This is a genomic window from Paenibacillus sp. UNC451MF (assembly GCF_000686845.1).
Classification (GTDB): domain Bacteria; phylum Bacillota; class Bacilli; order Paenibacillales; family NBRC-103111; genus Paenibacillus_S.
Map to the genome: position 1 here is coordinate 1 of NZ_JMLS01000032.1, position 57,671 is coordinate 57,671.

Here is a 57,671-nt window from a genome sequence, read left to right on the forward strand (position 1 = left end):
TTTAAAGACGGAAGCACTCTATCCATATCATATCCGATCCATTGAGGAAGCACAAAGCAGAATTGAAAATTATATCTATTTTTATAACCATCACAGACCACAAAGAAAATTAAACAAGCTGACTCCGGTAGAGTACCGGTGCCAGCTTGCAAAATAGGGTTTTTCTTAACTGTCCACTAAATTGGGTCTTGACCAATCATGAGGGGGTTTTTAAATTTACTCGAAGATTGAATCCTTCCAATCTGTTCTTCTCATCATGTATGAAAGCTGACAGTTTCCCGTATGCTAAGAAAGACCAATGAAGGGAGGGGCTTTTATTATGATTTTAAGCACAACACCGTCGATTCAAGGCAAAGAAATTGTACAGTATATTTCTATCGTGACGGGCGAAGCCATCATGGGCGCTAACATCGTTCGCGATTTATTCGCTTCCATTACCGATATTGTAGGGGGGCGTTCCGGAGCGTATGAGAGCAAGCTGAAGGACGCACGCGACATTGCTTTCAATGAGATGGAGTCCCAAGCGGCGCGCTTAGGGGCTAACGGCATCGTCGGCATCGATATCGACTATGAGGTGATCCGTGAAGGAATGCTGATGGTGGCTGTGAGTGGCACTGCGGTTCGAGTGGAATAATAAAACGGTAAAAAAAACAGGCAGCCTACCGATTTTTTAAGGTAAGCTGCCTTTACATTGCTATACGAATGAGAACGGCAATAGGATAACATCTTCTGCCCATTATAGCTCGAGAATACTTTGTACCAACAAAATAGGCAGAGCAGCTATGGCGATAAAGCTATAAAAGAAGCCTTGTAAGAAAGAATAAAATAGTCTCATGTCAATCCCTCCAATGAAGTAAGTATGCTAACATTATATGCCTGAGGCCGTGGAGAAAACTTAAAGGAACCTTAGGATTACATAAAGTTTTCAGAAAATTGTCACAAATGAGAGATTGCACATAAAAAGCCGCCCCTAGAGCGGCGAGTCTGTCGAGAAACCTGTTTGTTCGAGAAATTTGCTATATCGGTAGGTGGGATATGCCTCGGAGCGAATGCGTCCGCCTTTGAAATCCGCGAAAAATCCGCTAATTATTATAATCAAATCCACGGGTTTCAACAGCGGCTGGAGGAGTGTACCCCACCGGAGTATAGTGGCAATATTTCAAGCTTCTTAGGTTTCTCGACAGACTCAGGCCGCTCTTAGAGCGGCACAGACCATCAACAGGAATAAAAACCGGAGAATGGAGCTGACGAGTTATCGTTTCGAGGCATGGGCTGGGGTGACATCGTAGCGTTTGAAGACTGCTGCATGGTATACGCTGAATTTGTATTAGGTAATTGCTGCATAGAATAAGTAGGTGTGGCATAAGGAACGGACGGTGTAGAATAAGGAGAGATGGCTTCGTTTGGTGACATCTCTTTTTCTAAGTACATTTTATGGCAGTACATGTTGTCCATACGAGGAATATTGACAACAGAGCCCGGAGCCAGTTCATTTGTTGTGGGAAGATGGCTGTTCACCGCCTCAAGTATGGGTTTCGGTACGTTGTAGGCTCTGGCCAAGGATTGCATGGAGTCACCGACCTGACAATGGTGCTGGGCATAAAGGTTAGGATTACGCCCTTCTCCTTCTTCCCCTCTGAAGAACGGAAAGAAGAAAGGAGAAATGAAGAAAAACGGGAAAAAGCGACGGCGCGGGAAAAAGAAAGGATTGAAAAAAGGCGGGGGGAAAAAACCACCATGCGGGAATCCGAAAGCTCGTTGATCCATAACGGTACCTCCGTGCAGTAATATAGTCTTTTGACCCTGTATTGTATGGAATCTAGGCGCACTTGGTCACTGCCTGATGTGGACTACTAATGTATGATTGTTAGGAAACTTTAAGGAAAACTAAAGATATTCACGTGGTTATCTAAAATTTGTTTAAATACTATTTGTCATAATGACCTTATATAGAAGCATTTGGTAAAGGGGGATCGCTATGGCAAAAGTAATGGTGGTGGACGATGCCGCATTTATGCGGATGGTGCTGAAGACGATGCTGACGGAAGAGGGGCACGAGGTTGTCGCCGAAGCAGCAAATGGACTTGAAGCGGTGCAGGCTTATGCAACGGTGAAACCGGATTTGGTGACGATGGACATTACAATGCCTGAGTTGGACGGTGTTGGAGCTGTGAAAGAAATCCATAAGATCGATCCAGGAGCCAAAATTATTATGTGCTCTGCGATGGGGCAGAAGGCAATGGTAGTAGAGGCCATAACGTCCGGGGCCAAAGATTTTGTCGTGAAGCCGTTCCAAAAGGAACGTGTTATTGAATCGGTTAATAAAGTTTTAGGTATAAACACACCATAAGGTGAACCTCCATACCGCAATGCGGTGAATGGGGGTTTTTTAGTATAAAAAAAGCATCCATTGGCTTTATTAAAGCCTTGGATGCTTGCGTTCTACGCTGGTTTCCTTGCTTCTATGAACTGATTCCCTGGAAGGAAGCTTCTCCGGAAGGACCGTAGGTTTGACCGGAGGAGACAAGAGGCTCTCCGCCTTTATAATAAAGATGAGGGTTTAAAATAACGAAAAAAAGATGGACCTGATCATAGCCGCAATCCTGCAGCAATCGGTTCAGCTTAGCTGCTACGGCATCGTGAACCTCTTGTTTGCGTGGAAACATGAGGATCTCTACGCTTAGCGGAACCTGCGTGATGGCTTCGCTCAGCAATGACTCAATCTTCACCTTTTCCTTGGCAATGCTGACAATTTGGGCGAAATCTTCCACAACCTGTGGAGCTATAGATCTAAGAAAATCGCTGGGAAAACCTTTGAAACGTAAATAAGGCATGGTGTATGTCTCCCTTATATTACAATATATAAAAGCAGCATGCAGATGCAGCCGCAAGTTCTGGCGAGCTTCAGTTCGAACAATCGATTAATACATTGTGAAGTTTTTCACTATTGATTATATGTACATTTTTACATATAATAGGCACGAGAAAATAATACTACGGTTCCATTCATCTGTCAACTGAGGGACCGACTCACATGGAGGGGCCATGAACACTCTTTCTTACGGACTGCTAGCTCTGTTATCGCAGGGGCCATGCACAGGCTATGAGCTCATGCTGCAGATTCAACCCGTTTGGCAAGCTAAGCATAGTCAAATATACCCGCTGCTGGCAAAAATGGAGCAGAACGGCCTTATTCATTTTGTCGCCGTGCCCCAAAAGGAAAAGCCGGATAAAAAAGTTTATTCGATTACGGAGCTTGGCATTGCGGAGCTTCAGCGGTGGATACCGGAATCAACCTCGGAGCCAGTGAAGCGGGATGAGCTGCTGCTTAAGCTATATGGCATTTGGCTTGCAGAACCAGATAAGACGAAGTCTTTATTTGAGGAACGTCTGCAGATTTTCAGCAAGAAAAAGGAGAAAATGAAAGGATTCCTTGAAGAGCTGAGTCAAAGAAACTTAAAGGATGGAGGCAATCAGAGCTTTCGATCAGCATCCTTCGGAAAATATATCTTACTAAAACGTGCCATGGATAACGCTCAAATGGAGATCGAATGGTGTAAGTGGGTGATCCAAATGCTGGATGAAGAAGGCAGCTCTTTCAGCAGTGAGCACATGGAGGAGTAGCTTAGGCTGATGCTAATTGTGGTGAAAATGAAAAAAGATCGACCTTATCGTCTAGCGATTAGGGTCGATCTTTTTTATATAAGGTTCATATAAGATTATTTGTCTTTTTTAGCGTGGGTACCGTCACAGTTGCCGTTAGAGTTTTGAGTGTTGCCGCAAGCACATTTAGCCATGGTGGGAACCTCCTTTTGTTTTATGAACTTGTATGATCCAAGTATAGTCTATATACTTACATTTGTAAAGTTGGTTATTAAAAATAAGTAAATGAAAATGATTATCCTTCTCAAATGATGGGGATAGAAGGAGCCGCAGGCTCATTTCTCCGTTGCAGGTGATCATTTATCCAGAATCCAAGGGACTGAGCGTGCCTTTGCTGGTTTTTTATGCTATGGTTAATAAAGAAAATTTGTGCAAGCCAATGGCTAAATCCATGTGATTTGAAGTGAGGGTAGAAGGATGAACGATCGTACGATGATTGTCTGTTTGGGCGAGCTTTTGATTGATTTTGTGCCTGAGGAGAGCGGCCAGCCTCTAGAGCAGGTGCCGGCTTTTCAGAGGGCAGCGGGTGGTGCTCCTGCTAATGTAGCTGCGGCAGTAGCGAAATTGGGCGGATATTCCCGTTTTATCGGGAAAGTTGGTAATGATGCTTTCGGCCGTTATTTGCGAAGCACGCTTATTGAAGCGGGGGTAGAGGCAGCGCTAGTAGAGACGGATGCAGCACGAACAGGCCTGGCTTTTGTATCCCTCCGTAAAGACGGAGAGAGGGACTTTTTGTTCTTTCGCGAGCCAGCTGCAGATATGCTGCTGGAACCATCGGAGCTAAATGACGAGTGGCTGGAGGATGCCGCTATCTATCATTTTGGCTCGATATCCTTAATCAGTGAGTCGAGTCGTGCAGCAACGCTGGAAGCAGCCCGTAAGGTCAAAGAGTCCGGTGGAATCATTTCATACGATCCGAATCTGCGACCAGCGTTATGGCCCGATGAGGAAACGATGCGGCAGGAGGTGCTCCGTCACATTGCTTTAGCTGATGTTGTCAAAGTCAGCGAAGAAGAAGCGGCGTTTCTCCTAGATATGGAGCCTGCTGAAGCGGTACACCAGCTGTTGATGATGGGCACGAAGGCGGTTGTAGTAACACGGGGCGAGGAAGGGTGCTTCGTCGTTACACGCAATGCCATGACATTGGTGCCCGGCTTTAGGGTGAAGGCTGTGGATACGACGGGAGCAGGAGATAGCTTCGTTGGTGCCATGCTCTATAAACTGGTGGAATGTGGATTGACGGCTGACGGTTTGGAGAACTTCTTCTCCGACGAAGGGGCTGTATCGGATATATTTAAATTCGCCAACAAGGTCGGGGCGGTTACGACGACACGCAGGGGAGCTATACCTGCTCTTCCGACTCTGGCGGAAATTGAAGCTTTGCAGTAAGAACAAAGGAGGCCAGCTAATAAGCGATGGCCTCTTTATTTATTTCATGAGCTTCAAGGCTTGATGAGCTTTTTGCCAACTGCGCCGAAAAGAGAGGGAAGCTGATCAACAGACGAATTCAGCCTTTCCGGTTCATCTATCCGGATTAAAGAAAAGCCTGCTTCCATAAAATCATTAATATAAGTCGCAATTGGCCTATGAAAAGCACCCAGCGTGGAACGGATTGTTCCTGTCCCCGCAGATTTCCAAAATTGAGGTGCATATTGTAATACCTTACGTGATCCATCGCCTAACGGATGGCTGAAAGGTGATTGAAAGCAGGGATGCATTATGACCCAGATCATGATGCCATTCGGCTTTAATATGCGGTGGCATGCATGGAAGACGCTGCGATGATCGGGGACATCCATTAACATGACGCTTGAAACCACATAATCATATGCTGCATCTGGAATGTGCTTCAATTCCATAGCATCATCCTGAACCCATGTCACAGGGGTTGTCTTCTCCTGCGCGTACTTCAGCAAAGCTCCGCTAAGATCAACCCCGGTTACATCGGCCCCTAACAGAGCTAATCTGGAACTAAGCTCCCCCTGTCCGCATCCGACATCGCATATTTTCCGTTCGTGAAGATCGGACAGCGCTTCTAACTGCCCGATAATGTAACGATAGGCATTTTCAGGGCCTCCATTTTGCACCATTTCATGGTATTGCTCCGCAAATGAGTCATATTGGGACATGCTTAGGCTCCCCTTCAATAAGTTGTTATAAGTCCTTCATTTTCAACTATTATACCTCTTGGAATGTTTGGTAATAATATCCAAAATAGCTAGATTCGTTCTCGCTATTAGATGGTTTTAATTATAATAAAAAGACCGCTCCTATCTATCCTTTCAATGAAAGGCAGGGGCGATCTTCTTCTAATTTTTGCAGAGACTATAGTGTTTTTTTCATACGGACATGAGGAATACCTGCATCGAGGAAAGTTTCCGTCGATATAGTGACATAGCCGAGTTTGCGGTAAAATACCTCTGCTTGACACTGTGCATCAAGAAGGGTATAAGCATATCCCGCACGGCGGGCTTCGTCCTCCAATGCGAGAACGACAGTCTTACCTGCGCCCGTACCGCGAGACGCTTTGAGAACAGCAATTCGCTGCAGTTTCATGGTGTCGTCCGTATAAGGGCGCATCCTACCGGTAGCTAATGGCTGATCGTCTTGCTGCACCAACACGTGGTAGCAGGAATCCGGGGATTCATCGAACTCATCGATTTCTAAGCTTTCATCGACTTCCTGCTCTTGGACGAAAACTTCTTTTCTTATGTCAAGACACTGGTTAAGCTGTTCTCGGGTCGTTACGTGGATGATTTGTTTCATTGCCAGCTCTCCTTCTTCATAGAACTTCTTAGGGGATTAATAACATCTAATTATCATGACATGAACCAGGCATCTCGTCAAATTCAGTCTGACATTTCAACGTGCAGACGGGGTGTTATATCAATGCTTTCTTTGCAACGTGGAAAGCAGTCCGATACAATAAAGAGAGTTCATGAACGAAAACATCCAGCGGTTGGATGAATAGGAGGGGAGCGGATACGATGGAGATAGGTTTTGGGTTTATTATTATTGTCTTGGTTATCGTCTTGATTTTATTTAATGTATCCAAGAAATCCTCTAATCAGCGAAACCGTCACCGACGCAACGATGACCATTCGAACTTATCGAGCAGCTTTATTTTTTCAGATAGCAATGAAGGTCATAGAAATCATCATCATCATAACCATAGTCATCATGGTCATCATAATCACCATCACGGAGATAGCCACGGCGGCTCTTCACACGATAGCGGTGGATCGAGCGACGGCGGCAGTGGCGGTGATGGTGGAGGAGGCGGCGATTAAAACCACTCATGCAGCCAGCAGCAATGGTTATTAGATTGGCTGTTTTGTCGTTGAATTAGTCAGCCGTGCAGCGCCTGAATAAATTACATTGGAGGGATCTTGCTATGGAAGCATTGCGTTATCCGATTGGGCGATTTGAATGGAGCGGGGACATTACTCCAGAGCAGCGTCAATTATGGATTGAGGATATAGAACAGCTGCCTGTCCAGCTGCGCAACGCAGTGAGAGGCCTTACGGAGGACCAGCTTAACGAGCCGTATCGTCCCGGAGGCTGGACGGTTCGCCAAGTAGTGCATCATGTGGCAGATAGCCACATGAACAGTGTGATTCGCTTTAAGCTTGCGCTTACGGAACAGCAGCCAACGATCAAGCCTTATGATGAAGGGGCTTGGGCGGAGCTTACGGATAGTCGCGAAGCGTCTATTGAGCTGTCTCTAGCTTTGCTCGATCAGTTGCATGAACGGTGGGGACGCCTGCTTCGTTCCCTCAATTCAGAGCAATGGGAACGGACCTTCGTCCATCCGGATTCGGGGATAGTTCGCTTAGATGTGAACCTGGGGACCTATGCATGGCATGGCCGCCATCATACAGCTCATATTACTCAGCTTAGACTCAGAAATGAATGGTAAGTCTTCCATTCACTAAGGGTCATATCCTGCTGGCGGACAGCTGCTTTAAATCATAACAGCCTGACATCAGATTGGTTAAAGTCTGATGTCAGGCTGTTTGTCGTTATAAGTTCGTTTGTAGTCTAATTAAAAAATATCTCCGTCCCATGGCAAGCCTTTGTCGAACCGGGACTTATCGTGCCAGCGCTGCAGCATCAAGGCACTGAATTGATACATTTCCCAAATCTCACAATGTGGTTCCCTGGAGCCTGCCGCCTCTAACAGGGCATTGACTGCGCGCCGGGCCGCTTCGTTTGCCCCCTCCATCGTAGCAAGGTCTGTGTTCGTTCTTATATAATCGGAAGCCAGGAACAGGTTAGGGATAGCAGTATAAGCTTGGGGGCGCTTTTCCCAAGTGTATACCTTGTTGATCAGCAGCGGTTCCAGGTTGGCTGCTACTCCGTCGGGATTCGGAAGTTGAATGTCTTCGTCAAGAAACCAGGAGTGGATATTGCTGTCTTCGAGCACGATACGATCGCCGACGTTCAAGCTGGCTTTGAGCTGATGCCACACTTCCTGCATAATTTCTTCTCGTGTGCAGTGACGCGCGCTTTTGCCGAGTATGGCACCGGGAGATTCCCAGTCAGAAATATCGACCGATAGGACTCCGCCTACCTCGCCGTCTCCGTATTGAGTCAAGTCCACCTTTGGCCAGAACTGCTTTTGGGAAACGGAGGTCAAGGCCCATTGCGAATCCATATAAATCATATGGCCGTGAAGGATGGGCACGTCCTTTTTTAAGTAAAACTGGATTCCGTTCATCCAATCGACATCGTTAGCCAATTCTTTAATTGTCGACAAGGTTGGGTCGACTTGTAGCATATCCTCGGTTATGAACTGAGCCATTACTTCGACAGGAAATGCCGCAACGTAATAGTCGCCTTTAACATCAAACATATTTCCGAACTCGGTTATTGTCGCACTGGTGATGGCGCCGTCTTTACAATCAATCCGCTCTACCTTTGCATTCAAATGATAATCGACGCCGGATTGGCGCAAATAGTCGAGCCAAGGGTTAAGCCAAACTTCATTGGTCGGTCCGTTCAGTAGTCGATCAGCGCTTCCTCCAGGCATGACCATATCGAGCATGATCTGCGCACCTACTGCACCTACGGTTGCAGTGTTCGCTTCCCTTGCTTTGGCTGCTACGAGAATTCTTGTCATACCTGTAAATACGCGCTGAAAATTGGCCGATTGCTGATCCGCCTGGATGAAGCTCCACCACGGGATATTTTGGTACTCTTCCGCTCTGCGCTCGTCGCAGCTTGTCATAACCTGCCATATTCTTTTCAGGTAGTGGTCCACCTCTTGCTCCGTAAGTCCCAGATGATTGTCGAATAAAGATTTGAACAAGGATTTGATATCCGACAAGGAGGTTGGAAACTCGGTTACAAATTCGACAGGAGTATCGTCTGTTCGAGCTAAGCCGAGACGCGTTCCTTCGACTAAATTATCGGCTACGCCGCGCTTGTTATTGCCGTAAGGGATCCGTTCCATCGTATCGATGATGTGCTTATAAAATCTCGGAAAGAAACGGAACCCATGTTCACCAGGCAAGTCCTTGCGCCCGTTCGTTCCACTGTCCGGTACTGGCATGGAACGCGCCTTGCCTCCTGCGATTCCCTTCATCTCGTATACCGCAACTTCAAACCCACGCTCGACCAGCTCGTGAGCCGCGCTCATTCCGGCTACGCCTCCCCCTAGGACGACGACCTTTTTCTTCATCCTTCGTTTCCACTCCTGTCATAATTTTCTAAACAATATAATCTATTTATACCATGGCTTTGGTCCTACGAAAACCGTTATTTTTCGACAAAATGGTATCGATGGCCTACAGAGTGATAGTTGGCAGCAGGAAAAGTGAAAAAGCTCGCATTTTGTCACATTTTTTATTCCGGTATAGAAAAATCAGCAGCCTTAGGATGAAAGCCATAAAGGAGATGAATTGAGCCAAATCGTGTAAAGACAGGGGGGGAAGGTTCGGGTATGATGGCTGTATATCATTCGTAAAGCAAATGGAGGGGAATTATTGATGAAAAAGTTTCAAATTGCCGTTATCGGCTGCGGCAGCATGTCCAAGGCCTGGATTGAGTACGCGCTGGAAAGAGAAGATTCGGAAATCGTAGCCATGGTCGATATTCGCAAGGAAACGGCTGCCGCCATGGCCGAGCGATACGGTGTAGGCTGCGGCATTTACGACGATGTGAGACAAGCTATTGTCCAGTCCGGTGCGAATCTAGTGTTCGATATCACGATACCGGAGAGTCACGCGGCAGTAACGACGACTGCGTTAGAGTTGAACTGCGACGTGCTCGGTGAGAAGCCGATGACGACTTCCATGTCAGAGGCGCGCCGATTGGTTGCGCTGGCAGAGCAGCAGGGACGTACCTACGCTGTGATGCAGAACCGACGCTATCTTCCGCAAATTCGCGCTTTCCGCGACCTGGTCGATAACGCGGGTATCGGAACGGTTGGATTCGTTAACGCGGACTTTTTTCTGGGACCACACTTCGGAGGCTTCCGCGATGCGATGGAGAGCCCGCTATTGCTAGACATGGCGATCCATACGTTCGATCAGGCCCGTTTGATCACGGGTAAGGATCCTGTCTCCGTTTACTGCCATGAGTTTAATCCCGCGGGTTCGTGGTATGCAGGCAATGCGGCTGCTATTTGCATCTTTGAATATGCAGACGGAGGCGTATTCTGCTATCGCGGCTCCTGGTGCGCAGAAGGAAGCCCAACCTCCTGGGAGGCCGATTGGCGAGTTAACGGAAGCTCGGGTACGGCTATATGGGACGGAGCGACACCTCCATTTGCCGAGGTAGTACTTCCACAGGAGGAGCAGGTGGATAAGCAGCGCTTCCGTCGTGTGGAGGCGAAGCTTGATTGGAACGGCAGAAGCGGCCATAAGGGCTGCCTCGACGAAATGTTTGCGGCGCTCACTGAAGGGCGCAAGCCGGAAACGTCCTGCACGGACAATATCAAGAGCATGGCCATGGTGTACGGCGCTCTGCAAAGCGCGAAGGAAGGACGAAAGGTCACCCTATCGGAGGTTACGCTGTAACAAAGGCAATGCATAACGAAACAACGGCTCGGTTTCACAGACAACCTGTGACCGAGCCGTTGTTATTTACATCATAGTTTAACCAAACAAGATCTAACCAGTCAGAGACTGCGCCACTTTATGACGGATTTCATCGGGGCTCATCGGCTTGCCGTAATAATACCCTTGCATGACATGACAGCCGCGGGATTGAAGAAATTGAATTTGCTCTTCGGTTTCGACGCCTTCGGCAACAACCTCCAAATTCAAATTTTTGGCGATGGCTATGATGTTACTAATAATCGCCTGCTTGGAAGTGATCTGGCTTTTGCTGATAAAGGTCTGGTCGATTTTCAAAGTGTCCACAGGCATTTCATCCAAGCTGCCGAGGGAGGAATAGCCCGTTCCGAAATCATCCAGCGATATGCGCACGCCGAGTTGGCGAAGGTGCTGCAGCTGTTCTCTCGTATCTTCTGCGTCATTCATAGCAATCGATTCGGTAATTTCCAGCTCCAAATATTTTCCGTCCAATCCTGTAATCATTAAAGCTTCCTCCACCATTTCGTACAAAGCATGACTTTCGAAGATACGGACGGACATATTGACCGACACGCATACTGAAATCAGCTGCTGCTCCTGCCAAAAGCGGTTCTGCTTACATACTTCCTTCAGCAGCCAATGGGTAATCGGAATGATCAAGCCGGTATCCTCTGCAATCGGAATGAATTCCTTTGGCGATATGACACCCAGATGAGGATGATTCCATCGCAACAGAGCTTCCATACCGACAATCTGATTATTCGTCGCATCGCACTTAGGTTGATAGACGGCATAAAACTCCTGATGCGCCAGCGCCTTACGTAAATCCTTTTCCAGCTCTAGCTTACGGATCATATGCCGGTCCATCTCTTCATCAAATACCCGGAAACGGTTTTTTCCTGCTGCTTTTGCATTATACATGGCGGTGTCTGCGGATTTCAAAAGCGAGGTCCGGTCGGTGCCATGCAGCGGAGCAAGACTAATGCCGATGCTGGCAGTCACGTACAGCTCATTTTCCTCTAGAAAATAAGGCTGCTTAATATCGTACAGCAGGCGCTCTGCCAATGCCTGAATGGATTCAAGACTGCTGTCTTTGGAGGCAATAAGGAATTCATCGCCGCCTAATCGGAATACGGTCTGATTGTCTCCGACGCACTGCTGCAATCGCTTGGAAACTTCATGGATAAGCAGGTCGCCGATATCATGTCCTAGCGTATCGTTGATCGTTTTGAATCGGTCCAGATCAATGAAAAAAATGGCACCCTCCGTTCCCGGAAGGAACTGCTCTTCGAAGAAACGGGTAAGATCGTGGCGGTTTGCAAGCCCGGTTAACGGATCGCTGTACGCCATGCGTTCCAATACATGACGGTCAAAAAATATCGCTCCCCAGGAAACCGCCAATATAAGCAGTGTTGCGAGAGAAACGCCAATAACGAGAAAGAAGGAAGGACCTGTTCCCGTACCGATCATAGGGCTGGCTTCGGCCGGCGAATAAGTAATGCGGACAGCTGCCATGCCGGTATAATGCATACCGCATATCGCCAATGCCATAATCACCGCGGAGAGCAGCTTCCAATGGCTGAAGTCGGGCGAACGGCGGAACTGCCTGAATAAGTACAAGGCGGCGAAAGAAGCAGCTAGCGCAATAATGATTGAAGCTGCGCAGATATAGGGGTCGTACGTTAAAGCGAAGGAAGCTCGCATGGCGGCCATTCCTGAGAAATGCATAACGATGATGCCGCCACCCATAATGATTCCACCAATACCAAGTCTCCATTTGTTGGTCTGGTTATCCATCGTCACCCGAAAGGCTATGAAGGAGGCCAGGATGCCGGCAAGCGCGGATAATATGGTCGTCACTACATCATAGTGAACGGGAAGATCCAGATGAAAAGCGAGCATGCCGACAAAATGCATAGACCAAATGCCGCAGCCCATGACACAAGATCCGGTTAATAGCCAGATGTACCTGCTTCTACCTCGTGCACGCGAGATTTTACCGGCCAAATTAAGTGCGGAATAAGAGGCTAACACAGCAATTACAAATGAGAGAAGGACAATCCAACCGTTATACTGAACGTGAAGATGATCCATGGTCAAGACCTACTTTATCTATTATCGTCAAATGATAGATTCAGTATAGTGTATCCTCCCAGCATATAAAAGAGAAAGTTTGAAAACGGGCGAACAACTTTACCCGTTATGGAAGCTTGTGCTCGAAGGTCTTCACCCTCTCCGAAAGCAAAATCGTTGGGGGAAATGGTTTGAAACCCGTAGAGGCTATTGTATAATATAAAAAAACAGCGGAAGCGGTATGCTTGGCCGCCGCAGAAAGAGAAGTGACTGACGATGAGCGCCAAAGACGTGGAAACAGCAGTAACGGGAGTAAATCCGGATGCTGTAATTGAAGGAGATACCTGCTGCACAGTAGATGGGTCACGGAAAAGCCACCATTCGGATAAGGTCAAAGATAATCTGGTGTCCCGGCTAAACCGGATTGAGGGTCAAATTCGAGGCGTGAAGGGCATGATCGAGAAGGACACGTACTGCGACGATGTCCTGAACCAGATCGCCGCCATTCAGTCTGCACTGAACAGCGTGGGGAAAGTGCTGCTGGAAGGACACATGAGGTCCTGTGTCGTCGAACGGCTGGAACAGGGCGATAAAGAAGTTATTGACGAGCTGCTCAAAACAGTGAGCAAGCTGATGAAGTAATGGATTGGCAAGAGCATACAAGACAGCCTTCTCATGTTGTCCTAGGCTGCTAAGACTGAATTGTCTGCAAATAACCTCATACAAAAACAAGAAGCCCGTACTGTTTGCAGCAGTTGCGGGTTTCTTGTTTTTGTCTATTCCGGTGTATGCTATGCATGGTGAGCCGGACTTTCACTCCATTTGCCTTGTGACCGGGGCAAATATTTGCGGCTCATCCATCGTGGGAGCAGAATGGCGCCGCGCGTGAACTCATCGACGATCATGGCGATGTATATACCGGCCAGCGCCCAATGCAGATGAACGCCAAGGAAGTAGGAGCAGCCGACGGAGATAATCCAAAGCGATAGCATGCCGACAACCGTCATGTACCTGATGTCTCCGACTGCCGTCAAGGAGCTGTTGTTTACCATATTGACCAATTTCAGCGGCTGAAGCAGCAGATTGAGCACAAGGAGCGACGACCCTAGGGCTACAATATCCGGATCGGACGTAAATAAATAAAGCACGTTAGAGCCAAAGCAGTACAGCAGCACCACGTTGACGGCAACGACTGCAAGCCCGACCCACATCGCAACAAACGAGCTGCGGTAGGCTTCCTCTTGCTTGCCCGCCCCGTACAGGTGGGCGATTTGAATTTGAACAGCCATAGCGACGGAATTGCCCAGAATGAAGCAAAACGATTCCATCGTGTTCATGTACGTTCGCGCTGCAAGCTCCTTTGCCCCCAGCGTGGCGACAAATGAAAACAAAACGAGCTGGGACAGCACCCATGACGACATGTTGACTCCCATTGGCCAACCAATCTTAATAATTTCACGAAACAGCGGACGATCGAATAGTCGAATGTCTCGCCATTCGACCTTACGATCAAAGGCATGAACGAACAGGAAGATGAGCATGGCCGTCGCCAATAGGCGGCTTACCAGCGTTGACAAGGCTACACCGGTCAAGCCCCATTGGGGGAAACCGAGGGTACCGTAAATAAAAGAATAGTTCAGCACAACATGGAGCACGTTCATGCCTAGGGCAATATACATGGGACTTCTTGTATTTCCGGTACTGCGAATGGCCGTACTGAGCGAGGCCATGGCAGCCGTGAAGACCATGCCTCCACCGACGATTGATATGTAAGTCGTCGCCAAGCCGTGCAGATGAACCGGCAGCTGAAGCAGTACGGCTATGGACGAAGCGCCAAAGTACAGCACGAAACTAAGTCCGATTCCGATCCATATGGAGGTTTTGACCGCCATAATAGCGATAGTACGGGCGTCCTCAGACCGCTTGGCACCCAGCTTCTGCGCGATCAGCACTCCAGCGCCGCTAGCAACCGTCATGAACAGTATCGTTACCGCAGAGAACAATTGATTAGAAATGCCCACCACAGCTACCGCATCGTCGGATATACGGCTGACCATTAACGTATCTGCTGTTCCTAGTAAGAATTGAAGGAACATTTCAATAAAAATAGGCCATGCGAGTGCCCATAGGGTGAATCTTTGTTTTGAACGCATAGATGACTTCCTCCCGGGCTCTTATACAACGGCCGTAGATGTATGAGGGCGATGAATTAGTTAAGATTATAAAAGATAAGCGCTGCAAAGTGTGTTAGTATATGAACTAAAACTTTCACTTTTCCAACCTGCTTAACTCTTAAAGAAGAAGGGATCGCTTTGGCCGTACTACAATTTATTTCTCCACCTCTCCCGCATTATATTGCATGTGGCTATACGATATTTCCGCCGGGCGGCAAGCACTCCAGTAGGCGCAATATTGGTGTTTTCGATCTTTTGGTTGTCACGCGGGGATGCTTGTATATTGGCGAAGAGGAGCGCCATTACGAGGTTTCTAGCGGTCATGCTCTCATTCTGAGGCCTGATCGGCACCATTATCCAACACAGGGCTGTACGGAAAGAACGGAGTATTATTGGCTGCATTTCGATACGACCGGTCCGTGGGGAGAGATGGAGGGAGTCGACAGAGTACAGCAGGACGAGGCTTCGTCAGGAAAGACGTATTTTACGATGGAAACCTTCAGCGTGCTGCTTCCCCAATTCGCCAAGCTGCTGCTGCCGACGGCTTTGTATGAGCTGTTACGCCAGTTGAATGCCTTGGAGAGTGAGTCCCATCATAGCTGGGCCCGCTGGAAGCTTCAGCTTAACTTTCAAGAATTACTGGAGCAGCTCAGCTCTTCTCTGGATCGGAAAAGCGCTTCTCCCGGGGCACTGGTAGCCGAACAAGCGGCAACCTATTTACGCATGCATTACAGGGAGGAGATTACCGCTCAACAGTTGGGGGAGTCATTAAGCTTCCATCCAGTTTACATCGCCCGCTGCATGCAGAAGGAATACAACTGCTCTCCATTCGAATATTTGCTGCGCTATCGGATTGAGCAGGCCAAGCTGCTGCTGCTGCAGACGGATTTATCGATCGCCTTGATTGCCGAAAAGGTCGGCTTTCATCAAGCAGCCTATTTTGCCTCGTGCTTCGCAAAGGTAGAAGGGATCTCGCCCAGAACCTACCGCAAACGATTTTATCTTAGCTAAAAAAGGACGGACAAAGCCCGGAGCATTATGAGATGCTCCGGGCTTTTGGTACAAGGGCGAGTAGGCTGTCGTCGCATGATATGCGGCAAGAATAATGAAGCGCTATCCCTTCAGTCGCTTGCCTTCCTCCAGCAAGCTGATAGCTTTCTGAATGCGGCTAATGCGGGTTTCCGGCTTTTTGGCGGATTCGAGCCAATCGGTATATTCCTTTTGAGCGGAGTAGGAGAGCTGAGCGAAATAATGCCCGGCTCGATCATGTTCTTCAAGCGCGGATTGAAGGTCCTGAGGAACGCTGACAGTGCGTGGTTCTGTGTCCTTATCCATTGTCACTTCCACTGTATCACCGGCCTGAACGCTGGCTGCTTCGCGGATTGCTTGATTTACCACCATATAGTAGGTTCCGCTGCCGTGAACCATCAACGTACTCCGATAAGAAACTCCATTAACGGTACCTTTAACTTTAATATGCGCTTTGGAGCCGAAAAGGCTTGCCGCATCAAAGGGGACGTTCAAGTACGTCCATGTACCGGTTCCTTCGGGGCGGATCAGCTTAGCAGAGAATGCAGGCATAACACCTCGCTCCTTTCTGCTCCTATTGTATCATGCGGGAGCGACGAGAAAGAAATCGTGCTTCGATAGCCCATGCCACGATAAGCAGCAGCATCAGCGCGGCACAGAGGCTGTACAGTCCGCTAAGTCCGAGCGGACCGATCAGGGCGAAGCCAGCTAACGGGCCAAGCGCGGCGCCGACATCGACGACCGTCGTGTAGGTAGTCATGTAGGCGACACGCGAATCGCCCGTTGCTGCGTCCGCCGCCAGCGCGTCGCTTAGCGTGATGATGGCGGTATTGGCCAGCTGGGCGGTCAACAATACCGCAAGCCATGTTGCGAAGGGAAGCGGCAGCGGCAGCAAGGACAACGCTACAGCTGCCAAGCCGAGGCTGCCGAGGAAGATCGGCAGCCGGCCGCGAGGGCCGTCGGACCATGTTCCGATCCATGGAGAGAGGAACGGGGACCAGGCCCAGCGGACGGCCTGCACGATGCCGGCAACCGACGCAGCACCGAGCGCGGCGCCAAACAGCAGCAGCGTCCCCGAGGCTGGCATATGAGCCTCGATCAGCGGGCTCATCGTGCCGGCATAGACGCCGTAGAAGACGACAGCCGTCACGATGCCGGAGGCGAGCACAAGCCTGGAGCGGCCACTTGCCGCCAAAGCTGCAATGCGTCGGCGCGCCGACGATTTAGTTCCGGCGGCCGAACTGCCGGGACTCGCAGCATTGGCTTTGGCGGCGGAAGCCGGCACATACCGCCATGCGAGCGGGATACCGACCAACATGGCGGCGGCGAGCAGAAGCGACACGGTGCTTGCTCCGATCGCATCGGCCAGCACGCCGCCGGCTAGCATGCCGATGAGGCTGCCGATGCCAATGATGCCGTTGTAGCTGCCGAGCAGACGGCCGCGGTTGCTATCATCGGAAGCCTCAAGCACTGTAAGATAGCCGCCGATGCGCAGAAGCGACCAAGCAGCCCCCCACAGCGCACGCGCGAGGAGTAAAGCAGCGAAGCCGGATAAAGCTCCATAGGCTGCAGTCGTGAGGAAAGCAAGCGACACGGCGATAAGCACGCCGCTGCGCTTGCTGATCCGTCCGTAGAGCCAACCGACCAGCGGGTTCAGCGGCAGTCGAATGAAGCGGTTGACGGAGAGCAGCACTCCGACCTGCCATAACGCATCCAGACCAAACTGCTGCCAGTATACCGGCAGCACGATGTAGAGCATGGAGTCGCCTAACAAGCTAATAGCGGTTATCCAAGCAATGATGCGAACCTGGACTCGCCCTTCTTCGGCGGCGTTAGGGACAGCGGATGGCTGCTTGTAAGCGGATTGAGGGTTTTTCATATAAGGCGTGAAGCCTCCTTTAGCCATTTCGAGTCAGTTAGATTTATTGTACTTGGATAAAGGGGGTTAAAAAGTGTAATCTCTAACTAGAACGATTTCCCCCTTTAGCAGAGGAGGGGGAAAGGAGGTGAAGATTTCATTATGCAGCTGATCGAGCATTATGCCAAATTATATCGCGAATGGAAACCGGAGCATCCCCAGGAAGCGGATGTAGCCATCACGGTCCCGTCTATTGCAGCCAGCTTGCACTGTACGGAGCGCAACGCAAAGCTCATCATTAAAGCGATGTGCAGCATCGGATGGATCAGCTGGCAGCCGGGAAGCGGCCGGGGCCACAGCTCAAGACTACGTTTTCTAGCGGATATTGATCGGCTGCTTCTGGATCAGGCGGAGAATTTGATTCGTTCGGGAAATATGCAGGAGGCGGTCAAGCTCCTTCAATCTCCGCTGCTCACGGAGCAGGGGCAGGAGCGTCTGCGGTACGCGATCAGTCAGGCCTTTGGCTTTCATACGCATAAGGGGGATATGGAGTGCCGTCATCTGCTGAGATTCCCTTCGTATCGACAGCCTGGCATGCTCGACCCGATCTACACAACGCGTCGGACGGAGCTGCACTTAGTCCGGCAGCTGTTCGATACATTGGTAGTGTATGACCCGGAAAGAAATGTATTTGCTCCTGGATTAGCACATCATTGGGAAGTGGATGACGAAGCAAGAAGCTGGAGGTTTTATTTGCAGAAGCAGGTCCGCTTCCACAATGGAGTCCCTTGTACGGCGGAAGACGTGAAAGCCTCTTTGGAGCGTCTCACCCGAAACGGTGCTCATCCATCTCCATATCGTATTCTTTATGAAACCATACAAGGTGTGGAGACCTTTCATGAACATTTGCTTGAGATACGCTGCCAGCAGAGCTGTCGTCATCTGCTGTCACTACTTGCTGCTACAGCGGCTTCCATCATTCCGAGGCAGCCTGGACCGGATTGGCCGTTCAAGGTGGAGGGGACAGGACCCTTTAAGCTGGTGAAGCGGGATGACAGCGTGCTGGTACTGGACGCGAATCCTGATCATTTTATGAGAGCCTCTCAATTGGATCGCGTTGAAATGTGGTATTTGCCGGAGATGTATGAGGAACGACAGGGAACGCTGCTGACAAAGGAAGCGGAGCTAACAAAGGACGAGAGCTGCCGATGCCGACAGGAGCCGCTTTTGAAGCAGGATGGCAGAACGACTAGACGTCAGCCCTTGAGGGAGGATGAACAGGAATCGGGAGGCATGAACTTTCGCCATTTCGGAGGTATAGGGCCGGAACGCTCCGAGGGGAATTGGGCGACGGTGGAACGACATGATCTTGGTTGTAAATACATATTACTGCAGCTGGCAAAGCCGGGGCCGCTCCAGCAGCCGGAGCTGCGCGACGCATTGTTTGAGGTGATCCGAAACAAAGAGGAGGTCGCTGGCTTAGGCGGTAATAGGGGAGAGCTTGCAACCACTTTTGTAAGGAAAGAAGGTATGCCGCAAGTGCCGTCTTCCACTTGGAGGGATGCTTCCCCTCATGGGCAAAGTACCCGTTGTGCAGTCGCTTATTCAGAGCGTTCCTGCAAGTTGCAGCTGCTTACTTATGCGGGTGCAGGGAATGAGAGGGATGCCGATTGGCTGAAGAGGACTTTGACTGGAATCGGTGTTGCTCTCGAAGTAAGGTTCGTCCCCTATGAGGAGCTCTCTTTGAATTCGGTGCTTGCAGAGGCGGATTTGATATTGCTGGAGCAGCCGGTCGATGGGGACGCAGAATGGGCGATGTGGGCGATACTCGGGAGTGAGCAGAGCCCGCTGCGGCAATGCTTGCCCGGAGAGACTCTTCAAAGGCTCGATAGCCGCATGGCTGCGCTAACCAATGAACTCTCAAGCTCCAGACGGCTGCAGCAGCTGCTTCTGCTTGAGGAAGAGCTGCTGGCCAATCGCTCGATGATCTTGTGGTATCGTTGGCGCCAGGCGGCTTCATTTCCCGCAGAGCTCCAAGGCGTGAAAATTAGCCCTTTTGGCTGGGTTGACTACAAGGATTTGTGGTTCCGCGACATTAGCGGGGACAGCAACGTTTCAATGCGTCTGTTTCCGACATGAACGATTCCGGCTGAGCTACAGCTTTGTCACCGGCAGCTTGCGCGCGATGGCACGACGCATAATCGTTTGATGCAGCGATTCCGGTGTAATGCTCGGGTTGCCTGCATTGATGCGGGGAATTTGCATCCGATCGTCATGACGGACGGCCATTCGGCTCACTACTGTAAAGGCATATTCAATGCCGGATTGCCGAATCAATTCAGAGGCTTCCTGATGGTACATCCCGTAGGGATACGCGTATGCATCCACTTTCTCAGAGTGAAGCCCGTGCAGATTGCTAATGCAAAAATTCGTATCCTTAAGTACCCGTTGTCGGTATTCCTCGGGCGATTCGGGATTACCATTAATGTGCAGCAGACTAGTCAGCAGCGGGTTCCCGTTGATTTTGGCATGCATGTCGTGGGAGTGGCATTGAAAATCAATTCCATCCGTCTCAACCGCCATTTGCCGAATTTCCTCGTTGGACATAGACGGCAGGGGGGAAGTCTTCGGATCGTGCAAATCCTTGGTAACGACGAAATTTACAGCAGGTATGCCCATTTCCTTCAGAACGGGATAACCATGCGTGTAGAAGCTTTCATACCCATCGTCGAAAGTAATGAGCACGGCCTTCTTCGGCACGGACGCCCCGTCGATGAATTGCTTAAACTGTTCCAATGTAATGAACTCATAGCCTTTTTGGCGCAAAAAGGACAGCTGCTCACGGAACAGCTGCGGTGTGATCGTTACATTGCTTTGTTCATCATGACTGAGATGATGGTAAGCTAGAACGGCAACCTGATCCTTGTAGGTGTAGGAGCCCCACTTGTGGACGCTGAAGAGGAGCAGGAATGAAGCAAAAATCATTGCTATTCCTATTTTCAATACTAATGATAGTGAACGCATAACAGCCTGTAAGACCCTCCATCTAACCTTAACGTGATTAACGTTTAGGCACATCATCCTCATTCCATACGTCGGAAGGGGCATCTTGGTTTCCTTTGGATGAAGAATTGCTCGTTTTTCCATTGAATAAGGTTTCGGCCAACGCTTTCAGCTTCTCCATAACCTTGCCGTATCCGAAGCCGACCAGGAAGGCAATGCTGATCTTGGCCATCATCGAATCTCCGGTTTGCAGCAGCAGAACACCGCTTTGAAACAAAATGATCGTCATGACGGCAGCGCCTGCGCATTTAATCGGCCGCAGTAAATACCAGAACAGCCAACGCTCGGACATTCGATTATAAAATTCATGAAATAGACGAAGCGCATATAAGCTTCCACCGATAGCTCCGGCCAAAGCGTAGTAAGCATACTCCTCGACAAGCTTCCAATCGATGCCAAGCATATGATCTAAAAGCCCGCTTTGAAGCGCAGCCATCATCCAGAAGCTGCCCACAAACCATAGGGTTAAATAAATAACGATTCCGAGCTTGTACAGCAATTCCTTCTTGGGCATTCTTCTCACCACCGCTTCTTGGACTTGCTTTATTATATGAGTGGGAGAAGGGGAAGGTGAGGGCAAGCATACAGCTTGGACATGGGATATTCGACTCCAAAAAAAGAAGACAGAGCCACGTCAGCTCTATCTTCTCAAGATTACATGCTTATCCTTGTTGGGCTTTGCGTTTGGACGAATAGCATTTGCGGCATACCGGCAAATAGCTTTCGTTGCCGCCGATTTGGATCTGTTCTCCTGTAAATACAGGGCGGCCGTCTTCGCATCGCATGTTCATGATAGCTTTTTTATCACAGTACCAGCAGATGGTTTTAATTTCTTCAATCTTGTCTGCTAAAGCAAGCAGATGGTAGCTGCCTTCGAACAGTTGACCCATAAAATCGGCCCTTAAGCCGTAAGCGATAACGGGAATGTTCAAGCTGTCCACGATTTCCGTAAGCTGCATAATTTGGTCTTTATTCAAAAACTGCGCTTCATCGATGATGATGCAATTTGGCTTTTCTGCTGCTGCCAGGCTTATCATATCCATTTGTTCATCAATAATGATAGCTTTTTTTTGCATCCCGATCCTTGAAGTTACCGTACCTACTCCATAACGGTTGTCGACAGCAGGGGTGAATAAAAGAACTTTTTTTCCTTGCTCCTCGTAGTTGTGGGCGGTTCGTAGTACCTCAATCGATTTGCCGCTGTTCATGGTGCCGTATCGAAAATATAATTTGGCCACGTTGGTAGACAGTCCTCTCGGGTGAAATATGTCATTTTATCATAGCATAGGTTGATTATGATGAGTATAGGTCTTGTGCGGAATGGCTCGTATTACCATAGATGGGGGTTGGAGCACTGCGTATTACCCTATAAATGGGTTGGATGTAAAATTCAAATTCATAAGCTTTTATTTTGAAAAACTATAAACTTTTATGTACATTCTGTCGAATAACTAAAAGGGAATTATCCAATGAAAGGAAAAATGGATATTTAAAAACCCGGGATTAGAAAAAGCCAAAGACAATTGGGGGAAAAACGTACTGTGATTTACAGATCAAACCGCAAATTAACTGCATTCATTTTATCTCTATGCTTATTCATCTCCTCCTTTGGGGTCGCCTTCGGCGCTGATAATGCATCCGATGTAAAGGGGCATTGGGCGGAAAAGCAAATGACACACTGGATATCCAAAAATTGGATTCAAGGCTATGAAGACGGATCGTTCAAGCCGGAAAACTCTATCACTAGAGCCGAGTTCATGGCATTGGTGAACCGTTCCTTCGATGTAAAGACGACAGCCGGTGCAAACTTCAAAGATTTGAAGTCGACGGATTGGAGCTATAACGATGTGATGAAGGCTGTAGGTGCCGGATACATTGAAGGCTATGAGGATCAAACGATCCGCCCGGCGAACAAAATAAACCGTGAAGAAGCCGTTGTGATGATCTCCCGTCTGCTTAAGCTGGATTCTTCGGTGAATGCATCCACAGGCTTCAAGGATGAGGGCCAAATCTCGGCATGGAGCCGAGGAGCGGTTAATGCAGCCGTTGCCAAACATTTTGTGGATGGTTACTCAGACAAATCGTTTCAACCGAAAAAGGAAATTACTCGTGCTGAAGCTGTAGTCATGCTGGATCGGGCACTGCCAGCCCAGGATAATAAAGTGGTATACAGCCAAGAAGGGACCTATGGCCCTACATCCGGTTCAGCGACCCAAGCAGGCGATGTCGTTATCGATGGGCCTGGAATCAAGCTGCAAAACACGCTGATTGAAGGCGACCTGTTATTGGCAAGCAGCATCCAGGAAGGCGACGTTTATTTATCGAACATTACCGTTAAAGGCACGACGACCATTAACGGGGGTGGCTCCAACTCGGTTCATATCACGAATTCGGTTTTGAACAGAGTATTAATAGACAAGAAGGATGGAACCATACGCGTCGTTCTTGAAGGAACTACGAACGTGCAAGAGGCAACCGTTCAGACCCAAACCATCTTGGAGACAGCTTCGGGCACCGTGGTCAATAACCTAACGGCCAATGAGGTTATTGAAGTAAAAGGTCAAGGAACCTTGAATAGTGTAACACTGAACGCTGCGGCTAAAGGCTCGACTTTTGAGAAGCAGCCTGGGAAGCTGGATGGTGCAGGAGCTTCCGCATCGTCCGTGACAGGTAGTACAGGGGGAGGATCCTCCCGAGGCAGCATTTATTCTCAAATGGGAACAGTGAGCGGATATGTATACGACTATAAACTCAGTAAAGACAATGCAGTTAACAAAGGAATTGCGGGCGTTACCGTATCCGTATACAGCGGAGCCTCTGCTGCAGGAACTGTCATTGCATCTGTTTCAACGGATAGCGATGGCAAATTTAACGTGAGCCTTGTTCCTGGAACTTACAGCCTGGCTTATAAAGAAAACGGTTATTTACCTGCTAGCAGAACCGTTACGGTAACTGCGGGTCAATTGGTTCAAGCTGATACGGTGGAGCTGGCTCATAATACCCTGTTTGTAAGAGCAAGAGATATCACAAGCGGCAGTCAGCAGCGTGTATTTGGAGCCATCGTAACCGTAACGGTGAATAACCAGACCTTTATTGAAGAAAGCAATGTAGACGGAGCCATGTTATTCGATTTACCTGAGGGAACCGGAGTAGCTAGCGTCACAGCAGAAGGGTATGAAGATGCTGTCTCTGCACCGTTCGAAATCAAATCTGGCGAAAACACAACCATAACGGTGTTTATGATCCCGAAGGCTACCACGATCAGCGGTGTTGTCTATGATTATGAAACAGGTGTGAAGCAATCGGGAGTAACTGTAGCTGTATATCAAATGACAAGCAGCAGCGAGAAGCTTGTCAATACGTTCTTTACCGACGACAATGGAAGCTACACGGCAAACCTTAAGCCTTGGATGCATTACAGACTGCAATTCACGAAGTCGGGCTACGCAATAGGTGATACGCCTATCTATGTGAACATTCGTCCTGCAGCCTATACGTATGACAGAGCTATGGCCAACACGGTTATTTATGGCAATGTAACCAACTCAAGTTCTTCTTCTTTAGCTGGAGTCCGAGTCACTGCTGTTGGACAAGCCACTTACTCGACGGTAACCGATTTGTACGGCAATTATACGTTTTTTAATTTACCGGCGGGCAGCTACGTGCTGGCGGCTTCCAAAGAGGGATACGACAGTATCACTACGTCGGCATATGATCTGAAAGTCGAAGGAACAGTGAGACCAACGATCCGTTTAACAGAAATCCCAGCCAACTAAATAGTCATCATTTCAACTGCTGTTTACAGCGGTGTGAACGAGGGAGCCTGAAAAGGTTCCCTTTTTTTGTTGTTTGTTTATTTGTAAAGCCTGTTTGCCCACTTCCATCTTTTTCATAACTGATATATTCTGATTTTAGAAATGCTTCATTTCAGGTGGAGCCTAAAATGTCAGGAGGATAAGGGATGCGGAAAATCCGTTGGGCGGTCATAGGAGCGGGTGATGTGGTGGAGCGCAGAGTCGCTAGAGCGCTGCAGGAGGCTCAAGGCAGCAGCCTTCAAGCGGTTGTAAGGAGGGATGAGGAGAAGGTAAGAGCATTTGCAGCACAATTCGGCATACCCCAAGCTTACACCGATGTGACACAAGTATGGTCGGATCGGAACATTGATGCGGTTTACATAGCAACCCCAGTCATGATGCATGCTGTGCATGCCATAGAAGCAGCGAAGAGTGGAAAGCATGTACTATGCGAAAAGCCAATGGCGCTGAATGCAATACAGGGAGAGCAAATGGTCGCAGCCTGCCGTGAGCAAGGTGTGAAGCTCGGCATTGCATACTATCGCAGATATTATCCGAAGATTCAAAAAATGAAGGAGCTTATCGAAGCCGGAGCCATTGGTCAGCCGGTTTACGCACGTGCGCAATTCAGCGGTAAAACCAATCATGCGGAAACCGCGAGAGCTTGGCTGCTGCGTCCGGAAATCTCGGGGGGAGGACCACTTATGGATGTCGGTACCCATGTGATTGATTTGCTGTGCTTCTGCTTGGGACAGCCGCAGCAGGTAACAGCCATGACCGGTAATCTTTTGCATAATATAGAAGTAGAGGATACGGCATCGGTATTGATCCGGTTCGCATCGGGCTGTCAGGCATCCGTCCACGCAAGCTTTAGTACATCTGTTGGCAATCAGCTTGAACTATTCGGAACCGGAGGCAAGCTGATTATGAAGTCAGTGGAGGATGCCGAACTGGAATGGGTTAATGATAGAGGGGAGGTTCAGCAGTTCTGTATGCCTAAGCATGAAAATATGAACGTACCGATGATAGAGTCTTTCATAGAGGATATATTGGGAGTTGGCCGGTACCTTTGTCCGGGGGATCAGGGGATAATAGCTTCCAAAGTGACAGATGCCGCTTACCTTTCGGCGTCGGAAGAGCGTCATATTTCGGTTTAGTCGAGGAAAGGTTCGTTAAACACGAACATTCCTTGTTAGATTTGCGAGAAAAGATTGGAATTTGTAGAAAAAATGCATATTTTTAAATTGATAAGTCAGTTCTCAGATGTTAATATAAATCATACCTTAAAAAGAGGTTCATAGAATTGTCATACTTCCTATCGTAGAAGGGCACATAATCTGCATGTTCATCAAGTGAAGCCGGTCCAGCAACAGATCGCAGTTTCCAGAGCACAAGATCATCGTCGCTTCTTTTTTTCTATTTATTGCTTCACATCTGTACAGCGTTGCTCCTTCAACTTATGTTAGTAAAAGTTTGAACAAATAAAGGATAGAAAGGTTGTACAACATGAGCAGAAATAGATTGCCGGTTAAGCAAGGTCTGTACGATCCGCAATTTGAGCATGATGCGTGCGGGATCGGTTTTGTTGCCAACATTAAGGGGAAGCCAAGTCATGAAATCGTCGGTCAAGCGTTGAACGTGCTTTGCAATCTGGATCATCGCGGAGGTCAAGGCTGCGAGACGAACACCGGGGACGGAGCCGGTATTTTGCTGCAAATTCCTCACAGCTTTTTGAAAGCAGAATGTGGTAAAGAAGGCATTAATCTTCCAGATGCAGGGCGATACGGTGTCGGGATGGTATTTTTGCCGCAGGATGCGGCCGCACGTGCTGCCTGTGAGAGGATTTTGGAGGAAAACGTAGCGGCGGCCGGCCAAACCTTGCTTGGCTGGAGAACCGTGCCTACGGATCATTCTTCGCTTGGCGATTCTGCCAAATCGGTAGAGCCCTTCGTTCGTCAAATTTTTATCGGTGCCGAAGGCGTGGAAGAGCTGGCGTTCGAGCGCAAGCTGTATGTCATCCGCAAGCTGACCGAGAATGCCGTTCGTTCTTTGCAGCATGAGCAGGCGCTTTATTTCGCGAGCTTATCGAGCCGTACTATTGTGTATAAAGGGATGCTGACTCCAGAGCAGGTCGACAACTACTATGTGGAACTGAAGGATCCAGCCTTCGAAACCGCGTTGGCCTTGGTTCACTCTCGTTTCAGCACGAACACGTTTCCAAGCTGGGAACGTGCGCATCCTTACCGTTATATCATCCATAACGGAGAAATCAACACCTTACGCGGTAATGTCAACTGGATGCATGCGCGTCAGGCCATGTGCGAAACGGATTTGTTCGGTGAAGATCTCAAAAAGATTTTGCCGGTCATTGACACCAACGGCTCTGACTCCCAAATGTTTGACAATACGCTCGAATTTTTGATGCTATCCGGACGCTCCTTACCGCATGCGGCGATGATGATGATTCCGGAGCCGTGGTCAAAACACGAGACAATGAGCGACGAGAAGAAAGCTTTCTATGAATATCACAGCTGTCTGATGGAGCCGTGGGACGGCCCGGCTGCGATTTCCTTTACCGACGGTAAAGTGATCGGCGCCGTGCTCGACCGTAACGGACTCCGTCCTGGACGCTACTATATAACGAAGGACGATCTTATTGTGTTGGCTTCCGAGGCCGGTGTTTTGAACATTGCGCCAGAACGTATTGCTCGCAAGGAGCGACTGCAGCCTGGGCGTATGCTGCTTGTAGATACGGTAGAAGGTCGTATCGTATCCGATGAGGAAGTCAAACGCGGCATTGTTACAGAGCAGCCTTATCGTGAATGGCTGAAGGAGCATTTGATTTCGCTTGAAGAGCTGCCTGCTGCTGCCGAAGTGCCGCAAACCGATCACGACACCGTGCTGCAGCGTCAGCAAGCGTTCGGCTACACCTTCGAGAACCTGCGCAAAGTGCTGGAACCTATGGCCAAGACGGGAGTCGACCCTATCGGCTCTATGGGCTTCGATGCTCCGCTGGCTGTGCTATCCGATCGTCCTCAACTGCTATACAGCTACTTCAAGCAGCTGTTCGCACAGGTAACGAACCCTCCTATTGATGCCAACTTTGAAGAAATTATTACGGCGCAAGGCACAACGGTTGGGCCGGAGCGTAACTTGATTCAGCCGGAGCCGGAGAGCTGTAGACAAATCCGCTTGGCAACGCCGATCTTGACCAATGCCGAGCTTGCTAAGCTGCGCGATGTTCAGCGAGAAGGCTTCCGCACCGTCACACTGCAGATCTTGTTCAACGCAGCTGAGGGCGCAGCAGCACTGGAGCGCTCAATGGATGAATTGTACACGGCTGCCGACAAGGCGATAGCTGACGGCGCAACGCTTATTATTTTGTCTGATCGCGGTGTTGATGTCCGCAAAGCTGCCATCCCTGCACTCCTTGCCGTATCAGGTCTGCACCATCACCTGATTCGCGAAGGTACACGTACGAAAGTAGGCTTGCTGCTAGAGTCCGGGGAGCCTCGTGAGGTGCATCACTTTGCCTTGCTGCTTGGCTATGGAGTAAGCGCGATCAATCCGTACCTGGCTATGGAAACGCTGGAGGACATGATCCGTCATAATAAATTGAAAGATGTCACTTCAGAAAAAGCGCTTTATAACTATGTGAAGGCTGCCACTAAAGGTGTCGTTAAGGTTCTTGCCAAAATGGGCATTTCTACGATTCAAAGCTACCGTGGAGCGCAAATTTTTGAAGCGGTCGGGTTGGATCCATCCGTTATCGATAAATATTTTACTTGGACTTATACGCCGGTCGGCGGTATTAAAATGGATGTTATTGCCCAGGAGGCGATTCTTCGCCATCAACGCGCATTCTCCGAGCAGGAAGGCCGCGATCGCGTGCTAGACACCGGCGGCGAGCTGCAGTGGCGTAAGAACGGCGAAGATCATTTATACAATCCGGAAACCATTCATGCCCTTCAATCGGCTGTTAGAACGAACAATTACGGCATGTACAAAAACTTCGTGAAGCTGATTCATAAGGAAAATGAGAAGTACGCGTCACTGCGCGCATTGTTCTCGTTCAAATCCAATCGTCAGCCGATTCCGATTGAAGAGGTTGAGTCGGTTGAATCAATGTTCAAACGCTTTAAGACGGGTGCGATGTCTTACGGCTCTATCTCCAAGGAAGCGCACGAGAGTATGGCGATCGCGATGAACCGCATCGGCGGTAAGTCGAATACGGGCGAGGGTGGCGAGCATCCGGAGCGATTTACCCGCGATGCGAACGGGGACCTGCGCCGCAGTGCGATCAAGCAGGTGGCATCAGGACGCTTTGGAGTTACAAGCAATTATTTAGTTAACTCAGACGAGATTCAAATTAAAATGGCGCAGGGCGCGAAACCGGGCGAAGGCGGTCAGCTGCCGGGTACGAAGGTGTATCCTTGGGTTGCCGAAGTGCGCGGCGTTACGCCGGGCGTTGGCTTGATCTCGCCTCCTCCGCATCACGATATATATTCGATCGAGGATTTGGCTGAGCTGATCCACGACTTAAAGAACGCGAATCCTCGTGCAAGAATCAGCGTCAAGCTGGTGTCCGAGGTGGGAGTAGGCACTATCGCAGCAGGCGTTGCCAAAGGAAAAGCAGACGTCGTGCTGATCAGCGGTTACGACGGCGGTACGGGGGCTTCCCCGCAAACAAGTATTCGCCATGCCGGGTTACCATGGGAGCTCGGGCTTGCCGAAACGCATCAGACGCTCGTATTGAACAACCTGAGAAGCCGTATCACTGTAGAAACGGACGGCAAGCTGATGACAGGCCGCGATGTGGTTGTCGCAGCGTTGCTTGGCGCCGAAGAGTTCGGCTTTGCGACAACTCCATTGATTGCTCTGGGCTGTATCATGATGAGAGTGTGTCATCTGGATACGTGTCCAGTAGGTGTGGCGACACAAAATCCGGATTTGCGCAAGAAGTTTGCAGGAGATCCGCAGCACGTAGTGAACTTTATGAACTTCGTTGCTCAGGATGCGCGCGAGCTGATGGCTGAGCTGGGCTTCCGCACGATTGAGGAAATGATCGGACACACCGAAATTCTCGAAACGAAGCAGGCGGTTGAGCATTGGAAAGCCAAAGGTATCGACTTGACACCGCTTCTTCATCAGCCTGAAGTAGGCGAGGATGTGGGGCGCTTCTGTTCTGAAGTACAGGATCACGGTCTGGACCGTTCCATCGATATGACAGAGCTGCTTGAGACTTGTAAGCCTGCTCTTGAAAATAAAGAACATGTTCATGTCATTCTGCCGATTCACAACGTTAACCGTGTTGTCGGAACGATTCTCGGCAGTGAAGTGACCCGTCGTTACGGAAGTGAAGGCTTGCCGAACGATACGATCCGTTTGCATTTTAACGGATCCGCAGGGCAAAGCTTTGGTGCATTTGTACCTAAGGGCATCACGCTTTCCCTGGAAGGCGATGCGAATGACTATGTAGGTAAGGGCTTATCTGGCGGGAAAATCGCTATTTTCCCTTCCGAACAGTCGACATTTGCCGCCGAAGAAAATATCATCATCGGCAATGTAGCTTTCTACGGCGCTACGGATGGAGATGCCTATATCCGCGGCATTGCGGGGGAACGCTTTGCCGTTCGTAACTCCGGTGTCCGTGCCGTTGTAGAAGGTGTCGGCGATCATGGCTGTGAATACATGACCGGCGGTCGCGTGGTTGTATTAGGCAGAACAGGCCGCAACTTTGCAGCCGGTATGTCCGGTGGCATTGCATACGTACTGGATGAGGACGGCACGTTTAGCGAACGCTGCAACAAAGAGATGGTTCTTCTTGAGCAGGTCGAGGAAACGTACGAGGCGGAAGAGCTGCGCAATATGATTCAGCACCACGAGACATTCACCGGCAGCTCAGTAGCTGACCGTGTGCTGAAACGCTGGGAAGAGTACGTATGGAAATTTGTGAAGGTTATTCCTAAGGACTACAAGAGGATGTTCGAGGCGATTGAGCGTGTGAAGCGTTCCGGCTTGAGCCAGCAGGAAGCGATGCTTGTCGCATTTGAAGAAAATATGAAGGACGTATCCCGCGTAGGCGGTAACTAATACAAATAACGTGTTGAACATGCAGGTTCAAAGCAAAGCCATTGCAAAGAATTTGCTTTGTTCAACACGAGTAGGAGGTAAACAATGGGTAAACCAACCGGATTTATTGAGTATCAGCGTGAAACCCCTGTCGAAACAGCCCCTTTGCTGCGGATCAGCCATTGGAATGAGTTCAGCGTACCGATGGCTGAAGACAAGCTGCAAACTCAGGGCGCGCGATGCATGGACTGTGGCATCCCTTTTTGCCATACAGGGAAATTGATCAGCGGGATGGCGGCAGGCTGTCCGGTCAACAATTTGATTCCGGAATGGAATGATCTTGTCTACCGCGGATTATGGCGCGAAGCGTTGGATCGCCTACATAAGACGAATAATTTTCCCGAATTTACGGGACGCGTATGCCCTGCACCTTGCGAAGGCTCCTGTACGGTAGGGTTGAAGGATTCTCCGGTAACGATAAAGAACATTGAGAAATCAATTATTGATAAAGGCTTCGCGGAAGGCTGGGTTGTTCCCGAGCCTCCAAAGGTACGTACGGGTAAGAAGGTTGCGGTTGTAGGATCAGGTCCATCCGGGCTCGCCTGTGCTGCGCAGCTGAATAAAGCGGGACACACCGTTACTGTATACGAGCGTTCCGACCGTATCGGCGGCTTGCTCATGTACGGCATCCCGAACATGAAGCTGGATAAAAAATATGTTCAACGCCGTGTTGATCTATTGTCTGCAGAAGGCGTGAATTTTGTTACGGGCACGGAGATCGGTAAAGATATTCCCGCCTCTAAGCTGAAGGAAGAGTTCGATGCAATCGTATTGTGCGGAGGTGCGACCAAAGGTCGTGACCTAAATATCGAAGGTCGCGAATTAAAGGGCATTCACCTGGCGATGGAATTCCTATCGAAAAATACGAAGAGCTTGCTTGATTCCAAGCATGAAGACGGGCAATTCATTTCGGCCGAAGGCAAGGATGTTATTGTTATCGGCGGTGGCGATACCGGTACGGACTGTGTAGGTACTTCGATTCGCCATCAATGTAAGAGCGTCCTGCAGTTTGAGCTGATGCCGAAGGCTCCCGAGACTCGCCAAGCTAACAATCCTTGGCCGGAATGGCCTAAGGTGCTGAAGGTGGATTACGGTCAGCAGGAGGCAGCTGCATTGCAAGGGGAAGATCCTCGCCAGTATCAGATCAGCACTAAGAAATTCGTGGGTGACGAGAACGGGCACGTGAAGGAGCTTCACACGGTTCTTATCGAGTGGAAGAAGGACGATCAAGGCCGTTTTGTACCGGTTGAAGTGCCTGGCAGCGAGAAAGTATACCCCGCACAGCTCGTTATGCTTGCTATGGGCTTCCTTGGCCCTGAGAATACGGTCTTGGATCAATTAGGAGTAGAGAAGGATGAGCGTTCCAACGCGAGGGCGGAGTACGGCCAATTTGCAACGAACGTAGAAGGTGTATTTGCAGCCGGGGATATGCGTCGCGGACAAAGCCTTGTGGTGTGGGCGATTAACGAAGGCCGTGAGGCTGCTCGTGAATGCGATCGGTATTTGATGGGTTCGTCTAATTTACCATAACGAATAATCAACTGCGTTAATAACTGAACACTAAGTAAGGTACCGGAGCTGAAGCCCGGTGCCTTATTTTTTGTCATGAGATTCAATGAGTGGAATATTTCGTTTCTTTTGCAACTTCACCCTCCAACGCGCATACATATTGCTATGACACCATATTTATTGTCAATCCAGTCCAGGGACGGAGGTGCAGTATGGTTTCGAGTGAAGAAAGAAACTTGGCGCTGCTTTCTCATGTATTGTGCATTATCCTTGGTGTTCTCGCACCGCTAATTGTTTGGCTGATTAAAAAAGACGAATCCGCCTATGTCGCAGAGCATGCAAAAGAATCGCTCAACTTCCAAATATCCATGATCATCTATTCTTTTGTAGCAGGGATACTCTGCTTTGCGGTTATCGGCTTCGTTCTTCTGCCGCTTCTCGGATTGTTCGCGCTGGTATGCATTATTATTGCAACCATCCGAGCTTCCAAAGGGCAAATGTACGAATATCCGTTAACCCTACGCTTGGTTAAATAATGACCTCCTTTAGCCAATACCGGTTGTATTGCTGCTTGTGCCCTATACGAAACCAACAGCTTTTACTGCACCCAACCATTACAGCCTTCATCGTCCCATAGCGGGATAGATGAAGGCTGCTTGGTATCTCGACAATTACCCCCGGCCAACACTTAAGCTTTGCCTTCACATGATCGATAAGATTACCTTGCGAAGTCTCCAGCAAGGAGACATCATCAACAAGGTGATCGCCTCAGATCGGTCTTCATGGCGGATGATGATGGTATTTTTACCTTTTTTTTATTTTTACCTTCACATTGGTACTTTTTTTGATAGAATATAATGAAGACATTAGATATTAGTAGGGGTGCTACCATGATAGGCAGACGTGTGAAACAATTACGGATGGAAAAAGGGCTAACTCTCACGGAACTTGCCGAAAAGGCAGGGGTAGCGAAATCCTATTTAAGCTCCATCGAAAGGGATATCCAGTCCAATCCATCCATTCAATTTCTTGAGAAAATATGCGCCGTTCTTGACGTACCTATAGAGTCGTTCTTGCAAAATAAAACCACCCAACATCTGGAGATGGATGAAGAGTGGTTGGGACTCGTTCGAGAGGCCATGTCTTCGGGAGTTAGCAAGGAACAGTTTCAGGAGTTTTTACAGTTTAATAAGTGGCGTAACAATAATCACAAAGAATAAGCATCGTTCAAAAAGCCCACTGCCGAGTTGTCGGTCAGTGGGCTTTTTGACTGTTTATATTGTTGTGTCGAGCCCTGCTTGTTTCTTGCTTCTGACGGTTTTGTTAGCTACTAGCGTAATGAGAAACGTCAGAAGAAAAGCCACCAGCATGGAAATCGTGAACCCGACCGCGTTGTTAGACAAGAAAGGCCCCATAATAGAAGGCACGTAGGCGGTACCGCGAACGTTAAACACGCCCACTAGTCCTCCACCGACGCCTGCTGCACAGATCGCGCCGGCAAACACCATTTTATTAGAAAACATGAAAGGGTATGCGGCTTCAACAAACGTACCGAAACCCATATTGATTAAGAAACCAGGGGTAGCTACAGCGGCTTCTCCTTTATCTCTAGGAGCAATGATGTTAGCTAATGTGATACCAGCGGACACCATAACCAAGCCCACCATATCTATAGCTCCGAGGAAGCTGTTGCCCGTTTTCTCCATTTCGAGCAATACGATCGGCAGAATCGCCGCATGATATACGCCTCCAAGAATGGCAGGCCAGATCAATAGACCCGCAATAATACCGGCAATAATTGGATTGAACGATATCGCCATGTTAATGACGTATTTAATAAATTCGCCTGCTTGAAGCGCGAATGGGGCAATCAGATAATACATGATAAGTCCGGATATAAGACCTGCAAAACCACCGGCTACAATGTTGACAGTCGTCATAGGAAAACGCCACTGAACACATTTTACAAACAGGAATTGAACAAGCAGTCCGGCCCCGATTCCGCCGATAATACCGCCAATGATCCCACCTTGGATGGATAGCGCGCCTGCGATGACTCCAGCCACAATAGATACCTCATCCATGTCGGAAACCTGCTTGGCCGCAATGACAGCTAGGACTACGGGTAATGCTTTGAGCATGATGTCGAATACATCGCTTAATCCTTTTAGAGCAGGAATTTGGCTGAGCGCCAACACAATAGCCATGGCAATAAATCCAGGCAGGGAAGACTGCATAATGCCTTTGAGATTTATTCTCTTCCACGGATTCCCGGATGCTGTTTTATTGTGGGAGCTGGTATCGCCAAGAACGGGATAATACTTGATCCCCCAATACTTGCACAACGAGGTCATAAAAGAGACAGCCCTTGTCCGGTTGGTGGTTCCTGTCGTCCCGGAGGTGGCGATAACTTTCGCTCCTTTGGAGCTAATTAGTGCCATGGAAGTTCCCCCTGTCCCGACGACAGGAATTCCTTTATCCGCCGCTGCTAGAATAGCCAGCTTATTGGCATGATTGGGATCAGCGCTCATAACGATCAGACCATCGATTTGGCCAGACTGGATTTGTTTGGAGATTTCAGCATCTAACTCTGCTGCCGCGTCGTTCGTAGCTTTCAACAATCCCTCAAAGACGCTCTTAATACGCTGTTCAGCTTGATCCCAAACATATAATGAGGCTGTTGTTTTCTCTTTAGCGACATCCATCGATTCCGCTGCTGCAATAAACTGTACCATACCAATTTCTATACCTGCGCTTTTACTCTGTGCAACGATCTCACCAATAAGCTTGTCGGGATCTTTCCCCCCGAGATTGAATAAATTTCCACCACTGCTGCCCAAAATAGCTATACGCATTTTCATTGCTCCTCATAACTTCTGTCTTTATCTAATTACCGCATTACCTTATTATACGGACGGAATCGCTTATGAACAACTATTATTCATAAAGACTCGTTTTGGCATAAAAATACACCCCATTGAATTTTCATCGGCTTAACCAAGTGGGTTTTCCAATGTTTATTCACCGCCTTCTTGAACGTAGATGACGCCTGCTACACGCCCTTGCGTAATGATTGCTAACCAAATAAATTTCCCCTTCCGCAAGTAGAATCATTTCTATATGTAAAGTTGATTAAAGTCATTCTGTGCCTATATCTCAAAACATTTCCGATGATATGATTTCCCTATATCAAATGCACAACTGATGGTAATAAAATTTGAAATGCAAAGGAGTTAAGGAGATGAGTAAGGACCATATCATTAAATCGATGCTTTCTGAAAAGGTATGTATGACACCGAATGGGTTTGTTGCAAATAAGTTAAGCCCAAAACAGTTTGCAGATTGCTACGAATTGTTTTTTGACAAGATTTTAGAAATTAGTTTAACAGATGTAGCGGGAGTAGAAGGCTATGGTGAGTTTAATGATGATTGTAAAACAGAGTATACTACCTGCAGAGAATTTCTAATAGATACATTTTCAGATGATAAGGATGGATACTGGTACAATTGGAAGGAGATGTTCGAAACAACTCTTTTAGAGCGTGAATTTTTTGAAAAATACTTTAAGGAAATGGAAGACAGAATTAGTTATTGTGAAGGAAAACGTTATTTGGTTTATAATAATACTTTTTTTGTCAACATGATAACAGATGGAAAGACAATGGTAGGTTTCCCCGACTGGAGCAGATCTGGGATTGTAGATTTCCTTTTGGATTTTGCCATTATGGATTTAAATAAGCCTTACTTAAAAATACCAGAATTGCTTTTTGAATATTGCAATAAAAGGAACATTGTAATACAAGATTTTAAAGAAAGATTCTTATGTATGGCATATTATAAAGGGATCGATACATTACGTTGGCATGCATCGATTGATGACACAGAGTCCTGCAAGTCCATAATGAAATCATTAAGTGAACTGAAAGATAGAATAAATGCACTATAGATGGTGATGTTATGAAATATGAAAATGCAAGTGATGTATTACCAGAGGAACTATTGAAAGAAATACAAAAATACGCGGCAGGAAAGCTTCTTTACATTCCATCTGGAGACGATAAAAAAGCTTGGGGCGAAACGTCGGGTTACAGGAATAAACTGAAGAGGCGTAACCTGATGATTTGCAATAAGTACGCCCATGGGATGACGGTTTCAGAACTTGCAGACGAGTATTTTTTATCCTTAGATTCCATTAAGAAAATCATTTATTCAAAGAAAAAGGATAAGAATTTAACGTATACACCAACTTTAATGTCAGCTGTACAATATGCTAATGTCGGTATGTTTGAAGAATGGATTCAGTGCTATCTTCTATTTACCAGAAAAGATACTCCAATTTTACATGATTTAATGAAAGAAGATCCTATATATTTTGGAGTTGTTAAGTTTCCATTGCGTCTAATTCAGAGTGATGGAATGAATATAGGGGGAAATCATGTAGATGAATCTAATTTCAATGCAGCTGCCCTCCCACCACTTATTATTAAGTATGAAGAAGGCAAATTTTATTCCATAGTACAAAAAGAGTTATTTGCCGCATTAAAACAACGTAAAATAAATGCTTATCCAACCATAATAGTCTTGAAAGGAAATGCTGATTATAAAATTTTTATGAAACACTATGGAAAAATTTTATTTTTTGTTGATAGAGTATGATTTTGATTAACAAGTCGAGGTTGCTGACCAATAGCAAAAAGGGCATACATATAAAATATGTTGTGCCCTTTGATCTTTTGACTATATCTCCATCGCAGTTCGATTAGCGACCTAGGAGGCCAATCCCGCTAATAGCTTGCCAAGCCGGTCGAAGTTCTGTTCATTACCTTCAATGCAATATGCCTTGACTTGCTCGAATTCCTCTGTTTTCTTGAAAAGCTGACGAAAAGTAACTTTGGTGCGGTCTTCCACGTCTTCGAAGGTAGCCGTTACTCTAAACTCATGACCGGATAGATGATCAAGCACGATCCGCTCCATCGGCACGATCTCAACAAAGACACTATAGTTGGGATAATCCACGCCATTCGGTCCGTGCATGGTGAACCGCCACGTACCGCCCGGCCTTAGATCGAACTCGTGAAACGTATTCGTGAAACCCTGCGGTCCCCACCATTGGGCTAACAAGTCGGGGGTTGTCCAGGCTCGGAACACAAGCTCCCGCGAAACATCGAACACGCGTGAGGAAATAATTTCATTCTCACCTATTTTCATACTTAGATCTCCCCTTCTAATAGCTTGCCAAGGGCATCCAGCATGATGTTTGTACCATGTTCCCGTACTTCCGGCGTATCGTGTCCGTCAAAGAAAGCGCCTTGCTCCGTGAAAATCAGCTTCGTGCCGCCATCCACCTCGATAAGCTCGACCGTTGTGATCGAGACAGAGATACGGATATCGTCCGAATCCAAGGTGTAAGTATACACAATGCGCTGCTCAGGAACGAGCTCCTGGTAGCTGGCGTCGAAGGTAAAGATCGGCCCTTCAGGCGGACCGCCGCTGCTGTACTCTCGTCCGCCAATCCGAAATTCGAAGATGTCTGGCTTCGAAAACCACTTGCCTTTGGCAATCGGGTCGGCCCAGGCGTTATAAACCCGCTCAGGCGGAGCCGCATAAGTCCGCTCGACGATGAAGGTTGCATGCTTGACGAATCGTTCAATCATTAATTTTCCTCCTTAGGTTTCGGCGTTTCTCTTTCCTCTGCAAGAAAGTCTCCTAGCAGGTCCAAATGTCGCTCCCAACTCGTTTGCCGCTCAATGACGGGCTTATCAAACCGTATTTTCATAGCTTGAAGGAGACTTGTGAAATCTTCAAAAGTTAATTGCGCCTTTCCCTGCATAAGCTTGGATACATGTTCGAGCTGCTCAAATAGCTTCTGCTGCAATCTGATCTGCTCTTTGATTCGTCCTTTCTGCAGGTTGACGATTTCAAGCGGACTGATTTGCCCGTCAGTTAAGGCTGATTTAACCTCCTCGAGAGATAAGCCCAGCTCCTTAAGTGATAAAATCTGTTGCAAGCGTGACAAGTCCATCTCACTGTACAGCCTGTGTCCGGACTCCGTCTGGTCGGACGGGGAAAACAAGCCGATTTGATCGTAATAACGTAAGGTTCGTACGGTAAGCCCCGTCATCCTGGCGAGGTCCCCGACCTTCCAATGTCTCTTCATTCATCATCTCCAATCTTGAGTGCTAGCTATGTACCGGTAGCTTTATTATAAAACCTTACGTTACGTAAGGTGCAAGCGAAATTGGGAAATTTTTAATTTATTCGCTTTACAGCGGGAACTTCCCAATAACAATGGCGGACGCTTTAGCTCCTCCGAAGCATACCCCACCTACCCTATAGCAAATTTCTCGAAGAAACAGGCTTTTCGACAGACTAAAGCCATCCTCTGCAGGATGGCTTTCTTTAAACTTTATTTCTTTTTACTACAAAACGGCGAGTAGAGGACCCAATTATTCCACGGTTACACTTTTGGCCAAATTTCTAGGCTTGTCCACGTCGTTTCCACGGGTCAAAGCAGCGTAGTAAGCAAGCAGCTGCAGCGGAATGACCGACAACGCAGGCGTCAGCAGCGCATGGGTTCGGGGAATGTAAAGAACTTCATCGGCTGATTTGGCGATGTCAGTGTTTCCTTCCATCGCGACAGCGATGACATGGGCTCCGCGTGCTTTAACTTCCTTCATGTTGCTGATTGTTTTTTCCAGCAAGGCTTCTTGCGTGGCGATAGCAATGACCGGCGTGCCTTCTTCGATCAAAGCCAAAGATCCGTGCTTTAGCTCCCCAGCAGGATAAGCCTCCGAATGAATATAGGATATTTCCTTCAGCTTCAGCGAGGCTTCCTGCGCCACCATGGCGTCGAGTCCGCGCCCGATAAAATACAAATCCTCGTAAGCAGCGATGCGTCCGGCTATTTGCATGATGGGATCGATTTGCCCCAGCATGGCTTCCACCTGCTCGGGCAGCTGCTTCATCATATCCAGTAGTTTGGTGCGTTCTTGGACGTCCACTACGTTCATGCTTTGAGCAATATACAGAGTCAGCAAGTAGAAGGCGATGAGTTGAGAAGTGTAGGCTTTTGTCGATGCCACGGCAATTTCCGGTCCTGCCCATGTGAAAATAACATGGTCGGCCTCCCTCGCGACGGAGCTTCCGACGACATTCGTAATCGCCAGCACTTGAGCTCCGCACTGCTTCGCCTCCCTCATCGCGGCTAGTGTATCGGCCGTCTCGCCTGATTGACTGACCACGATAACCAACGTGTTGTCCCGGATCACGGGCTGCCGATAGCGATATTCGGAAGCTACGTCGACCTCGACGGGAATGCGGGTCAGACGCTCAATGACGGCTTTGCCGACTAGAGCTGCGTGATACGCCGTTCCGCAAGCAACCATGTGAATGTGATTGATCTGCTTCAACCGCTCCGGAGTGATCTTCACTTCTGGTAAAACGACGCTGTGGCCGGTTTCTTCAATTCGGCTTCGCATGGTATCTCGATACGCACGGGGCTGCTCATAAATTTCCTTGAGCATGAAATGGTCATAGCCGCCTTTTTCAGCCATCATAATGTCCCAGTCGATTCGGAACAACTGCTTGGCGATAAAGTTTCCTTCGAGGGTCATCAACTCTACAGTATCCCGGGAGATGACTGCCATCTCGCCGTCTCCGAGAATATAGACGTCTCTTGTATATTCTAGAATAGCCGGAATATCCGAGCCGATGAAATTCTCGCCTTCACCGACCCCGATAATTAACGGGCTGGCCCAACGGACGGCAATCAGCTTATCCGGCTCGTGCTCGGATAATACGACGATGGCGTAGGCTCCACGAATGCGGGCTACCGCCTGCTGAACCGCATGAACCAGATCGTCTTTATAGTATTGAGCGATGAGATGACTGATGACCTCTGTATCTGTTTCCGACAAAAACACATGTCCGAGCTCTTCAAGCTCTTCTTTTAACTGCTGATGATTTTCAATAATGCCATTATGCACAACGGATATTTTCATACGGTTGTCGGCGTGGGGGTGCGAATTGACGTCTGAAGGCTTGCCATGCGTGGCCCAACGAGTATGACCGATGCCCGCAAAGCCAATTAGCGGCTGATCCTCAAGGCGGGACTCCAGCTCTTGAATTCTTCCTTTCGTTTTGCGAATATGAAGTCCTTCCGAAGTATGTACCGCTAGTCCGGCTGAATCATAACCTCTGTACTCCAATTTCTTTAATCCTTCCAACAAAATCGGCTGTGAATCCCGGCTGCCGATATACCCGACAATACCACACATTGGCGGATGCCTCCCCATTCTCATTTTGGCGTAATACCAACTTAGCATTCGTTCTCTATAACGAATATTCAATACAAGTATACCTCATTGTTCAACAAAATCAACTCGGTAACCTGAAAATTTTTCGTTTTAACGAACGTTCAATAGGTAAATTCAACATAATCCTCTACAAAACGCACTGTAATTGTTCTTTGTAGAGGATTCGCAGTTAGGCCAAAATGGAATGGGGGAACAAGCCGTTCCTTTTGCTATACATTAGTTAGAAAGACTTCACTTACGGCTTATACCATATGTTTTTGAACTGCACCCAGTCCAGGGAGTCTAGCGATATTCCTTTGACGGATGAATGATAGATCGTCTTGAGTCGTTTAAAATACAGCCATTGCAGTACATGCTCATCACGCAGCCGTCTTTCAATGCTTTGTAAAAGGCCTGCTCGCCCTTCACGGTGAGGCTCCCGCAGCGCTGCTGCAATGAATTGATCAACAGCTGCCTTGCACGCGGGTTCCAGATGGTTCTGCATGCTTTTGTACAAATCGATGAGCCTTAGCTCCGTATCGTTATCGAGCATAATCGAGAAGAGGAGCATATCCGCCTGAAGTCGGCGCTCACCCTTGAATTCTTCCACGGGCAGTAACGATAGCTCTACAGCCAAGCCTGCCTCTCTCAGCAGCGTTTGGACGAGCAGCGCGTCCCGTTCGTAATGTGTGATCGTACACAGGGTAAGTCGCTCTCCCGTGTAGCCCGACTGCTTAATGAGACTGCGCACATGTGCGAGATCGGACATAGGAGGATTGATGGCAGTGTGCCGGATAAAGCTGTCTGCGGCGTAGAGAGCGTCACCATCGAGCAGCTCCAGCAGCTTGCGCTGATCCAGCGCAGCGTAGACTGCCTCCCGAATCGCCGGGTCCTTGAGCGGACCTTGCTTGAGCAGGTTGAACGTGACGAATTTGCAGGTCGTTCCCTGCTGCTGGACTTGATGCCAGGGGCTCTCAGCCTCATCAGGCAGCCTGTAATTATGGATAATTTGAAAGCTCTCCAGCGTCCGATACCGATCCTGCTGCTGCATATCCGGAACATGCCACAGCTCGACACGGTCCAGATGGGCTCGTCCTTGAAAATAGGTTGGGAACGCATCCAGCACGCACATCGAATCATCGAGATAAGTCAGCTTGAAAGGGCCGGTGCCTATGGGAGCGCGCGCAAACGCTTCTTTTCCTTGGTTTTCGGTTTCATAGCCCATGTAAGCATCCGTAGGGATGATGGAAGCGCGATTCGTGCTCATAAATTGTAGGAACAGCTCATTAGGTTCCTTCAAATAAACGGTTAGAGTCAAAGGATCGATTATATCGATCCGCTCGATTTGCCGGTACACCCAGCGGTATAAGGAGCGGGCCTCAGAGTGCTTCAACCGTTCCAGCGTAAAGCGAATGTCTTCGGCGGACAGCTCTTTACCATGATGGAACATTACGCCCTTGCGCAAATAGAAGGTCCAGGCCGAACGGTCGGCGCTCGATTCCCAGGCATGGGCCAAGTGCGGCTCTATCGTTTGGGTAAGCCGATTATAGCGGACGAGGCTATCGAATAATTGGTTGATCAGATGCCCTTCCGTCGAAAAATTTGTAAATGCCGGGTCCAGCGATTGGACAGGCTGGGTGAGCGGGAAGCGGAGCGTGTCGAACCGCTTGCTGTCGCGCACCTCGCTGCTGTACCCAAAGTGGCCGTTAAGCCAGCTGTGAAAATGATCTTTCAGCGAGTCCGGAATCGAAGAGACGTTCATTTGCTCCAATGCGCCGTGAAGATCTTTCCGTTCCACGAGCTCTTTGGCGAGCAGCAGGATGACGTCCTCCGTAGGCGTTAGGAACAGTAGGGTGGAGCGGTTGCCCCTTCCTCGTTTGGGGAGCCACTGAAGCCAACCCTGGCTGTTCATTTTTTTGAGAATAATGGCTGCGTTGCGGTGCGTGCAGTCCAGGATGGCGGCAATGTCATCAAGCAGGATGTCCTGCTCTTGCTGCTCGGCTACGTGCGGTAGCTTTTCGCGTAATCGTATATAGTGACTGGCTAGTTTCATTGTTTCACCTCTTTAAAGTTTGCGAAGCAAACTTACTTCGAAAGCATGAGCCGAGTTTGCGAAGCAAACCCATTTCATCTTATATAAAGCATAACCGTTTATTGGAATCAAAAATAGGAAATTTCCAATTGCAAACTTGCGCTTTTTATTCCTATTTTACAGCCTACAATAAAAAAAGAAAGCCGTCGCCCATTAAACAGCTTTCATAAGGAGGTTACATAGTGAGTATGTTGAATCCGTTGGCTGAGAGCCATCTATTACAAATGCATTGGACAGAGCAGTTTATTAAGGAATCACAGCTTGCCATTGAGCATGAAACGATAGCAGAAACAGCAAGAATTGTTCTATTTTACGCAGGACTGGCAAGCTTAAATGTGGAACTGGAGCAGCAGAGGAACCCCTCATTGACAGTCGAAGTGGATAAGGCGCACTGGCTTGAATCCGAGCAGGACGTTGTAGCCAAAGCGCTGGAGACCGTGCCCGATAGATATCACGGGCTGCTCCAGATGTGCCTGCTTATCTCGAACTTAACGGTCTATTTGGAGCTGAGGGATAACGAATTGAAAGCACTTCGGTCGAAAGCCTCTTCCTTCATCAGCTATGTCGGCGAGAGGGCTCAGTCACTCGAGCATTGGTTTCACTAAAATATGAAATCCTATTATTCGGAGGCTGTCGAAAAACTATGACGACGAACCATCCACTGCATAAACAGGAAATGAGGATGTTGGCGGGTGCGCTGGTATGCGGCATTATCCATTACCTGCTCTTTTACAATAAAGAATGGGGACTATCGTATCCGTTGTTTACCTTATGCTTTTACTTATATTTTTATTGGTCAGTAAAAGAGCGTCAGGAGTGGAGGCTCCAAAGCCTCCTGCTTTTGCTGCCGATCGGTCTGCTGTCACTTACGTACGCAACCTTTACCAATACACTTTTCATGGTGCTTAATACATTGGTGATTCCGTGTCTTGTTATAGTACACACGACATGGGCGATACGGAGAAAAGATACCCGGCGTTTCGAATGGGGCATCATTTGGGCTGCTCTTGACCAAATATTCGTGCATAGTATTCGTTATGTTCCTTTGCCGGTACGTTCGGTAGCTCGCGTCCTATCCTCGAAAATAAAATTGAAGGTTTCTCAGCAAGTTTGGAAGGTGATGGCCGGTGTAGCCGTATCGCTTCCACTCCTGCTGCTGGTTGGCGCACTGCTCGCCTCGGCAGACACGATGTTTGACCGGACGCTGTCCAAATTACCTACCTTGTTTGCCGATATTCAACTAGGGTCTGTAGTGTTCCAAACAGGATGGATAGTCGTTATGACCATAGCGCTGTTCACTTACATTTGGGGGCTGCTGTATCCGAAGCCTAAGAATATCCCTAACGAACAGCTCCCATTGCCCGCTGGAAAAGGGGAGGAATGGGATCCAGGCTATCCTAAACCGTACTCCAAGCCATTGCGAATCGATGCAACGATCATGACAACAATATTAATTATGCTCAATGCGGTGTACGTATTGTTTGCCGTGGTGCAGTTTTCCTACTTCTTTGCCGGTGGCTCGGCTGTGCTTCCGGACGGGGTCACGTACGCAGAATATGCGCGACGCGGCTTCGCAGAACTGGTTATTGTCACCGTCATCAATTTTACACTGTTGATGATCACCCTTCATACGGTAGATCGTTCCAGCCGTTCGATGGATCGCTTTCTTCGCATACTGCTAGCCATGCTGATAGGATGCACGGGAGTTATGCTGTGCTCAGCCTTTTTCCGGCTATCCCTGTATGAACTGGCTTACGGTTACACTGTGACAAGGGTGCTTGTCCACGCCTTCATGCTGTTTCTGGTTCTGCTGTTCGCTATTGCTCTATATAAGCTATGGAACGACCGCTTTCGGCTGCTTCAGCCTTATGCTGTTGCGGCAATGGCAGCCTATCTCGTGTTAAATTACATCCAGGTGGAAACTGTTGTAGCGTCCAATAATTTGCAGCGATATGAAACGACGGGTAACATCGACGTTGACTACTTGGGCTCGCTCAGCTTTGAGGTTGTACCGTATTTGTTGGAGCTCCAACGAAAATACCCTGAACTACAAGAGACGACCGAAGTGCTGCAGGTAATGAAAGAACGATTGCAGAACGACGGACAGGACTCCTGGACGGAGTATAATCTATCCAAGCGAAGAGCTATCAAAGTGCTGGGCCTTACCGAATCATGAAAGGGAGGGAGTTGTGGAGCTCGGTTGACTTGGGTCCAAGCACATATTATCATTTTAAATAATGATAATAATGGAGGCAGACACCATGAACCCACAGTCAACAGGCAAGTCGAAGGCCGATCTGCTGCTGCATCCTGTCCGGATGAAAATAATCCAAGCCTTAGTCGGACGGCAGTTAACGATTCAACAGCTGGGAGAACGGCTGACGGACATTCCTCAGGCGACTTTGTATCGACACATGAAGATCCTTCAGGATTCGGGCTTGCTGAAGGTCGTTGAAGAGCATCAAATTCGGGGAACGACGGAGCGGGTTTTTGCTCTTGCCGAGCAGGGGGCCAGCTTGACGAAGGAAGATTTGCTTCATGCGACCAAAGAGGAGCATATGCAGTATTTCATGCATTTTATTGCGATGCTGCTTGGCGATTTCGGAACTTATTTGCAGAGGGATTTCATTGATTTGCAAAAAGACCTCGTCACCTATCGACAGGCCGGTTTTTTTGCATCCGATGAAGAGGTGCAGGAGCTGATCCGCAAGCTGGGAGAGGCCATTGCGGAAGTGATGGCTAACAATCCTGCACCGAATCGAACGAAGCGGACGCTGACGTCGATTTTATTGCCGGACTCGCCTCACCCGTGAGGCGAGCTCAGCCGGTTGCCGCTTCTTCCGTATAACGACGGATGGCTTCGGGAATTTCCGAGAGAGAGGACAGAGTAAGGAAAGCACCTTGCGGTTCCGTGTTGATCTCTACGTTGTTGAATGCCCATTCCTGAAGAGCAGGCATGAAGATGGCATGAATACCATTTTTCAATGCAGGGGTGATGTCCGTACGCAGCGAATTGCCGATCATCCAGGTGACTTTGCGGTCGAGCTGGTTATTAAGAATGATCGATTCCAAATATTCAGCTGTTTTGTGCCGGGTAATATGAATCCGGTCAGCGAAAAATCGCTCTAACCCTGCTTCCGTCACTTTGCGCATTTGAACCTGCGGTTCTCCGCCAGTGTACAGATGGAGCTCGTGTCCTTCCTCCGTTAGCTTGGTTAACGTTTCATACATGAAAGGGTAGGGCTCTATGTCATGCCCGTATACGGAACGGCCCAGCTCCATCAGCTGCAGGAGCTCTTCCTCGCTCTTCAATCTTCCCGTCAAGTCAGAGTAGAACTCATAGGTATCAATAAACGACTGGGGAAAGTGATCGGGTGCGAAACCGGATTGTTCTACACGCTGCAGATCGATGTCAGCCTGTTTCTTTTTGATTTCATCCATTGGGATGTGGTACGTATGGAACCACATTTCCATTAAATCGGCAAACTGCTCGACCACCAGGTCGAAAAACTTGTTGCAGTAAAGCAGTGTATCATCCATATCGAAAAGGATCGTTTGTTTGTTCATAGAAGGTCTCCATTTTCCGCGTCAATAAATAAGGTCATTTGAGGTTCAATCCGTTGAAGGCTTGAGCCCCGCGGCATCCGTTCAATAATCAGCTCAGCCGCTAGTATGCTCCATTATACCACGGCACATGGGAAAATCCTATCATCCGTTCCTTCGATCATATGGCTGTTTCCTTGAAAGACAGCACCCTTTTCGATGATTAAAGAACCGGCCTGCACGGTTCCGAATAGCTTTCCGGTTGCCGTAATTCTGACAACTCCATCCGCTTTCACGGTTCCTTCCATTCTTCCCGCTATGGTAACATCCTTAGCTGTGATTTCAGAACGTACGATACCCTTTTCCCCGATGACAACCTCACCGGAAATTCGTAAATCCCCCACGACCTCGCCTTCAATACGTATATCAGCCTCCGAGGTACAGCTACCTTCCCATAATGTTCCTTCTCCGATTAAAGTATCGGTTCCCGCAGAACGACGCTGCGGCTTTGCTTTGTTCAGCATGGCCATCAGATAAACTCCTCCTTGGTATAGTGAAAATTTTATAAATCAGGCAGAAACGGCTTAGGATCGGTGCTTTTGCCGTTTTGCAATATTTCGTAATGCAAGTGAGGTCCTGTGCTTCGGCCGGTAGAACCGAGCTTCCCAATCTGCTGTCCTCTTTCCACTGCATCTCCCTGCTGCACAAGCGATTCGTTCAAATGCATGTACCAGGTTCGAAGCCCGCCTCCATGCTCCAGTACGATATGATGTCCGTGAAACTTGTCAAAGCCTACGGTTATCGCAGTGCCCTTGGCGGCGGCGAGCACAGGGTCATTCATTTTGCCGGCGATATCGATGCCGCGGTGAAAGCTCAGCTTAGTCGTTATAGGATCCTTGCGGTACCCGAACGGGGAAGTCACGGTGCGTGAGCTGGTAGGCCAAAGACCCGGTGTTCGCAAGGCGAGCTCCCGTTTCTCCAGCAGCGTCTGCTTAGATTGGACCCATTGGTTTTGCAGCTCGGTCAATTCCTGCTGTAGAGAGGAATAACTCTCATGGGTTTGCTTCACGAGCACTCGCATCTGTTGGGTCGTTACGGGATGGGCCGGTCCTCCCATACCGCCTTCAGCTAGGGGGGCCACCGTTTCCTTGGCAGATCCCATAGAGAGAGTATTGTTCGCAGGGGTGAGCTTCTTCAGCTCATTTTCTAACTGCTTCATTTCCTCTACTTTCGTGCGTACTTCAACTGCTTGCTTGGAAAGCTGGAAAATTTCATTTTGCAGCTGCTCGATCGTTTTGTTTTTACTCGTTAAATCCTGCTCCAAACGGCTCCTATGCGCCTGCTGCTTGGACTCCGTCATTTGGGTAGCAACTACGGTATGAAAATGAATGACATACACGTACACGGCGGTTCCCGTTAGTAGGAGTACAGCAAGCAAAGCGGCGTATACGACCGCTCGGGAAATTTTTACTCGCATAACACTTTCATTCGCCTCCGGAATGATGACGAACGTCAGCTTGTTTTGAAACCACTTGAACCTCATGGTAACTCCTTTCGGTATGTTGCGAATCCCAGTGGCATACATTGGTAGAAACTATGCAACCATCGAGGAGGAATTCGCTTTGTCCTTTTTGAAAACGAGCCGGATGAATCTTATGGATCGTCTTAGCCTGCATCTGAAATCCGATGTTGCTCTTCAGGCCGAAGGCTACTTCGGAGATCCAGGCGTACTGCAAAAAGTAGGCAAACGATTTATTCGAGTGAACGGACAGCATTATGTGCCGCCGACCCTTCAGGAAATTGTTCTGCTGAATACCAATGGCAAGACTCCATCACGTATTCAAGGAGAATCCGTCACGATCCTTACGACTTACGGAGGGAGCTTTAAGGCTGTTTTAGTCCGCAATGGAACGGATTTTATCGAGATTCTCGTATCCAGAGAAGACGAGGAGGAGGACCTCAGCATCCTCATTCCTATGAACAAAGTGATCGGAATTGATACAACAGAACGCTGAACCGCCCTCCTTTAAGTCCGCTGCTGTCTTGCTTGGACCAGTTCCATATAAGAGCTGATCACGGCCAGGATCATCGACAGCCCATAGACGATACCGCAACCGATACCAATAGCTGCATAATACTCGCTTCCCCACAGACCAAGCCCTACGGAAATCAAGCTAATCAACAGTAGAATGTTGCTCAACCGTGACCATAAATGGTACGAGGGACCATGGGATCCTTTCGATGGGCGGTTGCCCGGACTAGGTGCTTGTTGCCTGCCATCATTGTTAGAGGCGTTATTATCAGGTGGGTCCGAGCCCCCGTTGCCCTGATTGGCTGGCGACGGTTGTCTTGAGGCGCCGTTTTGACCCGTGTTGGGGATCGGGAACCTCCGCGCAAAAATGAGCAGCAGCAAGAGCATCAATGGCTGGTATGCTAGAGTGATGACCGAAGAGCTGTAATTTCCGAAGCTGAACACCTCGGTTGTATTTTTAAAAGCCAGTAGGGCTGTTAACAATACAAAAAAGCCGATCGGCGTATTGATGGTACTGTAATCTCTTTGCTTCACAAAACTCGCGATACCTGTCAGGAGAGCGAGGTAGATAAGAATATCCTTGCAGAACAGAATCGGCGCCCAAATACTTAGAATCAGCAGGTCCATCCGATCCAGAAAGTCGGTAATATGTATTTGCTGGACCAAATTATAGTTCGGATAAATAAGATTTCCCGTTATGACAGGACCGAACACCAGCACTTCCATCAGCAGGAAAATGCCAAGAAGCAGCGATGACAAAATAGCACCATGACGGAGTGCCGACCGTACCTGTTTGATTTGACTTATCGTATGAAGGAACGCACCTGCAATGAAAATATCCCCGTACCAACCAAGCGACAGCATGTTGCCGTAGAATACTTTAATCGTATCACCCGCCAGTATGGGTTCGATCAACGATTTGTCCAATTCATTGGACAGCATTAAAGGCATAAGCAATATCGTTAAGGCAAAGTTGGGAAAGAAAATGTCGTTTACCCGCGCTATGACTTCGATACTTGTCCGACCGAAGTACATGATGAGCAGGACGAGGATGAACAAGACAATTTCTTCCGGTGTATTGGGTAGAAGAATCGTTCCCATGAATTTACAGAACGACCGAACGTCACGAATCAACATCAGCCAGAAGTGAAAGATGATAATCAGGTTAAAGAGCAGGCCGATGGCTTTCCCCATAATGATTTTGTTGATTTCAAAAATGTTTTTGCCGGGAAAACGCTGTGAGAGCTTGTAAAAAACGTACGCGACGATGGCCACATATAGGGTCGGTACAATATAAGTGAACCAGGCATCCATGCGTGCGACTCGCACGAGATCATGCTGAATGCTGACAAGTCCTCCACCGGTTAGCAGCGAAGCGATAAGCCAAGCCATTTGCCGGTAGTTAATAATCTGCTTTGAATCCATTCCTTCACCTGCTTTGGTTTCATAAGTAATGATTCATCGTTGTACTATTGAATACACCCAAGGTGATACTTTATGGATGAAAAATCCTGTTGGCATGGGAATCTTTATTCCCATTAACGTAGACAAGTAAATGGCAAAGGTGACTGCAAAAATGCAGTAATACAATCCGCGAAGCGGTTTTTTTTGGCTTCTCAGCTTGCGAAGATCAAATAGGAAGGTAATCACCATGATGATAAGCAGGAAGACCATGAAAATTGAATTCATTTATCGTCACTCTCCTTCGTCACGTTTTGGTAGATTAACCCGGTCTCGATAAGCTTGCTGTTGATGGTAATGCTGAACTCGGCATCCTTCATAGCTTGCGGCCATTCCTTCGCATACTCCTTCTTCCAAGCATCAGGGAAGCTTCTCCATACGTAGGTGCCGAACTGAGCGGAATCCACCCGATTTTTTTTGCATTTCTCAATGACTTTGTTCATTGCATTCTTCATATATTCGTTCAGTAATTTTTCTATTTTCTCCACATTGTGGGGCTCACTGAGGTCAAGTTGCTTCTCGTCCTCTTGAAGAACGGCTTTAGCCTCTGTTTGAATATTGAAATGAAGCTTCTGGTTTTGGATGGAAGGGCGAATTTTCGTGCTAATCTCATGTACACGCAACCCAACCCCTCCTTGTTCGGGCCCGTTCGATATGGAAACCATCGTCTTGATCGACTCGTTCCGGAGCCAGGAGAAGCCTTGCGATTCTTCGTCTTCCAATGTGCCAATCATTTTATCTCCCCGGAATTGGGCGTAGCCGCGAACCTCAATTTCTTTGGACTTTTTTTCGCCTTTTTCAGAGTCTTTAGTCACCATATAGACCATAACGGGATCGCTGCCGGGAGCATTTAAGGCTACACCGACATCTTTCATGTTCAAGCTAATGACACTACCGGCTTTGGCCAACTCCCGTATCACCTCGGAAGGAAAGCGCTCGAATTTGGGGGTGGCCTGCAGCAGATCGTACGCTTTGCCTTTGGTGGCGATAAGATAGGAGGACATCCGATTCTCCGAGTTACGCGGGGACGAATCGAAAAAATCCCGAATGCCCTTCTTAGCTATTTCCTCACTGATGATCAGCGTTCTGCGATGGCCGAAAAACATGCGGCGCGACATTCTTTCCTGCAGCTTGGCTTGGGCATCCCGGAATGTGTTGCCTGCTTCAGAGTCTAGGTAATAGCTCTTCTCACCGCCTGTACCGCCACCGCCCCCCGTAGCTCCACCCATTTGCCCTGGAAGAGGAACCATGACTGTAATCCGGATCTTACCGTCTGGATCAAGATCAATAGCGGACGATACGACAAAAGCCACGTCATTGATTTCTGTTCTATCCCAGCACCCCGGAAGCAGGAGCAGTGAGAGAATCAGAAAAAGGTAGAGAACGCAATGCCTTCTCATTATTGAACGTCCCCTTTGTTTTTGTCTTTGTGCTCGATGTGCATCCCGCGTTGTCCGCCTTGCTCCTTGATTTCATTACTCGCCTCATCCCCCATCCGGATAGAATCCTTCACCGACATGTAGGCAGGGCGGTTTTTCATAGACCACCAAGGAGGCCGAATCATAACGTCCTTCAGATCGTTAGCAGAAAGGGGGCCGTAAGGAGAAAGATAAGGAACTCCGAAGGAACGTAAATTAGCCATATGACCCAGAATGAGCATGACGCAGATGAGTATGCCAAACAAACCGAATACCGCTGCGACGAACATGATAGGAAAGCGCAAAATCCGAACCGCAATCGCTGCATTGAAACGAGGAATGGTGAAGGAAGCGATCCCTGTCAAGGAAACGACAATAACCATTGGAGCGGACACAATACCCGCTTGGACAGCCGCTTGCCCGATGACAAGGGCCCCCAGAATACTGACGGCGGAACCGATGGTTTTAGGCAGTCGAATGCCAGCTTCCCGCAGTGCCTCGAACGTCGCCTCCAAGATGAACGCCTCCACCACGGCAGGGAATGGAATAGCCTCCCTTGAAGCGGCAACAGAGAGCAGCAGCGACGTCGGCAGGAGATCCTGGTGAAAGGTGGTGAAGGCCACATATAAGCCAGGGGTCAGCAACGACAAAATAAGCAGAGAATACCGAAGCCAACGAATCAATGTCATAATCTGGAAACGTTCGTAATAATCCTCAGTCGAGTGCAGCGCCTCTGCAAATACGAACGGAACGACCAGCACGAAGGGGGTTCCATCGACGATAATTCCTACACGCCCTTGAAGCAGGGCGGAGGCGACCACGTCCGGCCGTTCTGTGTATTGCACTTGAGGGAAAGGCGAATAAGCGGAATCTTGAATGAATTCTTCCAAATATCCGGTTTCCATTACTGCATCGATATCGATCTTCTCGAGGCGGCATAATACCTCTTCCACTAAGTTAGGATCAGCTATATCCTCCATATAAGTAACTACAATGCTCGTATTGCTTTCACGCCCGAGAGTCATTGGCGCCATTTTGAGTCTCGGCGTCTTGAGCTTTCTGCGGATCATCGACGTATTGGTACGCAAATTCTCGACAAAGCCTTCGCGAGGGCCACGGATAACGGATTCTGTTTCCGGTTCCTGTATGGACCGCTTCTCCATGCCGCGTATGCCCATCATAAGTGCTTCTTTATTTCCATCCACGATGAGTCCGGCATCGCCGCCCAGCACCGACATCAAAAGGGTTCCGTATTCCGTGGATTTCTGAATCTGCGAAACCGGCAAGGTCATCTCGAGAATGCGATCGATCTGCTGCTCCTCACCCTCCAGTATCATGAGCGCCTTCATCGCTTCATTCGCAAACTCCGTATTGACCATGCCGTCTATAAAAAACAGGATCGCTCTGGAACTGTGCTCGATCTGGAATTCTCTTATAACAAAATCCGAGCAGTCCTTAAACAGCTCGTTCAAATAGTTTTTGTTTTCCTCCATTGATACAAAAACAGGCATCGATTTAAGCTCGTCGATAAACTGATAATCGAAGTTTTGCAGCTTCTGACTTTTGGCCTTATCGGCTTGTTTGTTTTTGCTTCTCGATCCCAGCATGACGGCCTCCTTCATTTAGCACGAGCATCTGACGACTATTTTTCTCAAAAAAGGAATTTTTATTTATATTTTTTGAATAAAGCTGCAAAAGGATACAAAAACTGAATAGCTCCTAAGGGAACGGATTACAATAATACGGTACTGGATCGTTTTGGCTGGCTAACCTAGAGAAGGGAGGGACGATAACCGTGATATGGTTAGTTGCCGCACTGCTGCTGTTTATTTTTCAAATCATCACGATTTTATTTCATGAATTTCGGCATCCGTCCAAAACAGTAGCTTGGCTCGTGATTTTATTTATTCTTCCAATCATTGGATTTGTTATGTATTATTTTTTGGCCAAGGAATACACGCATCGCAAAAAGGTTCGCCGAAGAGGGCTTCGCTATATGATCGATCCGCGTCATGAGGGAAGACGATATGCAGCTTCACAGTCCAAGGAAGAGATACCGCAAATCGAAGGCTTGTGCAGAGAGCCAAGGCTTCACGCGTTGTTGAACAATATCCCGAGTTCCTCAGTTACCCAGCAGAATGAAGTGAAGGTGCTGACGAATGCCGACATGGCTTACGCAGCGATGCTGGAGGCGATTGAACAAGCCAAATGCTATGTTCATTTTGAGTTTTATACGATTCGGCATGATGAGACGGGACGCCAATTTCAGCAATTGCTAATCCGCAAAGTGCAGGAGGGCGTGAAGGTTCGATGTATTTTTGACGGGGTAGGTAGTTATAAGCTTGAAAACCGATTCTTGAATGAGCTGCGCAGTGCAGGAGTGGAAACGTATATTTTTTTGCCACCTCTGATTGCGTTCTTCGATAAACGAATGAATTACCGTAATCATCGCAAAATTGTAGTTGTGGATGGTGTAAAAGGGTTTCTCGGCGGCATTAATATCGGTGACGAGTATTTGGGAGGCAACCCTGACCTGGGATTTTGGCGAGATACGCATTTGGAACTCGTTGGGGATGCAGTCTATTCACTGCAATATACTTTTTTGACCGACTGGCAGTTCGTTAGCGGTAAGCAGTTGACGGACTCCATCTTGTTTCCGGAGCATGACAACAATACAGGCAGCAAACGGGTGCAAATCATCAGCAGCGGTCCGGATGCGCATTGGGATGCGATTTTGGAGATGTACTTCGGGGCGATAACAACGGCTAAGAAGCGCATCTTTATTACAACGCCATACTTCGTGCCTGATCCGAGCATCAGTATGGGGCTGAAAACAGCGGCCATCAGCGGTGTGGACGTGAAGGTCATCTATCCCTCGCGTCCCGATTCCAAGGTCGTCAACTATGCTTCGTTATCGTATTTTGAAGAGCTGCTTCAGGCAGGAGTCCGCTTTTATTCATATGAAAAAGGCTTCATGCATGCCAAGGTTATCATTATCGACGATATCTTGGCGTCCGTAGGCACGGCGAATATGGATATGCGAAGCTTCTTCAGCAATTTCGAGATGAATGCGGTGCTGTTCGATAAGGAGTCGATTCAGCGCCTTGAAGCGGATTTCCTCCAGGATTTGAAGGACAGCAAGGAGCTTAAGCTCGAAGTGTTCGAGAAACGGTCGCAGATGCAAAAAAGCAAAGAGGTAATTGCAAGACTCCTGTCTCCGCTTTTTTAAGTCGATTGAATGAAGGACAGCACCTTATCCAAATTTTGCGGTGGAACCCTCTTGATTAGATCGCCCTGCTCTTGAAGACGCTGCTCTATCGTAAGCAGATTGAACTCGCGAGGATCGCAGCGGCGAGCGACCTCCTCCCAGTGAAGCGGGGTAGAGACTGTGGCGTCTCTTCTTGCACGAGGGGTGTAGGGAGCCGACAGCGTTTTTCCATACCAATGCTGTAAATAATCGAAGTAAATTAACGTACCGCGATCTTTCTTTAACCTTTCTATTGTAAAAAGGCGTGGATGCTTCTGAACCGCAAAAGATGCGACGAAAAATCCGATTTTGCGCAGCTGCTCGAAGGAGTAACGGCGTTCGATGGGGACATAGATCTGCACTCCGGTAGCACCAGAGGTTTTCGGAATGGAGCGGATATTCATCTTGTCCAATGCTTCGCCTATCACCTCAGCGGCTTCCATAATACGCGGCTCAGGATCCAAGGTGGGATCAATGTCGATCAACCACTCCTCCGGCAGCTGCTCCCCTATCCGGTGGAAGGAAGGATGAAATTCCAGACAAGCCAGATTGCCGAGCCACAGCAAAGTAGGGATGGAATCCAGATGTACATAGTTAATGCCATCGAGCTCCGCCGTTTTAACGAAAGGGGGGATAGGCTCGGGGGCGTTTTTTTGATAAAACGATTTATCGGCATAGCCGTTTGGGAAGCGAATCGTCGTCAAATAACGACTCCGGGTATAGTCTAACAAGTAGGGAGCCAACTTAAGCAGCTTTTCCAAATACATGATTTTGGTGATGCCCATCTCGGGCCATAGCAGCTTATTCGGATTCGTAATCGTAATTTCTTCCCCTTCGATGATAACGGTCCCTTTGCTATGCTTGGATGCAGTTGCCATAAGATTAACTCCTCTCAAGAAAACAGGGTGGATTCATAGTCCGAAAGAAAGGTTTTCTACCCTATTATGGTCGTGGAGCGTTGAATCCAAACATGAGCGGGGAGAGAGGAAGGCTTAGGTGAACAGCGTGAAAAAAGACCAGTGGATCGCTATAACGATCCCCAGTCTGTCAAGAAACCTGCTTCTTCGAGAAATTTGATATATCTTAGGTGAGGTATGCCTCGGAGGAGCGATAGCGTCCGCCTTTGTTCTTGGGAAATCCCCGCTGCAAAGCGAATAAATTAAAAATTTCCCAAGAACAACAGCGGCTGGAGGGGCATCCCCACCGAAGTAAAGTCTTTTCAGCTTTACCAACCAATGCTCAACCCGTCGCTTCGAGGATCGACGCCTCCGTAGAGGAAGCCTTTGTCGTCAATACGTATGGCGTGAGCATGTCCCATTATGGGATCATAGTCCCTCACTCTGCGAACCTCATGACCTGCATTACTTAAGCGTTCAGCTACATCAGGATCGATGCGACCTTCCAGCTTTAATTCCTGTGATGCATTCCCCCAAGTACGCCCCCATACAAAACGAGGCTCGCTGACGGCTTCCTGCGGGTGCATGCCGTAATCGATCATACGGGTAATGATCGCCGTCTGTGTCTGCGGTTGTCCTTCTCCGCCCTGGGTTCCGTAAAGAATGGCTGGCTTTCCGTTCTTGCATGCTAATGCAGGCATCAGAGTATGGAAGGATCGCTTGTTTGGCTGCAAAGAGTTGATATGCCCCGGATCGAGCGAGAAGAAGGAGCCCCTGTTTTGCAGAAGGATTCCAGTTTCTCCGGCCACGACACCTGAACCAAACTCAAAGTACAGACTCTGAATAAACGATACCGCATTGCCTTCTTCATCGACAACGGCGGCATAGGCGGTATCGCTTCCCATAGGCCTTCCACCTTCAGGCGGCATTGCCGATTCCATCGAGATGGCCTCGTACAGCTGACGAGCATAGGTCGAATCCAGCAGCTTATCCAACGGGATGTGGCTGAACTCGGGATCGGTCAGAACCGCATTGCGATCGAGGAAGCTGCGCTTCAAGGCCTCCACCAGCAGATGATAATACTCGTATGATCCATGTTCGATTTGCTGCATATCGCAATGCTCCAATATGTTCAGAGCCATCAAGCCTACGAAGCCTTGAGAATTGGGCGGCAATTGATACACTGTATAGCCTCTGTACGAGCTAGACACCGGCGTTACCCAATTGCCGCGATGGGCGGCCAAGTCCTCTGAAGTAAGCAGCCCTCCCTGCTCCTTAAGGAAATCCACGATGGCGTGAGCCAGCTTCCCTGTATAGAAAGCATCCCGTCCTTGCTCCGCAATTGCACGCAAGCTGTCAGCCAAGTGACGTTGTATAAAGCGTTCTCCTGGTTGAGGTATCCGACCGTTGGGCGTATAGATTTCGGAGGTGTGAGGGATATTCGAGAGCAGCTCGTAATTGTTCAAGGTGTGTTGATATTGGTCGTTCGTCATCGGAAATCCCTCGGAGGCGTAAGCAATAGCTGGCTCGAGTACCTCCTGAAGTGTTAGCCTGCCGTATTCGCGAAGCATCGCATCCCAGCTATCTACCATCCCGGGTACGGTGATGGCGCTGCGTACACCGCGAAAAGGAATGCTTGCCTCTCCCTTATACTTATCTATAGTTACGCCCAAGCCGGATCGACCGCTGCCGTTATAGGCTCTCACCCCGTCCTCTTGCTTGTTATAGCACAGCCAAAAGGAATCGCCTCCGATTCCTGTCATATGAGGATACACGACCGCCAAACAGGCGCTTATTGCGACGGCGGCATCATAAGCATTGCCCCCTTGCTGAAGAATGCGGCTGCCTGCCATGGAGGCCAAATAATGAGGACTTACAACCATTGTTTTCGTTCCGATGACGGATCGGTTCATACAGGTCGAGCTCCTTTGCGTTGGAATGAAATAGGAAATAAGGATACGATGAATATTATAAAAAATGTTATGTATTGTGACATAAATCATTCGGTACTATGATACGTTAAACATTAACATAGTTCGTGTTTAGCAGACAATAATAAATTTCGTTTTGATTGAAATTTTATTTACAGTCCATCGTATGATGGATATAATTAATTTTATTCTTACGATTCGAACGACAATATAGAAAATATTATTGCGAAAAGAAAGTGGTGAATCATTATGGATCAACAGGTAGTTCCTCTTCAATCTGTCGTTGAATTGGATGAATATGATCGCAAAATTTTAGATGCGCTGCACGATAACGGAAGAATATCTTACACGGATTTAGGCAGAGACATCGGACTTTCCCGTGTTGCCGTACAATCACGCATCAGCTCATTAATGGAGCAGGG

General features: G+C 48.4%; 52 protein-coding genes (1 of these 52 running past the window's edge). 25 read left to right on the plus strand and 27 right to left on the minus strand.

Annotated features, from left to right (window positions below; genetic code table 11):
• On the plus strand, positions 1 to 157 hold a 157-nt coding region (locus BP97_RS37550), incomplete at its 5' end, for an IS3 family transposase (protein ID WP_036746598.1).
• A 162-nt stretch (positions 158 to 319) separates the two neighbouring features.
• Positions 320 to 634 (plus strand): heavy metal-binding domain-containing protein, encoded by a 315-nt coding sequence (locus BP97_RS0126565; protein WP_028551829.1) that lies wholly within the window; start codon positions 320 to 322, stop codon positions 632 to 634.
• Between the two features lie 581 nt (positions 635 to 1,215).
• Here BP97_RS0126565 and BP97_RS40775 read toward each other — a convergent pair.
• On the minus strand, positions 1,216 to 1,767 hold the full coding sequence (locus tag BP97_RS40775) for a LysM peptidoglycan-binding domain-containing protein (protein ID WP_051620996.1): 552 nt from the start codon (positions 1,765 to 1,767) through the stop codon (positions 1,216 to 1,218).
• Positions 1,768 to 1,978: 211 nt separating this feature from the next.
• Between BP97_RS40775 and BP97_RS0126580 the strand changes: the two genes are divergently transcribed.
• Positions 1,979 to 2,350: a response regulator gene (locus BP97_RS0126580; protein ID WP_028551830.1), complete on the plus strand. Its 372-nt coding sequence runs from the start codon at positions 1,979 to 1,981 to the stop codon at positions 2,348 to 2,350.
• 112 nt (positions 2,351 to 2,462) lie between these two features.
• Here BP97_RS0126580 and BP97_RS37560 read toward each other — a convergent pair whose 3' ends face one another.
• Positions 2,463 to 2,834, minus strand: coding sequence for a DUF1904 family protein (locus BP97_RS37560; protein ID WP_051620997.1), 372 nt, complete (start codon positions 2,832 to 2,834; stop codon positions 2,463 to 2,465).
• A gap of 211 nt (positions 2,835 to 3,045) precedes the next feature.
• Between BP97_RS37560 and BP97_RS0126590 the strand changes: the two genes are divergently transcribed.
• Both BP97_RS0126590 and BP97_RS0126595 read left to right on the plus strand, forming a co-directional pair.
• Entirely contained in the window at positions 3,046 to 3,624 is a 579-nt protein-coding gene (locus BP97_RS0126590; protein ID WP_028551831.1) for a PadR family transcriptional regulator, read from the plus strand.
• 456 nt (positions 3,625 to 4,080) lie between these two features.
• Entirely contained in the window at positions 4,081 to 5,052 is a 972-nt protein-coding gene (locus BP97_RS0126595) for a PfkB family carbohydrate kinase (protein WP_028551832.1), read from the plus strand.
• A 53-nt stretch (positions 5,053 to 5,105) separates the two neighbouring features.
• On the opposite strand, the gene BP97_RS0126600 is transcribed toward BP97_RS0126595, so the two are convergent.
• Both BP97_RS0126600 and BP97_RS0126605 read right to left on the minus strand, forming a co-directional pair.
• Positions 5,106 to 5,792 carry a class I SAM-dependent methyltransferase gene (locus BP97_RS0126600; RefSeq protein WP_028551833.1) on the minus strand — a complete coding sequence of 229 codons (687 nt, stop codon included), beginning with the start codon at positions 5,790 to 5,792 and terminating at the stop codon, positions 5,106 to 5,108.
• Between the two features lie 196 nt (positions 5,793 to 5,988).
• Positions 5,989 to 6,429 carry a GNAT family N-acetyltransferase gene (locus BP97_RS0126605; RefSeq protein ID WP_036746599.1) on the minus strand — a complete coding sequence of 147 codons (441 nt, stop codon included), beginning with the start codon at positions 6,427 to 6,429 and terminating at the stop codon, positions 5,989 to 5,991.
• Between the two features lie 221 nt (positions 6,430 to 6,650).
• Between BP97_RS0126605 and BP97_RS0126610 the strand changes: the two genes are divergently transcribed.
• Together BP97_RS0126610 and BP97_RS0126615 are read left to right on the plus strand one after the other, a co-directional pair.
• On the plus strand, positions 6,651 to 6,953 hold the full coding sequence (locus BP97_RS0126610) for a hypothetical protein (RefSeq protein WP_028551835.1): 303 nt from the start codon (positions 6,651 to 6,653) through the stop codon (positions 6,951 to 6,953).
• 104 nt (positions 6,954 to 7,057) lie between these two features.
• A complete protein-coding gene (locus BP97_RS0126615) occupies positions 7,058 to 7,582 on the plus strand; it encodes a YfiT family bacillithiol transferase (RefSeq protein WP_028551836.1) in 525 nt (174 codons plus the stop codon).
• Positions 7,583 to 7,708: 126 nt separating this feature from the next.
• On the opposite strand, the gene BP97_RS0126620 is transcribed toward BP97_RS0126615, so the two are convergent.
• Positions 7,709 to 9,346 carry a hydroxysqualene dehydroxylase gene (locus BP97_RS0126620; RefSeq protein ID WP_028551837.1) on the minus strand — a complete coding sequence of 546 codons (1,638 nt, stop codon included), beginning with the start codon at positions 9,344 to 9,346 and terminating at the stop codon, positions 7,709 to 7,711.
• Between the two features lie 307 nt (positions 9,347 to 9,653).
• Here BP97_RS0126620 and BP97_RS0126625 point away from each other — a divergent pair, with 307 nt between their 5' ends.
• Complete coding sequence (locus BP97_RS0126625; protein ID WP_028551838.1) at positions 9,654 to 10,685, plus strand: Gfo/Idh/MocA family protein; 1,032 nt, start codon at positions 9,654 to 9,656, stop codon at positions 10,683 to 10,685.
• A 93-nt stretch (positions 10,686 to 10,778) separates the two neighbouring features.
• On the opposite strand, the gene BP97_RS0126630 is transcribed toward BP97_RS0126625, so the two are convergent.
• Positions 10,779 to 12,797, minus strand: a complete 2,019-nt coding sequence (locus BP97_RS0126630; protein ID WP_028551839.1) for a putative bifunctional diguanylate cyclase/phosphodiesterase — start codon at positions 12,795 to 12,797, stop codon at positions 10,779 to 10,781.
• A 255-nt stretch (positions 12,798 to 13,052) separates the two neighbouring features.
• Here BP97_RS0126630 and BP97_RS0126635 point away from each other — a divergent pair, with 255 nt between their 5' ends.
• Positions 13,053 to 13,418: a metal-sensitive transcriptional regulator gene (locus tag BP97_RS0126635; RefSeq protein WP_231506440.1), complete on the plus strand. Its 366-nt coding sequence runs from the start codon at positions 13,053 to 13,055 to the stop codon at positions 13,416 to 13,418.
• Positions 13,419 to 13,567: 149 nt separating this feature from the next.
• Here BP97_RS0126635 and BP97_RS0126640 read toward each other — a convergent pair whose 3' ends face one another.
• On the minus strand, positions 13,568 to 14,929 hold the full coding sequence (locus BP97_RS0126640) for an MATE family efflux transporter (RefSeq protein ID WP_028551841.1): 1,362 nt from the start codon (positions 14,927 to 14,929) through the stop codon (positions 13,568 to 13,570).
• A gap of 159 nt (positions 14,930 to 15,088) precedes the next feature.
• Here BP97_RS0126640 and BP97_RS0126645 point away from each other — a divergent pair, with 159 nt between their 5' ends.
• Entirely contained in the window at positions 15,089 to 15,961 is an 873-nt protein-coding gene (locus BP97_RS0126645; protein WP_028551842.1) for a helix-turn-helix transcriptional regulator, read from the plus strand.
• Positions 15,962 to 16,063: 102 nt separating this feature from the next.
• Here BP97_RS0126645 and BP97_RS37565 read toward each other — a convergent pair whose 3' ends face one another.
• A complete protein-coding gene (locus tag BP97_RS37565; protein WP_051620998.1) occupies positions 16,064 to 16,531 on the minus strand; it encodes a YdeI/OmpD-associated family protein in 468 nt (155 codons plus the stop codon).
• Positions 16,532 to 16,553: 22 nt separating this feature from the next.
• Positions 16,554 to 17,858 (minus strand): MFS transporter, encoded by a 1,305-nt coding sequence (locus BP97_RS37570; RefSeq protein ID WP_051620999.1) that lies wholly within the window; start codon positions 17,856 to 17,858, stop codon positions 16,554 to 16,556.
• A 141-nt stretch (positions 17,859 to 17,999) separates the two neighbouring features.
• Between BP97_RS37570 and BP97_RS0126660 the strand changes: the two genes are divergently transcribed.
• On the plus strand, positions 18,000 to 19,976 hold the full coding sequence (locus tag BP97_RS0126660) for an ABC transporter substrate-binding protein (RefSeq protein WP_028551843.1): 1,977 nt from the start codon (positions 18,000 to 18,002) through the stop codon (positions 19,974 to 19,976).
• A 15-nt stretch (positions 19,977 to 19,991) separates the two neighbouring features.
• On the opposite strand, the gene BP97_RS0126665 is transcribed toward BP97_RS0126660, so the two are convergent.
• From BP97_RS0126665 to BP97_RS0126675, 3 genes are all read right to left on the minus strand, one after another.
• The gene (locus BP97_RS0126665; RefSeq protein ID WP_081824379.1) at positions 19,992 to 20,822 is read right to left on the minus strand and encodes a polysaccharide deacetylase family protein; all 831 of its coding nucleotides are present in this window, start codon (positions 20,820 to 20,822) and stop codon (positions 19,992 to 19,994) included.
• Between the two features lie 76 nt (positions 20,823 to 20,898).
• Positions 20,899 to 21,414, minus strand: a complete 516-nt coding sequence (locus BP97_RS37575) for a hypothetical protein (RefSeq protein ID WP_051621000.1) — start codon at positions 21,412 to 21,414, stop codon at positions 20,899 to 20,901.
• Between the two features lie 148 nt (positions 21,415 to 21,562).
• Positions 21,563 to 22,138, minus strand: coding sequence for a thymidine kinase (locus tag BP97_RS0126675; protein WP_028551845.1), 576 nt, complete (start codon positions 22,136 to 22,138; stop codon positions 21,563 to 21,565).
• A gap of 303 nt (positions 22,139 to 22,441) precedes the next feature.
• On the opposite strand from BP97_RS0126675, the gene BP97_RS0126680 reads away from it, so the two are divergent.
• The 6 genes from BP97_RS0126680 (at position 22,442) to BP97_RS0126705 (ending at position 33,555) form a co-directional block, all read left to right on the plus strand.
• Complete coding sequence (locus tag BP97_RS0126680) at positions 22,442 to 24,676, plus strand: S-layer homology domain-containing protein (protein ID WP_028551846.1); 2,235 nt, start codon at positions 22,442 to 22,444, stop codon at positions 24,674 to 24,676.
• 185 nt (positions 24,677 to 24,861) lie between these two features.
• A complete protein-coding gene (locus BP97_RS39145; RefSeq protein WP_051621001.1) occupies positions 24,862 to 25,851 on the plus strand; it encodes a Gfo/Idh/MocA family protein in 990 nt (329 codons plus the stop codon).
• 349 nt (positions 25,852 to 26,200) lie between these two features.
• Positions 26,201 to 30,787, plus strand: a complete 4,587-nt coding sequence (gene gltB, locus BP97_RS0126690) for a glutamate synthase large subunit (RefSeq protein WP_028551847.1) — start codon at positions 26,201 to 26,203, stop codon at positions 30,785 to 30,787.
• 84 nt (positions 30,788 to 30,871) lie between these two features.
• Positions 30,872 to 32,356 carry a glutamate synthase subunit beta gene (locus tag BP97_RS0126695; protein WP_028551848.1) on the plus strand — a complete coding sequence of 495 codons (1,485 nt, stop codon included), beginning with the start codon at positions 30,872 to 30,874 and terminating at the stop codon, positions 32,354 to 32,356.
• Between the two features lie 191 nt (positions 32,357 to 32,547).
• The gene (locus tag BP97_RS0126700) at positions 32,548 to 32,871 is read left to right on the plus strand and encodes a DUF4870 domain-containing protein (protein WP_028551849.1); all 324 of its coding nucleotides are present in this window, start codon (positions 32,548 to 32,550) and stop codon (positions 32,869 to 32,871) included.
• Positions 32,872 to 33,225: 354 nt separating this feature from the next.
• Positions 33,226 to 33,555 carry a helix-turn-helix domain-containing protein gene (locus BP97_RS0126705; protein ID WP_028551850.1) on the plus strand — a complete coding sequence of 110 codons (330 nt, stop codon included), beginning with the start codon at positions 33,226 to 33,228 and terminating at the stop codon, positions 33,553 to 33,555.
• A gap of 54 nt (positions 33,556 to 33,609) precedes the next feature.
• On the opposite strand, the gene BP97_RS0126710 is transcribed toward BP97_RS0126705, so the two are convergent.
• Complete coding sequence (locus tag BP97_RS0126710) at positions 33,610 to 35,190, minus strand: PTS sugar transporter (RefSeq protein WP_231506441.1); 1,581 nt, start codon at positions 35,188 to 35,190, stop codon at positions 33,610 to 33,612.
• A 386-nt stretch (positions 35,191 to 35,576) separates the two neighbouring features.
• Here BP97_RS0126710 and BP97_RS0126715 point away from each other — a divergent pair, with 386 nt between their 5' ends.
• Together BP97_RS0126715 and BP97_RS41630 are read left to right on the plus strand one after the other, a co-directional pair.
• Positions 35,577 to 36,281, plus strand: coding sequence for a hypothetical protein (locus tag BP97_RS0126715; protein ID WP_028551852.1), 705 nt, complete (start codon positions 35,577 to 35,579; stop codon positions 36,279 to 36,281).
• Between the two features lie 11 nt (positions 36,282 to 36,292).
• Positions 36,293 to 36,991 (plus strand): CD3324 family protein, encoded by a 699-nt coding sequence (locus BP97_RS41630; RefSeq protein WP_064745744.1) that lies wholly within the window; start codon positions 36,293 to 36,295, stop codon positions 36,989 to 36,991.
• Between the two features lie 111 nt (positions 36,992 to 37,102).
• Here the strand turns inward: BP97_RS41630 and BP97_RS0126725 are convergent, their stop codons facing one another.
• From BP97_RS0126725 to BP97_RS0126745, 5 genes are all read right to left on the minus strand, one after another.
• The gene (locus tag BP97_RS0126725) at positions 37,103 to 37,543 is read right to left on the minus strand and encodes an SRPBCC family protein (protein WP_028551853.1); all 441 of its coding nucleotides are present in this window, start codon (positions 37,541 to 37,543) and stop codon (positions 37,103 to 37,105) included.
• 2 nt (positions 37,544 to 37,545) lie between these two features.
• The gene (locus BP97_RS0126730; protein ID WP_028551854.1) at positions 37,546 to 37,989 is read right to left on the minus strand and encodes an SRPBCC family protein; all 444 of its coding nucleotides are present in this window, start codon (positions 37,987 to 37,989) and stop codon (positions 37,546 to 37,548) included.
• Positions 37,989 to 38,492 carry a MerR family transcriptional regulator gene (locus BP97_RS0126735; RefSeq protein ID WP_028551855.1) on the minus strand — a complete coding sequence of 168 codons (504 nt, stop codon included), beginning with the start codon at positions 38,490 to 38,492 and terminating at the stop codon, positions 37,989 to 37,991. Before BP97_RS0126735 ends, BP97_RS0126730 begins: the two co-directional genes overlap by 1 nt.
• 289 nt (positions 38,493 to 38,781) lie before the next feature.
• Entirely contained in the window at positions 38,782 to 40,611 is a 1,830-nt protein-coding gene (gene glmS / locus BP97_RS0126740) for a glutamine--fructose-6-phosphate transaminase (isomerizing) (protein ID WP_028551856.1), read from the minus strand.
• A gap of 274 nt (positions 40,612 to 40,885) precedes the next feature.
• Entirely contained in the window at positions 40,886 to 42,682 is a 1,797-nt protein-coding gene (locus tag BP97_RS0126745) for an ABC transporter substrate-binding protein (protein ID WP_028551857.1), read from the minus strand.
• A 221-nt stretch (positions 42,683 to 42,903) separates the two neighbouring features.
• Here BP97_RS0126745 and BP97_RS0126750 point away from each other — a divergent pair, with 221 nt between their 5' ends.
• From BP97_RS0126750 to BP97_RS0126760, 3 genes are all read left to right on the plus strand, one after another.
• A complete protein-coding gene (locus BP97_RS0126750) occupies positions 42,904 to 43,326 on the plus strand; it encodes a hypothetical protein (protein ID WP_156043344.1) in 423 nt (140 codons plus the stop codon).
• A 38-nt stretch (positions 43,327 to 43,364) separates the two neighbouring features.
• Positions 43,365 to 44,897, plus strand: coding sequence for a DUF4153 domain-containing protein (locus BP97_RS0126755; RefSeq protein WP_028551859.1), 1,533 nt, complete (start codon positions 43,365 to 43,367; stop codon positions 44,895 to 44,897).
• 85 nt (positions 44,898 to 44,982) lie between these two features.
• A complete protein-coding gene (locus BP97_RS0126760; protein WP_028551860.1) occupies positions 44,983 to 45,534 on the plus strand; it encodes a helix-turn-helix domain-containing protein in 552 nt (183 codons plus the stop codon).
• 7 nt (positions 45,535 to 45,541) lie between these two features.
• Here the strand turns inward: BP97_RS0126760 and BP97_RS0126765 are convergent, their stop codons facing one another.
• From BP97_RS0126765 to BP97_RS0126775, 3 genes are all read right to left on the minus strand, one after another.
• A complete protein-coding gene (locus tag BP97_RS0126765) occupies positions 45,542 to 46,288 on the minus strand; it encodes an HAD family hydrolase (protein ID WP_028551861.1) in 747 nt (248 codons plus the stop codon).
• Positions 46,289 to 46,401: 113 nt separating this feature from the next.
• A complete protein-coding gene (locus BP97_RS37590; RefSeq protein WP_051621002.1) occupies positions 46,402 to 46,794 on the minus strand; it encodes a bactofilin family protein in 393 nt (130 codons plus the stop codon).
• Between the two features lie 32 nt (positions 46,795 to 46,826).
• The gene (locus BP97_RS0126775) at positions 46,827 to 47,807 is read right to left on the minus strand and encodes a M23 family metallopeptidase (protein ID WP_028551862.1); all 981 of its coding nucleotides are present in this window, start codon (positions 47,805 to 47,807) and stop codon (positions 46,827 to 46,829) included.
• A gap of 79 nt (positions 47,808 to 47,886) precedes the next feature.
• On the opposite strand from BP97_RS0126775, the gene BP97_RS0126780 reads away from it, so the two are divergent.
• Complete coding sequence (locus tag BP97_RS0126780; RefSeq protein ID WP_028551863.1) at positions 47,887 to 48,279, plus strand: hypothetical protein; 393 nt, start codon at positions 47,887 to 47,889, stop codon at positions 48,277 to 48,279.
• Between the two features lie 11 nt (positions 48,280 to 48,290).
• Here the strand turns inward: BP97_RS0126780 and BP97_RS0126785 are convergent, their stop codons facing one another.
• The 4 genes from BP97_RS0126785 to BP97_RS0126800 are packed head-to-tail and all read right to left on the minus strand — an operon-like array spanning position 48,291 to position 52,782.
• The gene (locus tag BP97_RS0126785; protein WP_028551864.1) at positions 48,291 to 49,721 is read right to left on the minus strand and encodes a GerAB/ArcD/ProY family transporter; all 1,431 of its coding nucleotides are present in this window, start codon (positions 49,719 to 49,721) and stop codon (positions 48,291 to 48,293) included.
• Positions 49,722 to 49,754: 33 nt separating this feature from the next.
• Positions 49,755 to 49,985: a hypothetical protein gene (locus BP97_RS0126790; RefSeq protein WP_028551865.1), complete on the minus strand. Its 231-nt coding sequence runs from the start codon at positions 49,983 to 49,985 to the stop codon at positions 49,755 to 49,757.
• Complete coding sequence (locus BP97_RS0126795) at positions 49,982 to 51,157, minus strand: Ger(x)C family spore germination protein (RefSeq protein WP_028551866.1); 1,176 nt, start codon at positions 51,155 to 51,157, stop codon at positions 49,982 to 49,984. The genes BP97_RS0126790 and BP97_RS0126795 overlap by 4 nt, the downstream gene beginning before the upstream one ends.
• A complete protein-coding gene (locus tag BP97_RS0126800) occupies positions 51,157 to 52,782 on the minus strand; it encodes a spore germination protein (RefSeq protein WP_028551867.1) in 1,626 nt (541 codons plus the stop codon). Before BP97_RS0126800 ends, BP97_RS0126795 begins: the two co-directional genes overlap by 1 nt.
• 188 nt (positions 52,783 to 52,970) lie before the next feature.
• On the opposite strand from BP97_RS0126800, the gene cls reads away from it, so the two are divergent.
• Positions 52,971 to 54,404 (plus strand): cardiolipin synthase, encoded by a 1,434-nt coding sequence (cls, locus tag BP97_RS0126805; protein WP_028551868.1) that lies wholly within the window; start codon positions 52,971 to 52,973, stop codon positions 54,402 to 54,404.
• Here cls and ligD read toward each other — a convergent pair.
• Together ligD and ggt are read right to left on the minus strand one after the other, a co-directional pair.
• Entirely contained in the window at positions 54,401 to 55,300 is a 900-nt protein-coding gene (gene ligD, locus BP97_RS0126810; RefSeq protein WP_028551869.1) for a non-homologous end-joining DNA ligase, read from the minus strand. The genes cls and ligD overlap by 4 nt on opposite strands.
• A gap of 347 nt (positions 55,301 to 55,647) precedes the next feature.
• Positions 55,648 to 57,231, minus strand: a complete 1,584-nt coding sequence (gene ggt, locus BP97_RS0126815) for a gamma-glutamyltransferase (protein ID WP_028551870.1) — start codon at positions 57,229 to 57,231, stop codon at positions 55,648 to 55,650.
• A gap of 267 nt (positions 57,232 to 57,498) precedes the next feature.
• Here ggt and BP97_RS0126820 point away from each other — a divergent pair, with 267 nt between their 5' ends.
• Positions 57,499 to 57,671, plus strand: the start of a protein-coding gene (locus BP97_RS0126820) for a chromate efflux transcriptional regulator ChrS (RefSeq protein ID WP_028551871.1). 310 nt of this gene lie beyond the right edge of the window; only the first 173 of its 483 coding nucleotides appear in the window; it begins with the start codon at positions 57,499 to 57,501; the stop codon falls past the right edge of the window.

What these genes read in the sequence shown, in the direction of transcription:
- BP97_RS0126565 (WP_028551829.1), top strand. Translation starts at nt 320, where the DNA reads ATGATTTTAAGCACAACACCGTCGATTCAAGGCAAAGAAATTGTACAG.
- BP97_RS40775 (WP_051620996.1), bottom strand. Translation starts at nt 1,767, where the DNA reads ATGGATCAACGAGCTTTCGGATTCCCGCATGGTGGTTTTTTCCCCCCG.
- BP97_RS0126580 (WP_028551830.1), top strand. Translation starts at nt 1,979, where the DNA reads ATGGCAAAAGTAATGGTGGTGGACGATGCCGCATTTATGCGGATGGTG.
- BP97_RS37560 (WP_051620997.1), bottom strand. Translation starts at nt 2,834, where the DNA reads ATGCCTTATTTACGTTTCAAAGGTTTTCCCAGCGATTTTCTTAGATCT.
- BP97_RS0126590 (WP_028551831.1), top strand. Translation starts at nt 3,046, where the DNA reads ATGAACACTCTTTCTTACGGACTGCTAGCTCTGTTATCGCAGGGGCCA.
- BP97_RS0126595 (WP_028551832.1), top strand. Translation starts at nt 4,081, where the DNA reads ATGAACGATCGTACGATGATTGTCTGTTTGGGCGAGCTTTTGATTGAT.
- BP97_RS0126600 (WP_028551833.1), bottom strand. Translation starts at nt 5,792, where the DNA reads ATGTCCCAATATGACTCATTTGCGGAGCAATACCATGAAATGGTGCAA.
- BP97_RS0126605 (WP_036746599.1), bottom strand. Translation starts at nt 6,429, where the DNA reads ATGAAACAAATCATCCACGTAACGACCCGAGAACAGCTTAACCAGTGT.
- BP97_RS0126610 (WP_028551835.1), top strand. Translation starts at nt 6,651, where the DNA reads ATGGAGATAGGTTTTGGGTTTATTATTATTGTCTTGGTTATCGTCTTG.
- BP97_RS0126615 (WP_028551836.1), top strand. Translation starts at nt 7,058, where the DNA reads ATGGAAGCATTGCGTTATCCGATTGGGCGATTTGAATGGAGCGGGGAC.
- BP97_RS0126620 (WP_028551837.1), bottom strand. Translation starts at nt 9,346, where the DNA reads ATGAAGAAAAAGGTCGTCGTCCTAGGGGGAGGCGTAGCCGGAATGAGC.
- BP97_RS0126625 (WP_028551838.1), top strand. Translation starts at nt 9,654, where the DNA reads ATGAAAAAGTTTCAAATTGCCGTTATCGGCTGCGGCAGCATGTCCAAG.
- BP97_RS0126630 (WP_028551839.1), bottom strand. Translation starts at nt 12,797, where the DNA reads ATGGATCATCTTCACGTTCAGTATAACGGTTGGATTGTCCTTCTCTCA.
- BP97_RS0126635 (WP_231506440.1), top strand. Translation starts at nt 13,053, where the DNA reads ATGAGCGCCAAAGACGTGGAAACAGCAGTAACGGGAGTAAATCCGGAT.
- BP97_RS0126640 (WP_028551841.1), bottom strand. Translation starts at nt 14,929, where the DNA reads ATGCGTTCAAAACAAAGATTCACCCTATGGGCACTCGCATGGCCTATT.
- BP97_RS37565 (WP_051620998.1), bottom strand. Translation starts at nt 16,531, where the DNA reads ATGCCTGCATTCTCTGCTAAGCTGATCCGCCCCGAAGGAACCGGTACA.
- BP97_RS37570 (WP_051620999.1), bottom strand. Translation starts at nt 17,858, where the DNA reads ATGAAAAACCCTCAATCCGCTTACAAGCAGCCATCCGCTGTCCCTAAC.
- BP97_RS0126660 (WP_028551843.1), top strand. Translation starts at nt 18,000, where the DNA reads ATGCAGCTGATCGAGCATTATGCCAAATTATATCGCGAATGGAAACCG.
- BP97_RS0126665 (WP_081824379.1), bottom strand. Translation starts at nt 20,822, where the DNA reads ATGATTTTTGCTTCATTCCTGCTCCTCTTCAGCGTCCACAAGTGGGGC.
- BP97_RS37575 (WP_051621000.1), bottom strand. Translation starts at nt 21,414, where the DNA reads ATGCCCAAGAAGGAATTGCTGTACAAGCTCGGAATCGTTATTTATTTA.
- BP97_RS39145 (WP_051621001.1), top strand. Translation starts at nt 24,862, where the DNA reads ATGCGGAAAATCCGTTGGGCGGTCATAGGAGCGGGTGATGTGGTGGAG.
- gltB (WP_028551847.1), top strand. Translation starts at nt 26,201, where the DNA reads ATGAGCAGAAATAGATTGCCGGTTAAGCAAGGTCTGTACGATCCGCAA.
- BP97_RS0126695 (WP_028551848.1), top strand. Translation starts at nt 30,872, where the DNA reads ATGGGTAAACCAACCGGATTTATTGAGTATCAGCGTGAAACCCCTGTC.
- BP97_RS0126700 (WP_028551849.1), top strand. Translation starts at nt 32,548, where the DNA reads ATGGTTTCGAGTGAAGAAAGAAACTTGGCGCTGCTTTCTCATGTATTG.
- BP97_RS0126705 (WP_028551850.1), top strand. Translation starts at nt 33,226, where the DNA reads ATGATAGGCAGACGTGTGAAACAATTACGGATGGAAAAAGGGCTAACT.
- BP97_RS0126710 (WP_231506441.1), bottom strand. Translation starts at nt 35,190, where the DNA reads ATGCGTATAGCTATTTTGGGCAGCAGTGGTGGAAATTTATTCAATCTC.
- BP97_RS0126715 (WP_028551852.1), top strand. Translation starts at nt 35,577, where the DNA reads ATGAGTAAGGACCATATCATTAAATCGATGCTTTCTGAAAAGGTATGT.
- BP97_RS41630 (WP_064745744.1), top strand. Translation starts at nt 36,293, where the DNA reads ATGAAATATGAAAATGCAAGTGATGTATTACCAGAGGAACTATTGAAA.
- BP97_RS0126725 (WP_028551853.1), bottom strand. Translation starts at nt 37,543, where the DNA reads ATGAAAATAGGTGAGAATGAAATTATTTCCTCACGCGTGTTCGATGTT.
- BP97_RS0126730 (WP_028551854.1), bottom strand. Translation starts at nt 37,989, where the DNA reads ATGATTGAACGATTCGTCAAGCATGCAACCTTCATCGTCGAGCGGACT.
- BP97_RS0126735 (WP_028551855.1), bottom strand. Translation starts at nt 38,492, where the DNA reads ATGAAGAGACATTGGAAGGTCGGGGACCTCGCCAGGATGACGGGGCTT.
- glmS (WP_028551856.1), bottom strand. Translation starts at nt 40,611, where the DNA reads ATGTGTGGTATTGTCGGGTATATCGGCAGCCGGGATTCACAGCCGATT.
- BP97_RS0126745 (WP_028551857.1), bottom strand. Translation starts at nt 42,682, where the DNA reads ATGAAACTAGCCAGTCACTATATACGATTACGCGAAAAGCTACCGCAC.
- BP97_RS0126755 (WP_028551859.1), top strand. Translation starts at nt 43,365, where the DNA reads ATGACGACGAACCATCCACTGCATAAACAGGAAATGAGGATGTTGGCG.
- BP97_RS0126760 (WP_028551860.1), top strand. Translation starts at nt 44,983, where the DNA reads ATGAACCCACAGTCAACAGGCAAGTCGAAGGCCGATCTGCTGCTGCAT.
- BP97_RS0126765 (WP_028551861.1), bottom strand. Translation starts at nt 46,288, where the DNA reads ATGAACAAACAAACGATCCTTTTCGATATGGATGATACACTGCTTTAC.
- BP97_RS37590 (WP_051621002.1), bottom strand. Translation starts at nt 46,794, where the DNA reads ATGGCCATGCTGAACAAAGCAAAGCCGCAGCGTCGTTCTGCGGGAACC.
- BP97_RS0126775 (WP_028551862.1), bottom strand. Translation starts at nt 47,807, where the DNA reads ATGAGGTTCAAGTGGTTTCAAAACAAGCTGACGTTCGTCATCATTCCG.
- BP97_RS0126785 (WP_028551864.1), bottom strand. Translation starts at nt 49,721, where the DNA reads ATGGATTCAAAGCAGATTATTAACTACCGGCAAATGGCTTGGCTTATC.
- BP97_RS0126790 (WP_028551865.1), bottom strand. Translation starts at nt 49,985, where the DNA reads ATGAATTCAATTTTCATGGTCTTCCTGCTTATCATCATGGTGATTACC.
- BP97_RS0126795 (WP_028551866.1), bottom strand. Translation starts at nt 51,157, where the DNA reads ATGAGAAGGCATTGCGTTCTCTACCTTTTTCTGATTCTCTCACTGCTC.
- BP97_RS0126800 (WP_028551867.1), bottom strand. Translation starts at nt 52,782, where the DNA reads ATGCTGGGATCGAGAAGCAAAAACAAACAAGCCGATAAGGCCAAAAGT.
- ligD (WP_028551869.1), bottom strand. Translation starts at nt 55,300, where the DNA reads ATGGCAACTGCATCCAAGCATAGCAAAGGGACCGTTATCATCGAAGGG.
- ggt (WP_028551870.1), bottom strand. Translation starts at nt 57,231, where the DNA reads ATGAACCGATCCGTCATCGGAACGAAAACAATGGTTGTAAGTCCTCAT.